The following is a 55,936-nucleotide window of genomic DNA, read 5'->3' on the forward strand; positions in this document are numbered from 1 at the left end:
TCCTCCCCCCGCTCCCTCTACACGGGGATCTCCATGTCCGTTCACCACGACCCCGGCACCGCGACGACGAGGTCCACGGACACGATCGCGGCGACCGGGATGTCCGCGGGCAGCCGCTGGACGCGCGGCACCACGCGGTCCCACACGATGGCCACCGTCGCCCCATGGTCCTCGAACTGGTGCCGCAGTTCGCGGTCGGTGTAGAGCGGGTTGTGTTCGACGACGATCGCGCCGAGACGCAGGACGGCGTAGAACGCGATGATGTGCTGGGGGCAGTTCGGCAGGACGAGCGCCACGCGGTCACCCGCGGCGACACCGAGCGAGCGCAGTCCCTCCGCCGCGCGCGCCACGGCATCACCCAGCCCGCCGTACGTCGTCGCGGCCCCGAAGAACTCCAGGGCCGGCGCCCTGCGGTAGGTGCGCACCGAGGTGTCGAGCAGGTCGGAGAGCGTGCCGTCGGGCACGTCGAAGGAGCGGGGCACGTCGGGCGCGTAGCTCGCGACCCACGGGCGGGCTGCCAGATCCATAAGCCTGCTTCCTGTTATCCGTTCGACTGTATCGCGGGCCGGAGGGTTCCGGCACCCGGCTCCGCTCCCGGCGCACCGCTCCGGGGTGCAGGTGCGGGTCCGGTAGCATGGTGGGTCGAAGGGGAGTAGCTCCGCGTCCGTGGACGTGCGGCCTGTCGACATACTGGCACCGATGGTGCCCGGCAATCCACCGGTCCGACCGGCGAGCGAGACCTTCGGCCGAAACGACGCATTCGCGACCCCCGGCCGGAGCCCCCGCTTCGGCTGGAGAGCGCGTGCACCTGACCAACCGGAGCATCCCGTGACATCCCCTGAACAGACCCCTTCCCGGAACGACATCAAGCGCTGGCGCCAGTATCTCGCCGACGAGCGCGGCGAGGCCGCGACCTACCGCGACCTGGCGCGCCGACGGACCGGCGAGGAGCGTGAGATCCTCCTCGGCCTCGCCGAGGCCGAGGGCCGCCATGAGGCGCACTGGCTCGCCCTGCTCGGCAACGACGTCGGACGGCCCCTCCGCCCGTCCGTGCGCAACCGGATCCTCGGGGTGCTCGCGCGCCGCTTCGGATCCGTCTTCGTCCTCGCGCTCGCGCAGCGTGCCGAAGGCCGCTCCCCCTACGCCTCGGATCCCTCCGCGACGAGCGCCATGGTGGCCGACGAGCAAATCCACGAGGAGGTGGTGCGCGGCCTGGCAACCCGCGGCCGCAACCGGTTGTCCGGGAACTTCCGGGCGGCGGTGTTCGGGGCGAACGACGGCCTGGTCAGCAATCTCGCACTGATCATGGGTATCGGTGCCACCGGCGTCTCCACGTCCTTCATCCTGTTCAGCGGACTGGCCGGGCTGCTGGCCGGCGCCCTGTCGATGGGTGCGGGCGAGTACGTCTCCGTACGGTCGCAGCGGGAGCTGCTGTCCGCGACGCGCCCCACGCAGATCACCCTGACCGCGGCGAAGGAACTGGACATCGCCGCGAACGAGCTGGTGCTGGTCTACCGGGCGAGGGGCATGACGCCGGCGGCCGCGGAACACCGCGCGGGCGAGCGGCTGGGCCTGTACAGCTGCGACTGCGATCCGAGCTTCTCCCTCCAGCCCGACGAGGACGACGCCGTCGACGAGCACGAGACCGTCGGGACCGGGCTGGGCGCCGCCGCCTCAAGCTTCTGCTTCTTCGCCTCCGGCGCGATCATCCCGGTGCTCCCGTACCTGGTAGGCCTCGACGGCGTCACCGCCGTCGTCGTCGCCTGTGTCCTGGTGGGACTCGCCCTGCTGGCGACCGGCGCCGTCGTCGGCCTCCTGTCCGGCGCATCCCCCCTGCGGCTGGCGCTGCGGCAACTGGCGATCGGACTCGGCGCTGCGGCCGCGACCTACCTCCTGGGGCTGCTCTTCGGCACCTCGGTGGCCTAGGCTCCGCGGACCCGCAGCACGTAGTCCTCGAGCTTGGCCAGCGTCGCCTCGATGCTGGCCGGGTGGCGGCGGGTGAACCCGGCGAGCCGGAAGACGATCCGCCACGGCACGGCCCGGCCGTCCCACTGCTCGCGTACGAGCGTGGACTCCCCGCGGGGTTCGAGCGTGTAGCGCCAGACGTGGGCCGAGAAGTGGCGCCAGGCGATCCGGCGGCCCTCCTCGAACTCCACCACGCGGTTGAGGATCTTGTAGGGGGCACCGATCCTCATCTCCATGCCGAACCGCGCTCCCGGTGACAGGCGCGCGGGACCGTGGGGCTGCTCGCCCCGCACGGTCCCGGACCCGTCGATCACGCTGTGGAGGGAGGGCCGTGCGAGGACCTCGAAGATGGTCTCGGCGGGAGCCGCGATGAGCCGCTCGCGGGTGATGAGGTAGGCGGAGTCCGTGCCGGGGGTCGTCATGCCCTCCATTCTGCCCGCCGGCGCCCGCATCGGTGGCACGACGACGCAGGGCCCCTCCGGTGGGAGGGGCCCTGCGTCGTGGTGGAGCGGTCAGGGCTTGAGCAGCACCTTGATGGCGCGGCGCTCGTCCATCGCCTTGTACGCCTCGGCGACGTCCTCCAGCGGCATCTCGACGTCGAACACCCGGCCCGGGTCGATCGTCCCGTCGAGGACGTCCTTCAGGAGTTCGGGGATGTAGGTGTGCGCGGGGGCCATGCCTCCGCCCACCGTGATGTTCTTCGCGAACAGGTAGCTGATCGGCAGCTCGGGTCCGCCCGCGGGGACCCCGACGAATCCGAGGTGTCCGCCCGGCCGGGTGCTGCGCAGCGCCTGGTCCATGGACTCCTTGGTGCCGACGCACTCGAGGACCGAGTCCGCGAGGACTCCCCCGAGCAGCTCCCGCACCTTCTCGACGCCCGCGTCGCCGCGCTCCGCGACGATGTCGGTCGCGCCGAATTCGCGTGCGAGCGCCTGGCGGTCCTCGTGGCGGGACATCGCGATGATGCGCTCCGCACCCAGGCGACGGGCGGCGAGGACACCGCAGAGGCCCACGGCGCCGTCGCCCACGACGACGACGGTGCTGCCCGGGCCGACGTTCGCGGACACGGCCGCGTGGTGGCCTGTCGACATGACGTCGGAGAGCGTCAGGAGGCTCGCCGTCAGGGCGGCATCGGGCTCCGACACGCCCTCGACCTTGCGGAGCGTCCCGTCGGCCTGGGGGACGCGCACGGCCTCGCCCTGCCCGCCCTGCACGAAGTCCCCGTGCTCGTCCGTGCTGCCCCAGCCCGCAAGATGCTCGCAGGCGACCGTGACACCGTCCCGGCATGGCGGGCAGGTCCCGCAGCTGTCCACGAAGGGGGCGATCACGAAGTCGCCGACCGAGAGGTCCCGGACGTCGTCGCCGACGGACTCGACGACGCCCACGAACTCGTGGCCGATCGCCTTGGGCTCCTTGGTCGGGCGGACACCGCGGTACGGCCACAGGTCCGACCCGCAGACGCACGAGGCGGTGACCCGCACGACGGCGTCCGTGGGGCGGACGATGCTCGGATAGTCCCGGTCCTCGACGCGGATATCGCCTGGTCCGTGGATGATGGTGGCGCGCATGGAATCTCCTAGAATCTCGCGGGACGCGATCGATGGTCCCCTTCGCCACCCTACAAGCGCAGGCGCCCGTCGCCCTACCGGACAGGACCGCCGGCCGCCGACTTGAACTCGTGCTCGAGTTCCTCGAGACTCCTCCCCCTCGTCTCCGGGACGTAGCGGCGCGCGAAGAGGATCGCCGCGACGCCGAGGACCACGAACACGAAGAACGTGGTGGAGATCGTGATCGCGGCCATCAGGATCGGGAAGCTGAGGCTCACGGCGAAGTTGACCATCCAGAGGACGAAGACGGCCGCCCCCATCCCGAGTCCGCGCAGGCGCATGGGGAAGATCTCGGAGAGCATCAGCCAGGTCACCGGCGAGATGGCACCCTGCTGGAAGGCCAGGAACGTGACGGTCAGGGCGAGGACGAGGAACCCGCGCGCGGTGCCCTCCGGCACGAGCAGCGAGACGAGCCCGATGGCGAGCAGGGCCGACGTCGTCCCGATCTGGCCCACCAGCAGCATGGGCCGGCGGCCCACTCTGCCCAGCAGCCAGATCCCCACGAACGTGGCCGCGACCGAGATGATGCCGTTCGCGATGTTCGCGGTCAGGGCGGCCTGCGTGCCGAACCCCGCGACGACGAGGATCTGCGTCCCGTAGTACATGATCGAGTTGACGCCGGTGATCTGCTGGATGACGGCCAGCCCGAGGCCCACGAAGAAGACCCTGCGGAGCCAGGGCGTCCGCAGGTCACGGAGGCCCGCGGTCTCGCGCCCGCGGTCCTCGATAGCCGTCGACCTGACCTCCTCGTACTCCTGGCGCGCGACCTCCTCCGGCCGCAGCCGCTGCAGCACGCGCAGCGCGACGCCGAAGGCGCCGTGGGCCGCGAGCCAGCGGGGGCTCTCCGGCACGAAGTGCATCCCGATCCACAGGCCGATGGCCGGGAGGGTCGCCAGGACGAGCATCCACCGCCAGATCCCGGAGCTGTCCCCGAACACGGTGCCCAGGAAGGCGCTGGTGCTGAAGGCGATCAGCTGCCCTGTCACGATCATCAGTTCATTGCGTGTCACCACCTGGCCGCGCCGGGCGGCCGGCGACAGCTCGGCGAGGAAGATCGGCACCATCACGGACGCGCCGCCCACGGCCAGTCCCAGGACGAGTCGCGAGACGACCATCACGGTCACATCGGGGGCCAGGGACGTCCCCAGGGTCCCGGCCAGGAAGACCACCGCGAGCACGAGGATCATCCTCTTCCGGCCGTGGGCGTCGGCGAGCCTGCCCCCGGTGAGGGCGCCGAAGGCCGCCCCGAAGACCAGCGAGCTCGCGACGAGTCCCTCGGTGACGGCGGTGAGACGCAGGTCCTCCACCATGAACGGCAGGGCGCCGTTGATGACGCCGGTGTCGAAGCCGAACAGCAGGCCGCCGAGGGTCGCCACCCACGTCGCCCGGCACAGGTACCTGCGCTGCCGCCGGTCGCCGTCGTCGCCCCTCGGGCCGGTCGTGCTGTTCCCCGTTCCGCTGCTCATGCCCCGTCCGTTCCTGCTCGTCCGTTCCTGCTCGTCCGTTCCTTCCCGTCCGGGCCGTCCCTGCCACGCTACGGTCCCGGGCCCGCGTCCCGCGCGCGATCCCACCCGACCCCGGTGGACCCGGGCCGTCGGTGCACCGGGCCCACCGACGCGAACAGCCTCCCCCGCAGCATGCGGAGGAGGCTGTCCGGTGGAGTGCGTCGCGGCCTAGAGGGTCGCGTAGACCTCGCGGAGGAGCTTGGCGGTCTCGGAGGGCGTCTTGCCGACCTTGACCCCGGCGGCCTCGAGGGCCTCCTTCTTGGCCTGCGCGGTTCCCGCCGAGCCGGAGACGATGGCGCCGGCATGTCCCATGGTCTTGCCCTCGGGCGCCGTGAAGCCTGCCACGTAGCCGACGACCGGCTTGGTGACGTTCGCCTTGATGAACTCCGCAGCGCGCTCTTCCGCGTCGCCGCCGATCTCGCCGATCATCACGATGGCCTTGGTCTCGGGGTCCGCCTCGAAGGCCGCGAGGGCGTCGATGTGCGTGGTGCCGATGACGGGGTCGCCGCCGATGCCGATGGCCGTGGAGAAGCCGAGGTCGCGCAGTTCGAACATCATCTGGTAGGTCAGCGTGCCGGACTTCGAGACGAGGCCCACGCCGCCCTTGCCGGTGATGTTCGCGGGGGTGATGCCCACGAGCGACTCGCCGGGCGTGATGATGCCGGGGCAGTTCGGGCCGATGATCCGGGTGACCTGCTTGCCGTCCGCGTCGACCTTCGACTGGGCGAGGGCCCAGAATTCGGCCGAGTCCTGGACGGGGACACCCTCGGTGATGACGACGACGAGGCCGATCCCGGCCTCGATCGCCTCCACGACGGCGTCCTTGGTGAAGGCCGGCGGGACGAAGACGATCGACACGTCGGCGCCGGTCTCCGTCATGGCTTCCTGGACGGTGCCGTACACGGGGAGCGTGACGTCGCCGTGGGTCACGGTGGTGCCGGCCTTGCGGGCGTTGACGCCGCCGACGACCTGGGTCCCGGCCTTCAGCATGAGGGCGGTGTGCTTGGTGCCCTCGCCGCCCGTGATGCCCTGGACGATGACCTTCGAGTCCTTGTTGAGGTAGATAGACATGTGGGGAACCCTTTACTTTCCGTAGGCCAGCGCGGCGGCCTTGTCGGCGCCTTCGTCCATGGTGTCGGCGATGGTCACCAGCGGGTGGTTGGCCTCGGCGAGGATACGGCGGCCCTCTTCGACGTTGTTGCCGTCCAGGCGCACCACGAGGGGCTTGTTGGCCTCGTCGCCGAGGATCTCGAGGGCGCTCACGATGCCATTGGCCACGGCGTCGCACGCGGTGATGCCACCGAAGACGTTCACGAAGACACTCTTGACCTGGGCGTCGTTGAGGATGACGTCGAGGCCTGCGGCCATGACCTCGGCGGACGCTCCACCGCCGATGTCGAGGAAGTTGGCGGGCTTCACGTTGCCGTGCGCCTCGCCGGCGTAGGCGACGACGTCGAGGGTCGACATGACCAGTCCGGCGCCGTTGCCGATGATCCCGACCTCGCCGTCGAGCTTGACGTAGTTGAGGTCGTTCTCCTTGGCCTTGGCCTCGAGCGGATCGGCCGCGTCCTTGTCCTCGAGGGCGGCGTGGTCCGCGTGGCGGAACCCGGCGTTCTCGTCGATGGTGACCTTGCCGTCGAGGGCGACGATGTCACCGGCGCCGGTCTTCACGAGGGGGTTGACCTCCACGAGCGTGGCGTCCTCCTTCACGAAGACGTCCCACAGCTTGAGGATGGTGGCGACGACACCCTGGCGCAGTTCGGGGGCGAACCCCGCGGCGTCGACGATCTCCTCGGCCTTGGCCTGGTCGATGCCGGTGCCGGCGTCCACCGAGATGCGTGCCAGCGCCTCGGGGCGTTCGACGGCGAGCTGCTCGATCTCCATGCCGCCCTCCACCGAGCACATGGCCAGGTAGTTGCGGTTGGACCGGTCGAGCAGGACGGAGAAGTAGTACTCCTCGGCGATGTCGGCGCCCTGCGCGATCATCACCGTGTGGACCGTGTGCCCCTTGATGTCCATCCCGAGGATGTCCGAAGCGTAGGAGAAGGCCTCGTCGGGGGTCTTGGCGACCTTAACGCCGCCGGCCTTGCCACGACCGCCTACCTTGACCTGGGCCTTGACGACGACGACGCCGCCGATCTTCTCGGCTGCTGCCTTTGCTTCTTCTGGGGTGTGCGCCACGATGCCGGCGAGCACGGGAACTCCGTGTGCCTCAAAGAGATCGCGCGCCTGATATTCAAACAGGTCCACGGGCTAGAGTCCTTCTACGTCGAAGTAGGTTTACACAAGGGACTTTAGCCCCTCGGGCCGGAGGCCTTTCCCAGACTATCGGTTTAGTGAGTAAGGCCACAGTTCTATCCGGTGTAGAAATCCGGCCCGGGATCGTTGACGTTTTTTCCTCCCGGTATGATGCCGCGAACGGCGTCAGGCCACCTTCGTCAGGGGTGCGTAGCGCAGCAGCAGCCGCTTCTCGCCGACGTCGAACCGCACCTTGGCCACGGTCTTGTCGCCGGCGCCCTCGACGGACAGGACGGTGCCGTTGCCGAAGCTCGCGTGGTTGACGTGGTCCCCGACCGCGACGGACACCACTTCCTTCTGCGGCTGCACGCGTCCCACGCTCTTCGAGGGAGCCGCGGCGCTCCCGGTGAAGCCGCCACCGCTCGCACCCCAGTAGGACCCGCTGAACCGCGGCCCGCTGATGCTCCCGCCGGACGTCCACGCCGGCTTCGCCGCACCCTCGCGCTTCCAGGAGATCAGCTCCTCGGGGATCTCGCTGACGAACTGGCTGGCCGGGTTGTACTGGCTCTGGCCCCACATGCTGCGGACCTCGGACCGGGTGATGTACAGGCGCCGGCGGGCACGGGTCAGGCCCACGTAGGCCAGGCGCCGTTCCTCGGCGAGCTCCTTCGGATCGGTGGCCGAACGCTGGTGCGGGAAGATCCCCTGCTCCATGCCGGTCAGGAACACCACGGGGAACTCGAGGCCCTTGGCGGTGTGCAGGGTCATGAGGGTCACGACGCCCTGGCGGCGTGCCTCCTCGACGGCGCGCTGCACGTCCGCCGCCGAACCGTCGGGGGCGTCGGGGATGGAGTCGGCGTCCGCGACGAGGGACACCTGCTCGAGGAAGTCCCCGAGCGTGCCCTCCGGGTTGTCGCGCTCGAATTCGCGGACGACGGCGACGAGCTCGGCCAGGTTCTCCACGCGGGATTCGTCCTGGGGATCGTTGCTGGTCCGCAGCTGCTCGAGGTAGCCGGTCTGCTCCAGCACGGCCTCGAGGGCGGCGGACGCGCCGGACCCGCTGGCGACCTCCGCGAGATCGTCGATCAGCTTCACGAATCCGGCCACGGCGTTGACCGAGCGCGTGGCCATCCCGGGTGCCTGGTCCGCCCGCCGGAGGGCCTGCATGAAGCTGATCCGCTCACGCTCGCTGAGCGCCGCGATCGCGTACTCGGCACGGTCGCCGATGCCGCGCTTGGGTTCGTTGAGGACACGGCGCAGGTTGACGACGTCGTCGGAGTTCACCAGGACGCGCAGGTACGCGAGCGCGTCCTTGATCTCCTTGCGCTCGTAGAACCTGGTGCCGCCGACCACCTTGTAGGGCAGGCCCACGCGCAGCAGGATCTCCTCGATGGACCGTGACTGGGCGTTGGTGCGGTAGAAGACGGCGACATCACCCGGGCGGAGGTTCTCGTCGTCCTGGAGCCGGTCGATCTCCTCGGCGATGAAACGGGCCTCCTCGTGCTCGTTCTCACCCACATAGCCGACGATCTTCTCGCCACTGCCCTCGGCGGTCCACAGCCGCTTCTCCGGCCGGTTCGGGTTGCGGGAGATCACGGCGTTCGCGGCACTGAGGATGTTCTGGGTGGAGCGGTAGTTCTGTTCGAGCAGGATGGTCCGCGCGCTCGGGTAGTCGTTCTCGAACTCGACGATGTTGCGGACGTCGGCGCCGCGGAACGCGTAGATGGACTGGTCGGAGTCGCCGACGACGGTCAGCTCCGCCGGGTCCTCGGAGGACTCACCCGGGACGCCGACGATCTCCCGGACGAGGGCGTACTGCGCGTGGTTGGTGTCCTGGTACTCGTCGACGAGGACGTGGCGGAACCGGCGCCGGTAGTAGTCGGCCACGCCGGGGAAGGCCCGGAACATGAACACGGTCTGCGCGATCAGGTCGTCGAAGTCCATGGCGTTGGCCTGGCGCATGCGCTGGGCGTACCCCGTGTACACCTCGGCGACGGCCTGCTCGAAGGGATCGGAGAGGCCTGCCTCCGAGGCGAAGGTCTCCTCGTCGATCAGTTCGTTCTTGAGCGCGGAGATCTTGTGCTGGATCGCCTTGGGCGCGAACTTCTTCGGATCGAGGTCCAGGCCCTTGGCGACGAGCGTGATGAGGCGCAGCGTGTCGGCGGAGTCGTAGATGGAGAAGTTCGAGTTGAGCCCGACGGAGGCCGCCTCGCGGCGGAGGATCCGCACGCAGGACGAGTGGAAGGTGGAGATCCACATGCGCTTGGCGACGTCGCCGATGAGGCCCTCGATGCGCTCGCGCATCTCGGCGGCGGCCTTGTTGGTGAACGTGATGGCCAGGATCTGCCCGGGGTGGGAACGGCCGGTGGCCAGCAGGTACGCGATGCGGTGACTGAGCACACGGGTCTTGCCGGATCCCGCGCCGGCGACGATCAGCAGGGGCGACCCGCCGTGCTTCACGGCTTCCTCCTGCTGGGGGTTCAGTCCCACCAGCAGTTCCTGCGCCCTGTGCTCGTCCACGCCGACGCGCGAGGGCACGTGTCCGGCGGCGGGATCGGAGTGCTCCGCCGCCATCGCCGCCTCGCGCGCGCGCTTCTTCTCGGCGGGCGTGGGCGGGGAGACGTAGGGATCGAAGAGCATGTCCATGGTGCTCCAATTCTAGGCGGTACCCCCGACACTCACCCGCCGCGCGCCGCCGTCGGGGCGATGCCGGGACCGCCGCCGCGTCGCCCATACTGGAGGGGTGGCGAAGACGAGGGCGCAGATAGCACGCAAGCATTCAGCCGGCGTACCGGCGGTGGCACCCTCCGCACCCTCCACGCCGCCCTCCGCGGGGAGCCGGACGAGCAACGGCAACCTCGTCCTCATTGCGGCCGCCGTCGCCGCCCTGTTCCTCTTCTGGTACTTCCACCTGCTGACACTGGGCCAGATGACGCAGCTGTCCGGAGGACTGACCATGCCGGACCTGATGATCGGCGGATACGACGCCGGGTACGTCCAGCGCCTGCGCGAGACGATGGACGACGACGCCCGCGGCCAGTTGAGCTACGTGCACCGGACCGCCGGCACGCTGTTCCCGCTGATCTTCGCGTTCGCCTGGCTCCTGCTGGTCCAGCTCAACGTCGGACGCCGCTGGCTGCGCCGGCTGCTGTGGTCGCCGGTGATCCTCTTCGTCGTCGCCGACCTGTGGGAGAACATCGCGATCGACACTGCGCTCGCGGGCGCCGATCCCGGCACGGTGGCACTCGCCTCGGCGCTGACGGTCCTGCGCTGGGTGCTGCTCGCCGTCAGCCTCCTCGCAGGAGCGGTGGCCGTGTTCCTGCCGCGGCGCCTGCGCGGACCTGCGCAGGAGCGCGGACCCCGGGACGAACAACGGGTAAGCTAGGACCGCCGGATCGGGAGCACCACGGATCCGAGCCTCTGTAGCTCAGTAGGATAGAGCGTCCCTCTCCTAAAGGGAAGGTCGTCGGTTCGATTCCGGCCAGGGGCACACGGCATCGAAGGAGGATGGGCAGCCGCGCCCATCCTCCTTCGTCGTCCGGCGGTAGGTTGGACGCCATGCCGGAACGGACGAGCCGAATGACCGACCGGGCGACGATCACCGTCACCGCCCTGTGCCTGATCGACGACCGCGGCCGCCTGCTGCTGGTACGCAAGCGCGGGACGACGCTGTTCATGCAGCCCGGCGGCAAGCCGGAGCCGGGCGAGTCGCCGGCGCAGGCCGGCGCCCGAGAGGTGTCCGAGGAGCTGGGCCTCACCGTCGCACCGCAGGACCTGACCCTGCTGGGCACCTGGGAGGGGCCGGCGGCGAACGAAGCGGACACCCACCTGGTCGCCACCGTCTTCCTGTGCCCGCTGACCGCCGAGCCCCGTCCTGCGGCCGAGATCGAGGAGATCGACTGGCTCCCCCTCGACGGGCCGCAGCACCGCGTGGATCTCGCCCCGCTGCTGACCGGCTACGTGATCCCCGCCCTGCTGTCGCTGCGCGGCTGAACGTCAGACGCCGGTGAGCGCCTCGGGCTCCTCGTCCACCGCGACGTTCTTCTGCACCGCGAACTGCGTGCGGTGCAGCTCCTCGTAGCGGCCCCCCACCGCCAGCAGTTCGTCGTGCGTCCCCCGCTCCACGATCGACCCGTCCTCGACGACGAGGATCAGGTCGGCGCTGCGGACGGTGGACAGGCGGTGCGCGATGACCATCGCCGTCCGGCCCTCGAGCGCCTCGCTCAGCGCGGCCTGCACGGCCGCCTCCGACGTCGAGTCGAGCGCCGCCGTCGCCTCGTCCAGGATGACCACCCGCGGATGCGCGAGCAGCAGGCGCGCGATCGTCATGCGCTGGCGTTCGCCACCCGACAGCCGGTAGCCGCGTTCACCGACCATCGTGTCCAGCTGGTCCGGCAGCGACCGCACGAGCGGCTCGAGCCGCGCCCGCCGGACGGCGTCCCACACCTCGTCCTCCGTTGCCTCCGGCCGCGCGAGCCGCAGGTTGGAGAGGATCGTCTCGTGGAACAGGTGGCCGTCCTGCGTCACCATGCCCAGTGTCTGCCGCATCGACGCGAAGGTCACGTCGCGGACGTCCGCACCGGACAGCCGCACCGCACCGCTGTCGACGTCGTACAGGCGCGCGAGGAGCTGTGCGATGGTCGACTTCCCGGCACCCGATGTGCCCACCAGTGCGACCGTCTGCCCGGGCTCGATCCGGAAGGACACCCCGTGCAGCACCTCCTCGCCGCCCCGGGTGTCCAGCGTCGAGACCTCCTCGAGGGAGGCGAGCGAGACCTTGTCCGCGGACGGGTACGCGAAGCGGACGTCGTCGAACTCCACCGCCACCGGGCCCGCCGGCACGCTCCCGGCGTCGGACTTCTCCTGGATGAGCGGCTCGAGGTCGAGCACCTCGAACACGCGCTCGAAGCTGACGATCGCGCTCATGATCTCGACCCTCGCGTTCGCCAGGCTCGTCAGGGGTGCGTAGAGGCGCGTGAGCAGGAGTGCGAGCGTCACCACCTCGCCGGTGTCCAGCTGTCCCGCGAGCGCGAGGAAACCGCCGAGCCCGTACACCAGGGCCAGTGCCAGCGCCGAGACGAGCATCAGCGCCGTGAAGAACACGAACTGCAGCATCGCCGTCCGCACTCCGATGTCCCTCACGCGCGCCGCGCGGACACGGAATTCCTCGGCCTCCTCGTCGGGCCGCCCGAAGAGCTTCACCAGGGTGGCGCCGGGTGCCGAGAACCGCTCGGTCATCTGGGTGCTCATGGCCGAGTTGTGGTCGGCCGCCTCGCGGCGGAGGGCCGCGAGGCGGCTCCCCATGCGGCGCGCCGGGACCAGGAAGACGGGCAGCATGACGACGGCGAGCACCGTGACCAGCCACGAGGTGCTGAGCATGACCGCGAGGGTGAGGACCAGCGCCACGAGGTTGGTGACCACTCCGGAGAGCGTGCCGCTGAAGGCCTGCTGGGCGCCGATCACGTCGTTGTTCAGGCGGCTCACCAGCGCGCCGGTGCGGGTGCGCGTGAAGAAGGCGATGGGCATCTTCTGCACGTGGTTGAACACGGCGGTCCGCAGGTCGAGGATGACGCCCTCACCGATGCGCGCCGAGTACCACCGCGTCACGAGGGACACCGCCGCATCCGCGACGGCCACGAGCGCGATGACGACGGCGAGCCACACGACGGTGCGCACCTCGCCGCGGGCGACGATCACGTCGACGACCTGCCCGGCCAGGACCGGCGTCGCGACCGCGAGGAACGCCCCGGCCACGGACAGCAGGATGAACAGCAGCAGCTTCGACCGGTACGGCACGGCGAACGTGAGGATGCGGCGCACCGACTCCCGGGAGAAGCCGTGCGCACCGTTCTTCGCCGTCGAGATCTTGTACAGCGAGCTCCAGGCCGCGCCTTCCATGCTCATAGCGATTCCTTCCACGGATGCCAGTCCCGGCTCGGGTCCCGGGTTTCTGGACCCCCGCCGCAATACTTCGGAACAATAAGTGGATGCTCCGGTGTTCACCTCAGTAGTGTTCTACTCCGGTCCCGGTCGGGGCGGAGGTACGTAGGGTTCAAGCCAACCATGGCTCCTTCTATTTCCCCGCCCGCCGAGCCCGTCCACTCGAGACCAAAGGAAGTCCCATGACCCACCGCCTGTCCCTCCTCGGTGCCGCCGCAGCCCTCACCCTGGCGCTCGCCGGCTGCGGTTCATCCTCGACGCCCGCAGGGAACGGTGGAGCATCCGAGTCCGCGGCCCCGACGTCGCTCCAGGAAATCCAGGACGCGGGCGTGCTCACCGTCGGGACCGAGGGCACGTACAAGCCCTTCAGCTACCACGAGGGCGGCAGCGGCGACCTGACCGGGTACGACGTCGAGGTCATCACCGCGGTCGCCGAGAAGCTGGGCGTGGAGGCCGAGTTCGAGGAGACGCAGTGGGACGCGATCTTCGCGGGTCTCGAGGCGGGCCGCTTCGACGTCATCGCGAACCAGGTCTCTATCACGGACGAGCGCAAGGAGACCTACGACTTCTCCGATCCGTACACCGTGAGCTCGGGCGTGATCGTCACGACGGCGGACAACACCGACATCACCTCCTTCGAGGACCTCTCCGGCAAGACCACCGCGCAGTCGCTGACCAGCAACTGGTACGAGCTGGCGCAGGAGGCCGGTGCCGACGTCGAGCCCGTCGAGGGCTGGGCACAGTCCGTCACGCTCCTCGAGCAGGGCCGCGTCGACGCGACCATCAACGACGAGCTGACCTACCTCGACTACCAGAAGACCAGCAACAACGCAGGCATCAAGATCGCGGTCACCACCGACGAGACCTCGGAGAGCGCCGTCGCGGTGCGCAAGGGCAGCACCGACCTCGTGGACGCCATCAACACGGCGCTCGGGGAACTGCGCGCGGACGGCACCCTCGCGGAGATCTCGGAGAAGTACTTCGGCTCCGACGTCAGCGAGTGATGCCGGCAGCAGGGGGCGGACCGCGCCCGTGCACGCCCGGCGCCCGGCCCGGAGGAGCTGACTGATGGACTGGGAGCTGGCGCGCACCTCGTTCTGGCCGATGGTCTCCGGCAGCGTGGTGGGAACCATCCCGCTCTCGCTCGCGTCCTTCGCCATCGGCCTCGCACTGGCGCTCGTCGTCGCACTGCTGCGCATCAGCGGACAGCCCGTCCTCGCGGGGATCGCCCGCTTCTACGTCTCCGTCATCCGGGGCACTCCCCTGCTGGTGCAGCTGTTCGTGATCTTCTACGGACTGCCCTCGATCGGGCTCACCATCGACCCGTGGCCGAGCGCGATCATCGCGTTCTCCCTCAACGTCGGTGGGTACGCGGCGGAGATCCTGCGGGCCGCGATCCTGTCCGTCCCGAAGGGCCAGTGGGAGGCGTGCCACACCATCGGCATGTCCCGCGCGGTCGCCCTGCGCCGGGTCATCCTGCCGCAGGCGGCACGCGTGTCCGTGCCACCGCTGTCGAACACCTTCATCAGCCTCGTCAAGGACACGTCCCTCGCGTCGGTCATCCTCGTCACGGAACTGTTCCGGGAGGCCCAGCAGATTGCCGCCTTCTCGCAGGAATTCATGCTGGTCTACGTCGAGGCCGCCGCGATCTACTGGGTGATCTGCCTGGTCCTGTCCAGCGGCCAGTCCGCACTCGAGAAGAGGTTGGACCGCTATGTCGCCCACTGATCCCCTGCTACCGCACACTTCGGAGGGCCCCCTGCTGGAGGTCACGGCCCTGCAGAAGTCCTTCGGCACCAACCGCGTGCTCTCCTCGATCGACCTCCACATCGACAGCGGCCAGGTCGTCGCGCTCGTGGGCCCGTCCGGGTCCGGCAAGACCACGGTGCTGCGCTGCCTCAACGGACTGGAGACGCCCGACGGCGGGACGGTTGCCTTCCGCGGCGGCCCGTCGGTGGACTTCGGCGCGAGGGTGACGAAGAAGGAGGCGCTGGCCCTCCGCGACCGCAGCGCCATGGTCTTCCAGAACTACAACCTGTTCCCGCACAGGACGGTGCTCGAGAACATCATCGAGGGTCCTGTCCAGGTCCAGAAGCGGCCCCGGAAGGAGGCCGTTGCGGATGCCGAACGGCTGCTCGAACGCGTGGGCCTGGCCGCGAAGCGGGACGACTACCCGTTCAACCTCTCGGGCGGGCAGCAGCAGCGGGTCGGTATCGTCCGTGCCCTGGCACTCCAGCCCGACCTCCTCCTGTTCGACGAGCCGACCTCGGCGCTGGATCCGGAGCTGGTGGGCGAGGTCCTCACGGTGATCAAGGAGCTGGCCGAGGAGAAGTGGACCATGGTGATCGTGACGCACGAGCTCGCGTTCGCCCGGGAGGTCGCCGACGAGGTGGTCTTCATGGACGGCGGCGTCGTCGTCGAGCACGGCCATCCGGACCAGGTGCTGCGTAATCCCCGCGAGGAGCGGACCCGCCGCTTCGTCCAGCGCCTGCTCAACCCCTTCTGACCCTGCGGCGTCGTGCACGGCTTTCGGGGCGGCGTCGCCGGAACATCGGCGTGTCGCGCGTCGACACGCCCTCCTGCGCCGAACCGCGTGCATGACGCCGCACCCGGTCCGCCTCAGGGGGCGGGCTCAGGCCGCGATGCGGTCCGGGTGCGAGTAGCAGTTCAGTGAGGTCCCGCGGCTGAAGCCCACCAGCGTGAGCCCGGCGTCGTCCGCCAGGTCGGCGGCCAGCGACGACGGCGCGCTGACGGCGGCGAGCACGGGGATCCCGGCGAGCTGCGCCTTCTGCACCAGTTCGAAGGACGCCCGCCCCGAGACCTGGAGGACGGTCCCCCGCAGGGGCAGCATCCCCCCGCGCAGTGCCCAGCCCACCACCTTGTCCACGGCATTGTGCCGCCCCACGTCCTCCCGGAGGCACAGGAGCTCCCCCTCCGCGGTGAACAGGCCGGCGGCGTGGACGCCTCCGGTGCGGTCGAAGAGCTTCTGGCTCTCCCGCAGCCGGTCGGGCAGGGAGGCCAGGACCCCGAGGTCGATCCGCGCCGCGTCCTCCCGGAGGTCGAACCGTGAGGACTTGCGGACGGCGTCGATCGAGGCCGTGCCGCAGATGCCGCACGAGCTCGAGGTGTACACGTGGCGCTCCATCGCGGTGTCCGGGAGCTCGACGCCGGGCCGCAGCTGCGCCTCGACCACGTTGAAGGTCTGCCGGCCGTCCTCGTCGACGCCCGCGCAGTACCGGAGGCTGGGCAGCTGGCCCGGTTCCCAGACGACACCCTCCGACACGAGGAACCCGGCCACGAGGTCGAAGTCGTCGCCCGGTGTCCGCATGGTGACAGTGAAGGCGCTCCCCCCGAGCCGGATCTCCAGGGGTTCCTCGCCCGCCAGGACGTCCTCACGGCGTCCCGTCTGCGCCCCGATGCGGAATTTGGTGATGCGACGTCGCTGTGTAACCCGGTTCATCCGGCACTCCTTACCTCGGCCCTAGGATGAGGTTAGTTGACTCCGGACATCCCCTGGCTCGTCGACTCCGACACGAGGATGTGGACAGCGTGGCAACGAAGGCACCGAAGGACAATATCGACGAGACCCGGCTGACGGTGGGCGCCCGGAAGACGACGGCCGTGGGACTCCCGGCCGTCATCAACTCGCTCAAGATCTCGATCGACCAGATGGGACCCGTCCGGAGCGCGCAGACACTGCTCGCCGTCAACCAGGTGAAGGGTTTCGACTGCATGGGCTGCGCATGGCCCGAGGGGGACAAGCGCCACACCGCCGAGTTCTGCGAGAACGGGGCGAAGGCGGTCGCCGAGGAGGCCACGCGGAGGACCGTGCCGCCGTCGTTCTTCGCCGAACACGCCGTCCGGGACCTCCTGGACCGTGACGACTACTGGCTCGGCCAGCAGGGCCGGCTGACCCACCCGATGCTGCTCGACGAGGGCGGGACGCATTACCGGCCCGTGTCCTGGGACGAGGCGTACCAGGTCGTCGTCGACGAACTGGCGGCCCTGGACAGCCCGGACGAGGCGATCTTCTACACCTCCGGGCGCACCTCCAACGAGGCGGCCTTCCTGTACCAGCTGATGGTGCGCGGGATCGGCACGAACAACCTGCCCGACTGCTCCAACATGTGCCACGAGTCCTCGGGCTCGGCGCTCAACGAGACCCTCGGCGTGGGTAAGGGGACGGTGTCCCTGCTCGACCTCGACACGGCGCCGCTGATCATCGTCGCGGGCCAGAATCCCGGCACCAACCATCCCCGCATGCTCACGTCCCTGGAGAAGGCCAAGAAGAACGGCGGGGCCATCGTGGCCGTCAATCCGCTGCCCGAGGCCGGCCTGATGCGGTTCGAGAACCCGCAGAACGCCCGCGGCCTGCTCGGCGCCCGCTTCGGCGGCGGCACCGCCCTGGCCGACGATTTCCTGCAGATCCGCATCGGCGGCGACCAGGCCCTGTTCCAGGGCCTGGGCAAGCACCTGCTCGAACGCGAGGAGGCCACCGGCACCGTGTTCGATTCCGCCTTCATCGCCGAGCACACCCTGGGCCTCGAGGACTACCTCGCGGGCCTGCGCGGAACCGGCTGGGACGAGATCACGACGGCGAGTGGGCTCTCGAAGGCGGAGATCACGAGGGTGGGCGACCGCATGATCGCCTCCCCCGGCACGATCGTCTGCTGGGCGATGGGGCTGACACAGCACAAGCACTCGGTCGCCACACTGCGCGACGTCGTCAACGTGCTCCTGCTCCAGGGCAACGTGGGGAAGCCCAATGCCGGGGTCTGTCCCGTCCGGGGGCACTCGAACGTCCAGGGCGACCGCACCATGGGCATCTTCGAACGCATGCCCGAGGCGTTCCACGACGCCCTCGACCAGCGCTTCCGCTTCGCATCGCCGCGGAAGCACGGCGTGGACACCGTCGCGGCCATCCGCGCGATGCGCGACGGGAAGGCGCGCGTCTTCATGGGCATGGGCGGCAACTTCGTCCGCGCCACCCCGGACACCGACGTCACCGAGCAGGCGCTGCGCACCACCCGGCTGACGGTGCAGGTCTCCACCAAGCTGAACCGCTCCCACCTCATCACGGGCGCCCGGGCCCTGATCCTCCCCGCGCTCGGGCGCACCGACCGCGACACCCAGGCCGGCGGGAACCAGCGCGTCACGGTCGAGGACTCGATGAGCGCGGTGCACGCCTCCACGGGACGCCTGCAGCCCGCGAGCGACCAGATGCGTTCCGAGATCGAGATCGTCTGCCAGCTCGCCGACCGCCTGTTCGCGCGCAACGGCAGCCCCTACGGCGTCAACGCACCCCAGCTCGACTGGACCGCCGCGCAGGCGGACTACCGCGTGATCCGCGAGCACATCAGCGCCGTCGTGCCCGGCTTCGGCGACTTCGAGACCCGCCTGGACACGCCCGGCGGCTTCGTCCTGCCCAACGGGCCCAGGGACAGCCGTACCTTCACCACCGCGACCGGCAAGGCGAACTTCACCGCCAATCCCCTCGAGTACCCGCACGTGCCCGAGGGCCGGCTGATCCTGCAGACCCTCCGTTCGCACGACCAGTACAACACCACGATCTACGGCAAGGACGACCGCTACCGCGGGATCTCCGGCGGCCGCCGCGTGGTGTTCGTCAATCCGCAGGACCTGGCGGAGGCGGGTATCGACGACGGCGACATGGTGCACCTGGTCTCGGAGTGGGCGGACGGCGTCGAGCGCCGCGCCGAGGACTTCCGGGCGGTCGCCTACTCGACGCCGAAGGGCTGCGCGGCCGCCTACTACCCCGAGACGAACGTCCTGGTACCCCTGGATTCGACGGCGGACGTCAGCGGGACGCCGACGTCGAAGTCGGTCGTCGTGCGGCTCGAGAAGGCCGCCTGACGAGGCCACTCCTGTGGCGGCGCTCCCCGCCCGGGAATCCTCAGCCGGCTAGCCACGGCAGCGCCAGGGACGGCACGGCATCACCGGCGGCGCAGCCCTCGGCAGGGACCACCATCACGCCGTCGGCCGCTGCGAGTCCGCGCAGCATCCCGGACCGCTGGTGCGTACTCGGCACCGCGCGCCCCGACCCGCTCCGGTAGGGCACCAGCCGGCTCCGCCCCGGCAGCGGCTCGAAGGCGTCCGCGCTCGTCACGGTCCCCGGCTCCTCGAGCGGTGAGCCGCGCAGTCCCGCGAGCAGCGGGCCGGCCACCGTGAGCATCGCCATCATCGCGGCGAGCGGATTGCCGGGCAGTCCCACCAGGAAACGTCCGTCGCGCAGTCGTGCCAGCAGCGTCGGGTGTCCCGGCCGCATCGCGATGCCGTCGATGATCAGTTCGGCGCCGAGTTCGGTGAGCGCCCTGCGGATGTGGTCGGCGGACGAGCTGCCCGTTCCACCGGTCGTGATGAGGACGTCGCCGGAGGCCCGCGCGAGGGACAGCTCATCGGTCGGTTCGGCGCTGATGGCCGCCACGACGTCGTCGAGGTCGTCCTTCGCGCGCCCCGCGACGTCGACGTGGCCGCCCAGCATCGCGACGAATCCGGGAAGCTGGGGGCCGAAGGTGTCACGCACCTGGCCGGGGTGCGGGAGCCCGTGGTCGATCACCTCGTCCCCTGTCATCAGCAGGGACACCCTCGGTGCCCGCAGGACGGCGAGGGTGTCGTGGCCGCACACCGCGGCGAGGGCGATCTGCGCCGGGTTCAGGACGACGCCGGCCGGGATGGCCTCGGAGCCTGCCTCGGCCTCCTCCCCTGCCGGCCGGACGTGCTCGTGCGGGGACGGCTCGTCGGGCCGCGCGGAGTCGTTGCGGTCCAGCACGTCCCCGCGCACCGACCCGTGCTCGGTGCGCAGGATGCCGACGGCGTTCTGCGGCACCACGCCACCGGTGAGGATGAAGGTCGCCTCGCCGGGGGCGAGGGACACCGCACCGGAGTCGGAGTGCGGCGACGGTCTTCCTCGGGGGTGCTCCTCGGGCTCCGTGTGCCTCACGAGCGTCCAGGGCGGCGCCCCGTTCACGGCCCAGCCGTCCATCGCGGACGACGCGTAGTGCGGAATGGCCTGCAGTGCGTGGACGGGTTCGGCGAGCGTCTGCCCGAGGGCGTCCGCGAGGTTGACGGTCTGGAACGGCAGCGGGCGCCCCGCGCCGTGGGCGAGTGCGCGCGCGGCCATCCAGTCGACGTTGTGCGCTGCGGCGGCCTCGCTCATGCGGGGTCTCCGTCCGCCGCGGCCTCGGCGCAGAGCGCATCGGCCACCGCCATGGCCGAGCGCATGGCCAGGTCCTCGTCGGCCTGCCCGCTGCCGACCGCGAGGCCCGCGGCGTACCCGACGACGAAGGTCGTGAGGGGTGCCGCCGGGCGGACGACGCCGTGGGCGGCCTTCCCGGCGAGGCCGAGGACGGCGTCGACGTCGACGCGCGTCCCGTCGATCTCGTAGGCGGCGAGCAGTTTCTCGGTCCAGTCGTGCAGCAGCTTCTGGCGGTCGTCCATGGGCCCTCCGGGCAGTACTAGGGGACGTCGACTCCCAGCGCTCGTGCATCACTCCAGGTGTCGACGTCGTGCGTTGTGCCCGGGGGAACCGGGACCGGTCTGCTCCTCACACTAGCAAGGAGGCTGCGCATCGACAGGTTGTCGGCCGAACCCCGGGCGAGGACCTCGTCGATGGCGCCTCCGAGCGCGTCGCTCCGGTAGAGGGCGGCCAGCGGCTGTTCGCGGCCGCCGTCGACCGCGACCAGCGAGGTCGTCCCGCCGAGCGCCGCCTCGGCGAGAAGCACGCGAATGAGCACGGCCACGCGCGGCATGTCGCAGGCCACCACGGCGCACCACGGCGCCCTCCCACCGGTCCCGGCCCGGAATCCGGCGACGACGGCGGCGGCCGGTCCGGCGAAGGGCGGGTGTTCCCGCACGAACGACGGCGGCCCCTCCCCGGAGGGCCGGGCGCCGCCGTCCGGTTCCGGTCCCACGATCGTCAGCCGCTCCGCATCGGCGAGGGCGGCGCACGTGCGCTGCAGCAGCGTCGCTCCGTCGAGGACGAGTCCCGCCTTCGGCACACCGCCGAGCCTCGTGGAGCGGCCGCCCGCCAGGACGATCGCATCGAATCGGGGGGTGTCGGGGATCACGCGGCGGTCTCCGTGAGGAACTCGCTCCACTGGGGGGCAGGCTTCTCGAGCTCGCGGATCTGCCACTGGGGCCCCCGCGGGGGCAGCGGGACGACGCGCAGCTTCCAGCCGAGGCTGGCGAGCGTCTTGTCCCCCTTGGCGTTGTTGCACTTCAGGCAGCAGGCCACGAGGTTCTCCCACGTGTCGCCCCCACCCCTCGATCTCGGCAGGACGTGGTCGATGGTCGAGGCCGTCTTGCCGCAGTAGGCGCACAGGTGGTTGTCCCGCCGCAGGACCCCGCGTCTCGTGGCCGTGACGTCGTGCCGGTAGGGGACCCTGACGTATCTGTTGAGCAGGATCACGGACGGCCGGCCGAGGATCTCGGTGGGTCCGACGACCGGCTCGTCGTCCTCCGCGATGACGCTGGCCTTGCCGGTGAGGACAAGCACGAGTGCCCGGCGGAACGTGACGACCGCCAGTGGTTCATACCCTGCATTCAGAACAAGAGTGCGCATACGGTGGCCTCATTGCTGACCTGTTCCCCGCAACCGGTTGCCATCCCGGGGTACGGGAGAAGAGCTTCGGATTGACACTGCAAGGGTAAGCCGGAGACCGGCGTGCGGCGAACCGGCGCGGGGACGGGTTGACGCGCCGCACGGCGTCGGGCTACCGCCGCCCAACGACAGAGGAACCGGCACGTCCGTGCCGGTTCCTCGATCGTGAGTCGCTGGGGTGATCAGCCGCCGACGCGGATGTAGACGCCGCCCGAGCCGAGCTCTGCCGGTGCGATCACCGTGGTGTTGCCGTTGAAGCCACCGTGGACGGCCTGGCCGCCACCGATGTAGACAGCGATGTGGGCCATGCCCATGCCGCCGTCGGCGTAGTAGATGAGGTCACCCGGGATGGCCTCGCCTGCGCCCACCGTGCGGCCGAGGGAGAGGTAGCCTGCCGGCCAGCCGTGGAAGTTGATGCCCGCGGCGGCGAGCGAGTTGCTGACCAGGCGCGTGCAGTCCTGCATGACGCCGAGCTGGCCCTGGGCCGCGGCGGCGATGGTCGCCGCGACTCCGGAGGAGGCGGCCGGGGCGGGAGCAGGAGCCGGGGCGGGAGCAGGAGCCGGGGCGACCGGGGCGGCCTGTGCGACGGGGGCCGCGACGGCCGCGGCGACGGGAGCCGGTGCGACCGGCGCCTCGACGACGACGGGTGCCGGAGCCTCGGCGACGGGTGCCTCGACGACGACGGGTGCCGGAGCCTCGGCGACGGGTGCCTCGACGACCGGGGCGGGCTCGGCGACGGGCGCCTCGACGACGACCGGCTTGGCGGTGACCTTGACCGGGGTCATGTTGAAGGCGACGGCGGTCTCGGACGAGGCGACGACGGCCGCGCGGGCCGAGGTGACCGTGACGCTGGACGCTGCGGCGTCACGCTGCGGCTGCAGGTCCGCGGCGTTGGCTGCGACCCCGCTCGTCAGGACGAGGCCGGAGGCCGCGGCGATGACGGCGGCCTGGCGGCCCATGCCGCCGGTGGTGACGGCCTTGGCGAGGGCCGAGAGGCCGGCGGTGTCCTGGGTTTCGCTGCGGTGGCGGGCGATGATGGCGCGTGAAGACATGGTGGTTTCTCCGAAGGGGTTCTAGCGGACGCGGACGAAGCCGGCGCCGGGAAGGTCTGAGAGGTTGTGGAGGCCGGTGTTCATGCCGTTGAGGCCACCGCTGATGACCTGGCCGTTACCGACGTAGATCGCGACGTGGCCCGCCGTGATGACCAGGTCACCCGCAGCGGGGGAGCCGACGACGTCGCCGAACTGGAAGAACTGGCCGGGTGCGAGATCGCCGACGGACTTGCCGACGGAGCGCAGGGCGGTCTCGACCATCGCGGTGCAGTCCTGGGCGACGCCGATCTGGCCGTAGGCAGAGGCGACCAGTCCGGCAGCGACACCGGAGGACTGGACAGGCGCGGGTGCCGGTGCGACGACGGGCTCGGCGACGGCGACCGGTGCGGGCGCCACGGCGGCGGGTGCGACGGGAGCGGCCTCGACAGGAGCGGCCGCGGCGGGAGCGGCCTCGACAGCAGCGACCTCGACGGGAGCAGCGGGCGCCACGACCGCGGCGGGAGCCTCGACGACGACGGCGGGCTCGGCCTCGACGACGGGAGCCGGCGGCTCGACGACCTCGGGAGCAGGAGTGACATCGACGGCCACGCGGTCGAAGGAGACCGTCGCGGTGGCCGGCACGGTGACCTCGGCCGACACGACGCGGCTCACGGTCAACGCTGCGGAGGACTGGACTTCACGCTCGGGGGCGGTTGCACCCTGGGCGGGCAGTCCCGCGGTCAGGACCAGGCCCGACGCCGCGACGATGACGGCTGCCTGGCGGCCGACCGATCCGGCACTGGATGCTGCTGCTGTGGACAGGGCCGTCAGCGGACTGACGTCCCGGGGCGCGCGGTGGCGGCCCGGCGAAGAGCTTTTGGACACGTTGGATTGCCTCTCCCAACGCCTGCGAGGTGAGCTGTCGGATTCGGATGGGAGTCACCCGGCCGCTGCGGAAACAGCGACTTAACCCCAAGGATTTCTGGAACAGAAACCCGAAAATTGGTTCCCCCGCCTCTGCCATGCGATGGTGCGGACGGACCTCCGGCAATGGCAGAGCTAGGCGATTTGCAGGAGGGTGCCGGATCTAGAGCGAATTTGGCACAAGATGGAGGCTACCTCAGATATCGCGGTATGTCACGTTACGGTCACGGAATGGTGTGTTATTGATGACGGAGCCGTGCCGGACTCAGGATGCGACGGAGACGAACACGTGCGAGGCGACCTCCGGAGGCAGCTCGAGCGCACCTTCCACCCCGGGGACGCGGACGGAGACGTACCCGCCCACCGACTCCAGGCTGAGGCGTGCACCCGGCCGCAGGCCGCCCTCGTCGAGCTGGGTCAGGAGTTCCGGGTCGACCTGGATCGGCTCGGCCAGGCGCACCAGCGTGACCGGCTTCTCGGGCGAGTAGGTGCCCATGGCGGAGAGCAGGGTGACCACGCCGTCGGTGAAGAGTTCGGACTGGACGCCGCCGATGGCCTCGAGGCCGGGGATGGGATTCCCGTAGGGCGACTCGGAGGGCTTGCCCAGGAGTTCGTAGAGCCTGCGCTCGACGCGTTCGCTCATCACGTGCTCCCAGCGGCAGGCCTCGTCGTGCACGTAGGCCCAGTCGAGCCCGATGACGTCGCTCAGGAGGCGTTCCGCGAGGCGGTGCTTCCTCATGACCCCGGTGGCCCGGTGCCGTCCCAGCTCGGTGAGCTCGAGGTGCCGGTCACCCGAGACGACCACCAGTCCGTCACGCTCCATGCGGCCGATGGTCTGGGAGACCGTGGGTCCCGAGTGGCGCAGCCGTTCGGCGATGCGCGCCCGCAGGGCGACGATGTTCTCTTCCTCGAGTTCAAGGATGGTCCGCAGGTACATCTCGGTGGTGTCGATGAGGTCCGTCATGCGGGTCAGCTCCTTGGTGCGGTGCGGGTGCGCGGCTGGGATGCCTCACGCCGGTGGGGGTCCACGGCCGCCACGACCTGTTCCGCCCCACGCCTCCCAAGGTTAACCCATGGTGCGATTCCCCCGGCAATCGACGGGGACGGCGACGGCGTCCCCGCCGCATCCTCCGCGTGCGGCGTTAACAAATGGAGCGCCACCGGCTCCTCGGGCAGAATGAGGGCGATACCCGCCGCCGAAACAGCTGGAGCACCCATGACCGAACTGCCCCGCATCCCCGAGCACCTCCTGCCGTCGGACGGCCGGTTCGGCGCCGGTCCGTCCAAGGTCCGGAGCGGACAGATCGACGCCCTCGTGTCCGCGGGACGGGTCCTGCTGGGCACGTCGCACCGCCAGGCTCCCGTGCGCGATCTCGTCGGGCGCGTGCGGGACGGTCTGAGCACCTTCTTCGGCGCACCCGAGGGATACGAGGTGGTCCTCGGGGTAGGCGGCTCGACGGCCTTCTGGGATGTCGCCACCTTCGGGCTCGTGGAGCACAGGGCGCAGCACCTCTCCTTCGGCGAGTTCGGCTCCAAGTTCGCCTCCGCCACCACCAGGGCGCCGTTCCTCGAGGCATCGGACATCATCACGGCCCCGCCGGGTACGCGCCCCGATCCGGCGGCCGCAGCCGGCGTGGACACCTACGCCTGGCCGCAGAACGAGACGTCGACGGGTGTCGCGGCTCCCGTTCGACGGGTCGAGGGCGCGGACGACGGCGCCCTGGTCCTCGTGGACGCGACCTCCGCGGCCGGCGGCCTCGACGTGGACGTCTCCGAGGCCGATGTCTACTACTTCGCCCCGCAGAAGAACTTCGCCTCCGACGGCGGATTGTGGCTGGGCCTCTTCTCCCCCGCAGCGCTGGAGCGGGCGGCCCGGATCGATGCCGGCGACCGCTGGATCCCCGACTTCCTCAACCTCCGGACGGCGATCGACAACTCGCGCCTGAACCAGACGTACAACACCCCGTCGCTGTCCACCCTGGTCACGCTCGACGCGCAGGTGGAGTGGCTCAACGCCCAGGGCGGGCTGCCCTTCGCCGCCGCCCGCACGGCGGACTCAGCGGGACGCCTGTACTCCTGGGCGGAGGCCTCCCCCGTGGCGAGCCCCTACGTGACCCGTCCCGAGGACCGCTCGAACGTCATCGTGACTGTGGACTTCGACGATGCGGTGGATGCCGCGCGGATCGCCGCGATCCTGCGGGCCAACGGGATCGTCGACGTCGAGCCGTACCGCAAGCTCGGGCGCAACCAGCTGCGCGTCGCCACCTTCGTGGCGATCGAGCCCGACGACGTCTCGGCTCTCATCGCCTGCATCGACCACGTGGTCGAGCACCTCCTCTAGCAGGTCAGGTGCTGCCGTCCGCGGCGCCGGCCTCGTGGTCGAGGCGGAGCCGCCGGGGTGCCGAGCGGTCGTACCGCAACCGGACGTCGTGGTACCTCCACGCCCAGAAGATGCCGGCGGCCGCGGCGATGATGCCGGAGGCGGCGGCCACGCCCAGGCTCCACCGCGGACCGAACATGTCGGAGACCCATCCCACCACGGGGGCGCCCAGCGGCGTCCCGCCGAGGAAGATGGCGAAGTAGAGGGCCATGACCCGGCCGCGCATGGCGGGGTCCGTCGTCGTCTGCACGTAGGCGTTGGCGCTGGTCATCAGCGTCAGCGCGAAGAGACCCACCGGCACGAGTGCGAGCCCGAACAGCCAGAGGTTCGGTGCGAGGGCCGCCAGGACGCACGCGATCCCGAAGGCGGCCGACGCGCCGAAGATGAATCGCAGGCGCGGCCGTTCCCTGCGCGCGGACAGGAGCGCGCCCGCGACCGATCCGACCGCCATCACCGAGGACAGCACGCCGAAGACACCGGCATCCTGCCCGAACTCCGTGCGCGCCATCGCGGCGATGAACACGGCGAAGTTCAGCCCGAACGTCCCCACGATGAAGATCGCGAGCATCACCATCATCAGGTCCGGGCGCTGCTGTACGTAGCGGAAGCCCGCCCGGATCCGTCCCTTGCCCGGGGCGGAGCGGGGCTGCCTGTTCAGTTCGGCGCTCCGCATCGCGAGCAGCACGTAGACCATCGCACCGAAGGTCAGGGCGTTGATCAGGAAGACCCAGCCGGGCCCCACACCCGCGGTCAGCAGTCCGGCGATGGCCGGGCCGACCAGCCGGGCGCCGTTGAACGAGGCGCTGTTGAGCGCGACGGCGTTGGGGAGGTAGTCGTCGCGCACGAGTTCGGAGACGAAGGCCTGGCGGGCGGGGGCGTCGAAGGCCGAGACGACCCCGAGTGCGAGCGCGAAGGCGTAGACGTGCCATAGGAGCGCGACGTCGAGGAGGACCATCAGCCCGAGCCCCACGCCGAGGAGCGCCATGCCGATCTGTGTCGTGGCAAGCAGCTTGCGCCGGTCCACGGTGTCGGCGATGAGCCCGGCCCAGGGCGCGATCACGAGCTGCGGTCCGAGCTGGAGGGCCATCACGATGCCCAGCGCGGACGCGTTCTGGGGGGTGAGGATGTCGTAGACCAGCCAGTCCTGGGCGGTCCGCTGCATCCACGTGCCGATGTTGGAGATGAGGGCCCCGATGAACCAGAGCCGGTAGTTGTGGATCCCGAGCGATCGGAAGGTGCTCAGAGCACTCCCCTTCCGTTCCGGCGCCACTGCTGCGTCACTCGGCGTCGGGCTGGTCCAGGGCGTCGGGCTGGTCCACGGCCTCGTCCGACGCGTCGGATGCTTCCGCCGGGGCCTGGGGCTCCCGTTCCTGCGTGTCGTCGGAGGGATCCTGCGGGACATCGGGCACCGGCTCGGCGGGCACGTCGCCGGGGTGGGCGGCGTCGGCTTCGTCCGCCTGCGAGTCCTCGGGACGCACCCGCTCGGACCACGGCAACCACTCGGGCGCCAGCAGCGCGGTCGCGGAGGGCAGCAGACCGACCTCGCACACCGTGACGTCCTTGCTCCGGGCGATGCGGGCGACGCTCGCGTACCACTGCCAGCCGCCGTACCCGGGGACGAACGCTTCGAAGCGATGCGTCACGAGCCGCTCACCCTCGATGGTGGCGGACACGTGGCGACCCACCTGGGCCTCGGGGGCGATCTCGAGCACGCCGCTGCGGGCCCGCTCGACGGCCGCTTCCAGCACGGCATCCGATTTCGGGATCCGGCGCGAGGCCCGCGGCTTCCGGGGCACCTCGACCGGCGCGGGGGCATCGTCGGTCGGCGTCCCGCTGCCGGTCAGGGCTGCGCTGTCGGCAGTGTCCAGGTTGGTCGAGGTCATGATCGAAGCCTACGCGTCGAGGTCGTCCGCAACCGCCCTCAGGACGGCCGCGACCTTCGAGGCGTGCGCCTTCTCGGGGTAGCGCCCTTTGCGGAGTCCGTTGGACACCCCGTCGAGCAGCTTGATGAGGTCTTCCGTGATGACCGCCATGTCATCGGCGCTCTTGCGCGTCGCCTTGGCGACGGACGGTGCCTGCTCGAGGATGCGCGCGGAGAGGGCCTGGAGACCGCGACGGCCGTCCGCGACGCCGAACTCGAGCTTGGTGCCCACCTTGACCTCGCTCACGCCGGCGGGAAGCGCCGAGGCGTGCAGGAACACCTCCTTGCCGTCGTCGGTGGACAGGAACCCGAATCCCTTGTCCGCGTCGAACCACTTCACTTTGCCGATGGGCACGTCGTCTACCTCTTCTTAGCTGTACCGGGCGGGGTGCGCCCGGGGTCTGGTCCCGGGTGCGGGAAGCACCGCCTGGTGCCCAGGCGCACTGCCACCGCCGGGGAAGTCTGTGTCTCCTAGGATATAGCTTTTCCCACGGCTTCCCGGCCGTGGTTCTTGTAGTCTGGGACGGCTATGATCCCTGACCAGACCCCGCCGAGCCGCCCTGCCCCCCATCCCCTGCAGGGCCCCGTCCCGGGCGGCGACGCCGGCCGATCGTCCCGCGGACGGTTCGGTGTCCTGGTCCTCGCGGTCGCGTTCGCCGGTATCGGGCTTCTGTCGCTCGCCGCCATCCTCGTCACCGCGCTCCTCCAGGGCACGGTGTGGCCGGGCTTCGTGCTGGCGACGTACTTCTGCCTCCCGATCGCCTTCCTGCTGATGGTCTCGCTCGTCGCGGGGTCGGTCGTCGCACGCCGGCGCTCCTGATCCGCCCGCACGGAGCTCGCCCGACGACGGCTCCCGCCCGCCCGTCGTCCTCAGGACGAGCGATCCGTGTCGGAGGGGCCGGGTAATCTTGAGGGGATGTCCGCGATCCGAGCACTGGCCGACCAGCTGGCCCTTCGGAGCGATGACGAACTGCGCCGCCTGCTTGCCGTCCGGCCCGACCTCATCCTTCCCCCGGTGCCTGATTTCGCCGCGCTCGCGGCGAGGGCCTCCACCCGCGTGAGCCTGCAGCGCGCCCTGGACAATGTCGCGCGCCCCGGGCTCCAGGTCCTCGAGGCGATCGTGGTGCTCAGCGAGGACGACGGCTCCGCGGTTCCACGCGAGCGCCTCGCGGCCGCCTTCGCGGACGGCGCGGCGGACGATCTCGACATCATCATCGCCGATCTCCTCGAGCAGGCCCTCGTCACGGGTTCCCCGGCGGAGGGCTTCCTGCCGGTCGGCGCGCTGGCCGATGCGCTCGGCCCCTACCCCGCCGGCCTCGGCCGGCCCTTCCGCGTCCTCGCCCGCTCCATCCCGCGCTACGGACCGGCCCTGGTCCACGCGGTGCAGCTCCTGGACGCCGCGGCGGACACCGGGGCGATGACCTCCGCGGCCGCGGCGCAGGCACTGCAGGAGGTGGCGGCGGATCCGGTGCTCTGGCGTCGAGTCCTGGCCGACGCTCCCGACGGTGCCGCCACCCTGCTCGCACGCCTGCGGGACGTCCCGGTCGGCTCGACGGCGACAGGGGGCGACGGCGGTGCCTCGCCGGCGGTGCGCTGGCTGCTCGACCGGTGCCTGCTGGCACCCCTGGACGCCCTCCATGTCGAGCTGCCACGCGGTGTCGGCATGGCCCTCCGCGGTCACGCCGTCTTCCCCTCCCTCGAGCTCGCCCCGCCCACGGGGACCGATCGCAGCACCCGCGCGAGCCTCCGGGACAACGCGGCGTTCGGCGCCGTCGCCGAGACCCTCCGGCTGATCACCGCCCTCCTCTGGTCCGTGGCCTCGACGCCGGTCGCGACCCTTCGCTCGGGCGGGGTGGGCGTGCGGGAGTTGCGGCGCGTCCGGGAGGTGCTGCGCGTCGAGGACCGCGAGGCGGCATGGCTGCTGGAACTGGCGTCCGCCGTCGGGCTCCTGACCCTCGACCCCGACGACTCGCGCTGGAAGACCTCCCGCCTGGAGGCGTGGGAGGCGCTGGACCGCGACGCCCAGTGGCTCCTCCTCGTCGAGGGATGGCTGGCCGTCGACAGGGCACCGGCCCTGATCGGGTCCAGGCTGCCGGACGGGACATCCGTCAACGCCCTGGCCGCCGAGGCGTCCCGACCGGACGCTCCGATGGTGCGGCAGCGGTTGCTGGCCGTGGCGACGGAGCTGTCCGGCGCCGGTCAGGGCGCGGCTCCGGCGGCGGAGGACGGCAGGCCGGGCGCCGTACCGGTCCTCACCGAGCAGTCCGTCATCGGGCTCGCGACCTGGTACCAGCCGCGCCTGCAGCGGCGGTTCGCCCGCCTGCTGCCGGGCATGCTGATCGAGGCGGGAGCGCTGGGACTGACCGGCGGCGGAGCCCTGACGGACGTGGGCGGGCTCGTCGCTGCCGGCCGCTTCGAGGACGCCGGCCGGGTCATCCGCGAGGCCCTGCCCGATCCGGTGTCCCGCGTCGTCCTGCAGGCGGACCTCACCGCCGTCGCTCCCGGCTACCTGCAGCCCGAGGTGGCGCGCGGGCTCCTGCGCATGTCCACCCCCGAGGGACAGGGGCCGGCCACCACCTACCGCTTCTCCGCGGAGTCGATCCGTTCCGCCCTCGACTCCGGCGAGGATGCTTCCTCGATCCTCGCCTTTCTACACGAGCACTCCGCCACCGAGATCCCGCAGGCGCTCTCCTACCTCGTCGAGGACACCGCGTCGCGGTACGGCAGCCTCCGGGTCGGACGGGCCGGCAGCTACGTGAGCACGGACGACGACGCCGTGGTCGCGACGGTGCTGGCCGATCCGCGGGCCGCCGTGCTCGGCGTCGTCCAGGTGGCGCCGACCGTCCTGGTCTCCCCCGCTTCCCCCCACGAACTGGCCGCGCTCCTGCGGGACCTCGGCTTCTCACCGGCGTCGGACGCCGTGGCCGCCGTGGGCAGGACGCCTCCCGCCGGACCGGCGGCGCCCGCGCGCGTCCCGCCGGACCAGCTGAGGTCACGGCTCAATCCGTGGTCGGTCGCGGAGGAGGAGCTCGACGCCCAGCTCGCCGTCCTGCGCTCCGCGCGCCCGGGCCCTGCCGACGTCGCCACCGGTACCGACAGCGAGACCCTCCTGGGACTCGAGACCCTCCGCGCAGCCATCCGGTCCCGGAGCAGGATCCGCCTCGGCACCGCGGACAGCGAGGGGAATCATGTGCGCCAGGTCCTTGTTCCCCTCTCGGTATCGGGAGGCCGCCTGCGGGTGTTCGACCCCGAGCACCAGGTGGAGAAAGTCGTGTCCGTGCATCGCGTGATGGACGTGGAAATCCTCGAAGGGAGTCCCGCAGATGGTTGACGGGCCGCTGATCGTCCAGAGTGACAAGACCATCCTGCTCGAGGTCGACCACGAGCAGGCCACCGAGGCGCGCCATGCCATCGCCGCCTTCGCCGAGCTCGAGCGGGCGCCGGAGCACGTGCACAGCTACCGGCTGACGCCCCTCGGGCTCTGGAACGCGCGCGCGGCCGGGCTCGACGCCGAACGGGTCCTCGACACACTGCTGAAGTACTCCCGCTTCCCGGTGCCGCACGCCCTCCTGATCGACATCGAGGACACGATGTCGCGCTACGGACGGCTCCGCCTCGAGAAGGACCCGCAGCACGGCCTCGTCCTGCGGACCACCGACTACCCGGTGCTCGAGGAGGTCCTGCACGCCAAGAAGATCGAGCCCCTGCTCGGACCGAGGATCGACGGCGAGACCGTCGTCGTCCACTCGTCGCAGCGGGGACAGCTCAAGCAGCTGCTGCTCAAGCTCGGCTGGCCCGCCGAGGACTTCGCGGGCTACGTCGACGGGACACCGCACCCGATCGTGCTCGACGAGGACGGCTGGACCCTGCGGCCCTACCAGCAGCTCGCTGTCGAGAACTTCTGGTCGGGCGGCTCGGGAGTCGTCGTCCTGCCCTGCGGCGCGGGGAAGACCCTCGTGGGCGCTGCGGCCATGGCCACGAGCCAGACCACCACGCTGATCCTCGTGACCAATACGGTCTCCGCCCGGCAGTGGAAGGACGAGCTGCTCAAGCGCACGTCCCTGACGGAGGAGGAGATCGGCGAGTACTCCGGCGCCGTCAAGGAGGTGCGTCCGGTGACGATCGCGACCTATCAGGTCCTCACCACCAAGCGCGGTGGGCTGTACCCGCACCTCGAACTGCTCGACGCGAACGACTGGGGCCTCATCGTGTACGACGAGGTCCATCTGCTCCCCGCGCCGATCTTCAAGATGACGGCCGACCTCCAGGCGCGCCGCCGGCTCGGCCTCACGGCCACCCTCGTCCGTGAGGACGGCCGGGAGGGCGAGGTGTTCTCGCTCATCGGACCGAAGCGGTACGACGCCCCGTGGAAGGACATCGAGGCACAGGGCTACATCGCCCCGGCCGACTGCGTGGAGGTCCGCGTGGACCTGCCGCGGGACGAGCGGGTCGCCTACGCCATGGCCGACGACGCCGACAAGTACCGTCTGTGTGCGACGTCCGACACGAAGTCGGACGTGGTGGAGAAGCTGGTCGCCGGGCACAGGGGCGAGCAGCTTCTGGTGATCGGCCAGTACATCGATCAGCTCGACGACCTCGCGGCCAGGCTCGACGCCCCCGTGATCAAGGGGGAGACCTCCGTGAAGGAACGCCAGCGCCTGTTCGACGCCTTCCGCGCGGGCGAGATCCACGTGCTCGTGGTCTCGAAGGTCGCGAACTTCTCGATCGACCTGCCGGAGGCCTCCGTGGCGATCCAGGTCTCCGGGTCCTTCGGTTCACGGCAGGAGGAGGCCCAGCGCCTGGGCCGGTTGCTCCGGCCGAAGACCGACGGCCGCGCTGCGCGCTTCTACACGGTCGTCGCGCGGGACACCCTGGACCAGGACTTCGCGGCCAAGAGGCAGCGTTTCCTGGCGGAGCAGGGCTACGCGTACCGGATCCTCGACGCCTCCTCGATCGGGGACAAGGAGCCCAGAGACTGACGAGCGTTCTCACCGGAACGGCACAGACAACTCACAGACAACGCGCGGATACTGGTGCCGTGAAGAAAACGGGCCCCGAAGCGAAACTGCTGGTCGTCGACGACGAACCGAACATCCGCGAACTCCTGTCGACATCGTTGCGGTTCGCCGGCTTCGACGTCGTCGCCGCCGGCAACGGACGCGACGCCCTCGCGGCGGCCGAGACGCACAACCCGGATCTCGCCGTCCTGGACGTCATGCTCCCCGACATGGACGGATTCACCGTCACCCGCCGGCTGCGCGCCGCCGGCCGGCACTTCCCCGTCGTCTTCCTGACGGCGCGGGACGACACGGATGACAAGGTCACCGGCCTGACGGTCGGCGGGGACGACTACGTCACCAAACCGTTCAGCCTCGACGAGGTGGTCGCGCGCATCCGCGCCGTCCTGCGACGCACCCACTCGCTCGAGGACGACGACGCCGTGATCCGCGTCGACGACCTCGAGCTCGACGACGACGCGCACGAGGTCCGGCGCGGCGGCGAGGTCATCGACCTCTCCCCCACCGAGTTCAAGCTGCTGCGCTACCTCATGATGAACCCGAACCGCGTCCTGTCGAAGGCACAGATCCTCGACCACGTGTGGGAGTACGACTTCAACGGGGACGCGTCCATCGTCGAGTCCTACATCTCGTACCTGCGCCGCAAGATCGACAGGAACCCGGATGCCGTGGCCCTGATCCAGACCAAGCGCGGCGTGGGCTACCTGCTCCGGACCGCCGACAAGCGGTAGCGCCGCCCCCTTGGTCAAGCGTTGGAGTGCGGCGTCCCTCCGCTCGCAGCTCGTCGCGATCATCATGCTCCTCATGATCGTCACGGTGGGCATCACGGGCCTGGCGACCGTGTCCCTCCTGCGCGAAGGACTCGTGGACCGGGTCGACGCCGACATCCTGGCCAACGCGAAGGTCGTCTCGGAGACCATCTATTCCGAGGTACCCGCCGATGACGGGACCGTCCTGCGGTACTACGCGGCGATCCTCGACCGGGACTCCACCATCCTCGCCGAGAACCAGTCCTCCGACGCGGCGGACGTGCCCGACCTCGGGGACCTCACGCCCGAGCGGATCGCGGACCTCGAAGGATCCGGCCTCGACGTGCCGGGGACGGACCCGGCGAGCCAGGGGTGGCGTGTCCGCGTCTTCCCGTTCACCAACGGCGAGGGCTACCTGGCCATCGCCTCACGGCTCAACACGGTCAACGAATCCCTGCAGGAATCGACCGAGATCATCTTCACGTCGGGACTGGTGACCACCGCCCTCGCGTCCCTCATCGCCTTCGTCACGGTCACCCGGCAGTTCGCACCGCTGGCCAGGGTCGAGCGGACCGCCGCCGCCATCGCAGCCGGCGACCTCTCCCGCCGCGTCGCCGTCGAACGTCCCGCCACCGAGATCGGCCGGCTGTCGCGATCGCTCAACGCCATGCTCGCCCACATCGAGCGCGCCTTCGCGGCGAGGACCGCGTCGGAGACGAAGATGCGCCGTTTCGTGGCGGACGCCTCCCATGAGCTCCGCACGCCGCTCGTGACCATCCGTGGCTACTCGGAGCTCTATCGGCACGGAGCACTCCAGAAGGACGAGGACGTGGCCGCGGCGATGGGCCGGATCGAGAGCGAGGCCATCCGCATGGGCCAGCTCGTCGAGGATCTCCTCACGCTCGCCCGGATCGACGAGCAGCGCCCCCTCGAGGTGAGACCCGTGGACCTCATGGTGCTCGCGCACGATGCCGCCTTCGACGCACGGGCGACCGCCCCCGACCGGTCAGTCACGGTGATCGGGCTCGACGGCGGGGCGCCACGCTCCGCGCCCTCGAGGGGTGACGAGGCACGCCTGCGCCAGGTGGTCGCCAACCTGATGACCAACGCGCTCCGCTACACGCCGGAGGGATCCCCGATCGAGCTCGCCGTCGGCGTCGCGCCGGTCCTGCACGGGCACAGTGACTCCGTCCTGGAGGTGCGCGACCACGGGCCCGGCATCTCCGAGGAGGACGCCGCCAAGGTCTTCGAGCGTTTCTACCGGGCGGACAGCTCCCGGCACCGGGAGACCGGCGGCACGGGGCTCGGCCTCGCCATCGTCGCCGCGCTCGTCGCGCAGCACGACGGCACCGTCCGGCTGGACGAGACGCCCGGCGGTGGTGCCACCCTGTCCATCCGGCTCCCGCACCTCCCGGCGGACGACGGGTCGGAGGATGCAGCGCCCGAGGAGGACTCCCCGGGGTCCGGCCAGGAACACGCCTACTCGAACGGCATCATCCCTCCACGGGCCCCCTCGACCAGGCCGGTTGTCCACAAGGGCGGCGACGCCGGCTGACCACCCCGTGCCGTGCCCTAGCGTCGGATCGTCAACGGAACGCGAGCACACGGGAGCACACCATGCCATTCTTCAACGTGGACACCGACGGCCTGGCGGCGAAGAGCAGCCAGGTGCAGGGCACCATCTCGAGGCTGCAGGCGGAGGTGAACTCGATGCAGGCGGGGCTACGCGATCTCGAGGGGATCTGGACAGGCCAGGCGGCCAGCAATTTCCAGCAGCTCGTCCTGCAGTGGCGTGCGACCCAGCAGCAGGTCGAGGAATCCCTGGCCGGCATCAACGCGGCGCTCTCCCTCGCGACCCGGCAGTACGCCGACGCCGAGCAGGACAACGCCCGCATGTTCCTGGGCTGACGCCTCGCCGCCTGCGCCGGGCCACCACGGCTGTCCGGGGCATCCGTCCGTGCCTCGGACGACGAAAGGGTGGCACCCCCCCTCGGGAGTGCCACCCTTCTCGTTCGGGCGTGCGCGGTGGAGCGCCGGCGGGGGCTAGAAGCCGCCCATGCCGCCCATGCCACCCATGTCGTCGCCGCCGCCGGCAGGAGCTGCCTTCTCCGGCTTGTCGGCCACGACGGCCTCGGTGGTGAGGAACAGGCCGGCGATCGACGCTGCGTTCTGCAGGGCCGAGCGCGTGACCTTCACGGGGTCGTTGACGCCTGCGGCGAGGAGGTCCTCGTACACGCCGGTAGCAGCGTTCAGGCCGTGGCCGGCGGGCAGGCCGCGGACCTTGTCGACGACGACGCCGGGCTCGAGGCCGGCGTTGAAGGCGATCTGCTTGAGCGGTGCGTCGATCGCGACGCGGACGATGTTCGCGCCCGTCGCCTCGTCACCCGAGAGTTCCAGGTTGGCGAACGCCTTGGCTCCGGCCTGGATGAGGGCCACGCCACCACCGGCGACGATGCCTTCCTCGACGGCTGCCTTCGCGTTGCGGACGGCGTCCTCGATGCGGTGCTTGCGCTCCTTGAGCTCGACCTCCGTGGCGGCACCGGCCTTGATGACTGCAACGCCACCGGCCAGCTTGGCCAGGCGCTCCTGCAGCTTCTCGCGGTCGTAGTCGGAATCGGAGTTCTCGATCTCGGCGCGGATCTGGGCCACGCGACCGGCGATGGCGTCGGCGTCGCCGGCTCCCTCGACGATCGTGGTCTCGTCCTTGGTCACGACGACCTTGCGGGCGGTACCCAGCAGGTCGAGGGTGGCGGTCTCGAGCTTGAGACCGACCTCCTCGGCGATGACCTGGCCACCGGTGAGGATGGCGATGTCGGCGAGCTGGGCCTTGCGGCGGTCACCGAAGCCGGGGGCCTTGACGGCCACGGACTTGAAGGTGCCGCGGATCTTGTTGACCACGAGGGTCGCGAGGGCTTCGCCTTCGATGTCCTCGGCGATGATCAGCAGCGGCTTGCCGGACTGCATGACCTTCTCGAGGACGGCGACGAGGTCCTTCACGTTGCTGATCTTCGAGTTGACGATCAGGATGTAGGGATCCTCGAGGACCGTCTCCTGGCGCTCGGCGTCGGTGACGAAGTAGCCCGAGATGTAGCCCTTGTCGAAGCGCATGCCCTCGGTGAGTTCCAGTTCGAGGCCGAAGGTGTTCGACTCCTCGACGGTGATGACGCCTTCCTTGCCCACCTTGTCGAGGGCCTCGGCGATCAGGTCACCGATCTGCTTGTCCCCGGCGGAGATGGAGGCCGTGGCAGCGATCTGCTCCTTGGTCTCGATCTCCTTCGCGGAGGCGAGCAGCTCGTCGGTGACGGCCTTGACGGCCTTCTCGATGCCGCGCTTGAGGCTCAGGGGGTCGGCGCCGGCCGCGACGTTGCGCAGGCCTTCCTTGACGAGGGCCTGGGCGAGCACGGTGGCGGTGGTGGTTCCGTCGCCTGCGACGTCGTCCGTCTTCTTGGCGACCTCCTTGACGAGTTCGGCGCCGATCTTCTCGAACGGGTCGTCGAGCTCGATCTCCTTGGCGATGGACACGCCGTCGTTCGTGATGGTGGGGGCGCCCCACTTCTTCTCGAGCACGACGTTGCGGCCACGGGGGCCGAGCGTCACCTTGACGGCGTCAGCGAGGATGTTCAGACCCCGCTCGAGGCCGCGGCGGGCCTCTTCATCAAAAGAAATGATCTTGGCCATAACGGCTTAGGTCCTTTCGGGACGGTTGCATTTCAGCACATGAATGCTTGCCTGCGTGTGGTGCCCGCGACGGCCGGGCAGCGCCTGAACGATCTCTTTCACGCTCGAAGCCCCACCCCCACCACAGAGGTTTGCCTGCTTCACCCACCACGCGCAGTCTTAGCAGTCTGCGCGCGCGAGTGCTAACTCAATAATTAGCACTCCCACCGTGCGAGTGCAACCTGTCCGAGCCCTCCGCACCCCCTTGCAGGACGGCGGGAGCGCGGTGCCCCCGCACGCCGTAGCGCGGATTCCGCCGAGGGCATAGATTGGGCGCACACCAACCAACGGGAGGCACAGTGTCCACGCCAGCAAGCGGTCCTGACTCCGGGAAGCCCGACGAGCGCGGCATCCCGAACCCCGACGGCGGCGGCCCCCTCGGCCCTGATCCGGCGCCCCACCGGGTGCGCGACGACGCGCAGCCGTTCCCGGAGGGGCAGGCACCCTTCCCGCAGCGGCCGTCCGGCCAGGACCCCTACCAGCCGGGAACGTATGCGCAGGGGCCCTCCGGTCCGAACCAGCACGCGCAGGACCCGTACGCCCAGGCCCCGTACCCCCAGGCCGGCCCTCCTTCCGGCGGCTACGGCGGGCCAGGCCCGGGCCAGGACCCTTACGCTTCCGGCGGCTACGGCCGGCCCGGCCCGTCCCAGGGGCCCTACGCGCAGGGCGGCTACCTGCAGGGCGGCTACGGCCAGGGACCCTACGGACAGCCGTACGGTCCGCAGAAGTCACGGGTGATCGCCGGGGTCCTGGGGATCCTGCTCGGGTCGCTCGGCGTCCACAGGTTCTATCTCGGCTACACGACGATCGGCGTCGTCCTGGTCCTCATGTCGACCGTCGGGGCGGTCTTCACCTTCGGGCTGAGCGCCATCGCGGCGGGCATCTGGGGCCTCGTCGAGGGCATCCTGATCCTCGTCGGATCCGGGCAGTTCCGGCGGGACGCGCAGGGTATCCCCCTCAAGGACTGATGGCTCAGGCCCTGCAGCGGATCACTGGAATTCGGGTCCGAGGACCACGGAGATGTCGGGCGAGACCGACGGGGTGTCGACCAGGTCGGTGATCCCGAGGTCCGCGGCCACCGCCTCGGCGTCGGACCGTTGGGCCTCACCGTTGTAGAAGACCACCGAGGAGTCGACCGGGGCTCCGGCCCAGTTCCCCGGGATCGCCGAGGTCCAGCCCTCGGCGGCGAGCCTCCCGGCCGCCACGGAAGCGAGTCCAGGAGCGCCCGTGGCGTTGAGCACGTTCACGGTCTGTGCCCGGTCGGTCCCGTCGGTCGCTTCCGCATCCGGGGACGCACCCGCGTCCGGTTCGTCCGTCGCCCCGTCCTCGGGATCGTCCGAGGCGCTCCCCGTCGGCGCCGCCGTCGCGTCGGCAGCCTCGCTCGTGGCCGGCGCTGGACCCGACGCCGCGTCCGATCCCCCCGGGAAGCCGAGCCGGGGAAGGATGAAATAGGCGCCGAGACCGATCAGCAGCGCCAGGACCCCCACGGTGATCTTGAGGGCCAGCCCGCTCGAGCCAGCCGGCACCAACCTCTCCCGGTGGACACCCTGCCGCGCGGAAGCCTCGGGGACGGCGTCGAACTCGTCCCGCGGGTGGTCAGTCATGGAAGAGGAGGGTCCTTCGCTCGTCGAGTGTCGCGGGCAGTACTAGATGTCCGCGCCGAGGCGGCGTGCGGACCGTGCCTTCTGACGGGTGGACCGCAGTCGACGCAACCGCTTCACGAGCATGGGGTCGTGCGCGAGCGCGGCCTCCGTGTCGATCAGGGCGTTGAGCGCCTGGTAGTAGTGCGTGGCGGACAGGTTGAACAGGTCGCGGATGGCCTGCTCCTTCGCGCCGGAGTACTTCCACCACTCGCGCTCGAGCGCCAGCATGCGCTGCTCGCGGTCACCCAGGGCCAGCCTGGCCTCCTGCCCGGAGGGGGAGTCGTCCGGCTGCCGCATCGGCTCCGCCATGTCCACTACCACCTTCCGTTCCCTCGCACGACTGTCTTTCCATGGTAGTAGGGAATTACACGTGTGTCATTCGGGGAGTGCGTCCCGGAGAGCCGGGCGAAAATGGGTCCATGACGCACGACGACGACGCGCTCTTCGACCTGCCCGACACTCCTTCCGATGCGGGGCCGTCCCGCGCGGCGGGCTCCGGTAACCCAGGACCGTCGCCGAACGCATCGGTCTTCCCGTTCGCGGCGCCCGCCGGCATCGCGGACCTCGTGCCGGCCGATTGGGCGGCAGCGCTCGCGCCCGTCGAACCGGTCCTCCACCGGCTGGCCGAAGCCCTTGCGGCGGACCTCGACCGCGGGCTGCGCGTGCTGCCCGATGCGCCGTCCATCCTCCGGGCGTTCTCCACGCCGCTGGACAGCGTGCGCGTCGTCATCGTCGGGCAGGACCCGTACCCGACCGTCGGCCACGCCGTGGGCCTGAGCTTCGCCGTCGATCCCGCGACGCGTCCTATCCCCCGCAGCCTCGCGAACATCTACCGTGAACTGGCCTCGGACACCGGCGCCGCTCCGCCTGCGACCGGTGACCTGTCGGGGTGGGCCGAGCAGGGCGTCCTGCTCCTCAACCGGGTGCTGACGGTGCGTGCCGGCGAGACCGCCTCGCACCGGGGGCTCGGCTGGGAGCATGTGACGGACGCGGCGATACGGGCGCTCGTGGCCCGCGGCGGTCCGCTCGTGGCCATCCTCTGGGGCAAGGACGCGCTCCGCCTGAAGCCGCTGCTCGGGCCGACGCCCACGGTGGAGTCCGCGCACCCCAGCCCGCTGTCGGCGTCCCGGGGGTTCTTCGGCTCGCGGCCGTTCAGCCGCGTCAACGAGCTCCTCGCCCAGCAGGGCGCCGCGCCGATCGAGTGGTCCCGGACCGCGGCCAGCGGCGGGTCGGATAGGGATGCGCCCACACCGGGAGTGGACGGCTAGCGCCGCCGGTTCCGCTGGCGCTCGTTCGAGCTGAGCTTGCGGGTGAAGGGCCTGGCCAGGTTGTCGCCGAGGACGACACCCGCGGCGATCGCCAGCACGACGGTCAGCGCGTTGAAGAGTCCGAGGGCGCCGTCGGACACCACCTCGGAGTCGATGGTCAGCATGTACATGGAGCGGAAAATGGTCAGCCCGGGGTACAGGAAGAGGACGGCGGGCACGGCGACGACGAGCTGCGGGGCGCCCAGGCGGAGCGCGACGACGCGGGAGAGGGCCCCGATCAGGATGGCGGCGAGGGCCGGTGCGAGGCGGTAGCCCACGCCGGCGGTCATCGCGCTGATCATCAGGAGATACCCCGCGACGGCGACGAGCGACGTCGGTATCACGAGCTTCACGTCGGTCTGCTCGGCGATGCAGATCATGGCCACCGCGATGAAGGTGAGCACCGCGACCACGGGCCACGGGTACTGGCTGCCCGACGAGTCGAGGACCTCGAGCTCGGGGATGCCGAGCGCGGTGCCCGCCACGAGGGCGACGGCGATGCCCGCCACCAGCGCGGCGAAGACGAGGATCGCCGAGAGGAACCGGCCCGCGGCCGTGACCGGGAAGCCGTTGATCGCGTCCTGCGTCGCGGAGACGAGCCTGCCCGTGGGCAGCAGCAGGAGGATCCCGCCCACCACCACGAGCGCCGGGGCGATCGGCACCTCGAGCCACCAGAACAGCATCGCGATCAGGGTCACCAGCGCGGCGGAGGTGGCCACGGAGAAGAACTCCGGGACGCGCCATTCGCCGAGCTTGCGGCTGACCAGGTCCACGAGGATGCAGCTGATGAAGCCGATCAGCGATCCGAGCAGGGTCCCGCCGACGAAGGCCACGATCGCCGCCGAGAAGATACCGAAGGCCGCCGTCACTATCCAGCGCGGGAACGGCTTGGGCCGGTGCGTGATCTCGTCGAGTCGGTGGGCGGCCTCCGTCCGGGAGACGCCACCGTCGGCGATGTCGGACACCAGACGGTGGATGGCCGTGAGGCCCGCGTAGTTGTTCGTCCAGGAGCGGACCACCCGCAGGACCGTCGTCGGCGTCTGGTCCCGCGCCGAGTAGTTGATGACCACCGACTGGTTGGTGATGTCCACCTCGATGGAGTCGAGGCCGAAAGCCGCGGTGACCGCGATGATGCTCGTCTCGACCTCCAGGGCACCCGCCCCGTAGCGGAACATGGTCTCGGCCAGGTTGAGCGCGAAGTCGAGGGCCTTGCGGGCACTGGCGTCGGGGCCACCCGCCTGGATCATCGGGTTCGCGTAGGGACTGCCGGCCAGGCGCTCGACGATGCTCATCGCCTGCGTGGGCGGGGCCTCGCCCTGCACCAAGCGTCGGAGCATGCTCCGGGCGGCGGCATTGGACCGGACCGACGGCGGCACGCTCTGCGGTGTCGTGGGCAGCGCGTCCGCGGGCCTCGTGACCTGCTGCCGCTGGCGGCCCTGGCGTTGGGGCCTCGGTTCCGCGGGGCGCCTGGACGGCGTGGGGCCGCCCCTCGGCGGCTTCCTGCCACTGCCCCTGCCGGCGGCGAGCTTGTTCTTCTCGTCGTCGCTCGGGTCGAAGGGCCGCCGGATGACGGGGAGAGCCTCGGCGACCGGCGACGGGTTGGTGGCGGGCGATGACCCCTCGCGGGGGTCGTCGCGCGAGCCGTCAGTCATGGGGGGAACCTCACAATCGTCCCTCGGGACGGTCGGTGGCCTGGGAAGGCCTAGTAGAAGGGCTGCCGGTGACGGCGCCAATGGATCTGCCGTGCCACGCGCTCGCCCACCGCATGCCACACACGATACGTGCGGGGGCGGACGACGGCGTCGTAGCATCCTGCGAAGTCCGTCACAGTCTTCGTGAAGCTCGTCTTGAACATCCCGAGGCCGTACTGCGGATGGTCCTTGTCCTTCAGCCGATCGGCCGGCGGAGTGCCGCAGAAATCGTATTCGCGGGCTCCGAGCCGCTTCATGTCGAGGATCGCCTCCCACTGGACGAGGTGCGAATCGCCGTACTGGTTGCGCTTGGGCAGCGAGCCGCCGTCCTTGTACGTGGCCTTCCGGCCGTAGAGGATCACGAAGGCGCCCACCGACGGCTTGCCGTCCTCGTACACGAAGTAGAAGCGGCCCATCCCGGCGTCCACGAACTCCTGCCAGAACCCCCGGTAGTACTCGTAGGGGCGTGGAACGGCGGACAGCCGGCCCTGCTGAGCCTGTCCCATGAGGGCGTACATGGTCCGGTAGGTGTCCTCGCCGGCCTCGACGGGCTGGGCACGGACGCCGTCGCGGATGGCACGGCGGACGGCGTTGCGGCCCCGGGAGGAGAGGTTCCTCAGGAGCTGGTTCTCGTCCGGTGTGAGGTCGAGGATCGCCGTGCTGTCGTTGGCCTGGATGTTGAAGGTCTTCACGAGCCCCGCTCCGGCGAAGAGGGCGCGCAATTCCTCGGTGTCGGGGAAGTCGGGCTCGATCTTCACGGCGAAGACCCGCCCCGGCCGGCGCCTCGCGTGGGCGACGACGGCGTCGACGAACGGGGGGACATCCTCCGGACGGGCCGTGTCGGGGCCCTTGATGAGGTACCACAGCGCGCCGAGCACGGGGATGCTGCGCTGGTAGGCGATCACGTAGCTCGTGTAGTCCTGCGATTCGACGGCGAGGTGGATAGGCTGCCAGCCCTGGCGCACCTTCACACGGCTGAAGGGACCGGACTGGAGCACGTTACCGCCGAGCGGGTTGGCCGGGACGAGCTCGTCCCAGCGCGCCACCTCGTCGGCGGTGGCTGCGCGTGCCGTGAAGGGCGCCATCCTCAGTACCAGCTTTCGTGGTGTCGCATCCGGTGGACCTTCAGGGCGGCCCGCTCCCCGATCCTCAGCCAGGCCCTGTGCTGCAGTGGCTTCACGGGCAGGTCGAACGTCCCCACGAAGTCCGTGATCGCCGGGTTGAACCCCGTCTTGAACATGCCGATGCCGTAGTGCTCGTGGTCCTTGTTCTTCGCCTCGCTGGACGGCGGTGCTCCACAGAGGTCGTACTCCGTGACACCCCGGGCCTTGAGCCATTCGATGGCGGCCACCTCGAGGAGGGCGCTGGCACCGCGGACCGTGCGCTTGCGGGTGCTCGCGGCGTCCTTGCGGCTGGCCTTGGCGCCGAGGACCATGATGAAGTCGGCCGACACCACCTCGCCGTCGACGAACGCGAACAGGAAGGCTCCTGCCTGCGCGCGTGCGTGGCGCTGCCAGAAACCGGTGTAGTACTCCTCGCTGCGGATGGAGAAACTGCCCTCGGCCGTCTCGGCGAGGAGCCGGTAGAAGATCGTGCAGTTCTCGTCGTCGACCTCCACCACGCGGGTCTCGACGCCGGCCTTGCGGGCCGCGCGGATGTTGTAGCGGGTCTTCGAACCGAACGACGCCTCGATGGCCTCCAGGTCCCCCGAGATGTCGAGGACCACCGTCGACACGTTGGGCTGGACATCGGCGACCCGGACCAGCCCCGCGGCCTCGAGCGCCCCTGCCACGGCGGGGTCGGAGGGGAGCTCGGGGTCGACCTTGACACCGAAGACCCCCTTGCCGGCGGCGAAGGTCCTCAGCCCCGGGAGCAGTGCGACGAGCGCGGCAGCATCCCCGGTCCCGGGTCCCTTCGGTACGTACCAGTAGCGGCCGACGGGAAGGACGGTCTTCTGCAGCACGGTGAGCGCGACGCCGTCGGCCACCAGGTACACCGGTGCCCATCCGGTCGCTCGCTTCTGCTCGGCGAATTCCCGCCCCTGCATCACGTTCCCGCCGTCCGGATTCTCGCTGATGATGCTGTTCCACCGGGCGATCTCGTCGGGCGTTGCGAAGCGAATGGTCATGATGATCGAGTCTACGGCAGGGCCGGAATCCCCTCCAAAGCAGCAGCGCCAGCCCCTTGATCGTTGCCTGGGTGACCTATCGCTGGAGCGCCCGGCCCGGCTAGCATCGCGATATGGACTTCAGATACCTCGGAAACAGCGGCTTCAAGATCTCGGAAATCACCTACGGCAACTGGCTCACGCACGGCTCGCAGATCGAGAACGACGTCGCGACGCAGTGCGTGCGGGCAGCACTCGACGTCGGCATCACCACCTTCGACACGGCGGACGTGTACGCGAACACGGCGGCCGAGACCGTCCTCGGCGAAGCCCTGAAGGGTGAGCGGCGCCAGTCGCTCGAGATCTTCACGAAGGTCTGGGGGCCCACGGGCCCCAAGGGGCACAACGACGTCGGACTGTCGCGCAAGCACATCATGGAGTCGATCGACGGCTCGCTCCAGCGCCTGCAGACCGACTACGTGGACCTCTACCAGGCACATCGCTACGACCACGAGACGCCCCTCGAGGAGACGATGCAGGCGTTCGCCGACATCGTCCGGCAGGGCAAGGCCCTCTACATCGGCGTCAGCGAGTGGACGGCCCAGCAGATCCGCGACGGTTCCGCCCTCGCGAAGGAGCTCGGCTTCCAGCTGATCTCCAACCAGCCGCAGTACTCCATGCTCTGGCGGGTCATCGAGGGCGAGGTCGTCCCCACGTCGGAGGAACTGGGGCTCTCGCAGATCGTCTGGTCCCCCGTGGCCCAGGGCGTACTGACGGGCAAGTACAAGCCCGGCCAGCAGCCCGAGCAGGGCACCCGCGCCTCGGACGACAAGGGCGGCGCCGACATGATCAAGCGCTGGATGAGCGACGACGTCCTGACCGGCGTGCAGAAGCTCGCACCCATCGCCGACGGCGTGGGCCTCACGATGGCGCAGCTCGCGATCGCGTGGGTGCTGCAGAATCCGAACGTGGCCTCGGCGATCATCGGGGCGTCCCGCCCGGAGCAGGTGGAATCGAACGCCGTCGCCGCCGGGGTGAAGCTCGAGGACGACGTCCTGAAAGCGATCGACGACGCGATCGGCGGCCTCGCGGAGACCGACGTCGCCAAGACCGTCTCCCCCGAGACCCGGCCGGTCTGATGGCGGAGACGACGACGTCGCTGAACGTCGCGGTCACCGGCTCGAGCGGCAAGCTCGGCCGGAGCGTGGTGCGGGGCCTCCGCGACGCGGGCCACAGCGTCCTGGAACTGGACCAGCACGGCGAGCGCGGCCCCGGGTTCCTGCGGATCGACCTGCGGGACTACGGGCAGGTGGTCGACGCGCTCCTCGGGGTGGAGGACCGGCACTCCGGATTCGACGCCGTCGTGCACCTCGGGGCCATCCCGGCGCCGGGGCTTCAGGCGGACGCCGAGACGTTCCACAACAACATGACCGCCACGTACAACGTCTTCCAGGCGTGCCGACGGGCCGGCATCAAGCGGATCGTCTACGCGTCCAGTGAGACCGTGCTCGGGCTGCCCTTCGACACGCCTCCCCCGTATCTCCCCGTGGACGAGGAGTATCCGGCGCGGCCGGAGAGCACCTATTCGCTGGTCAAGCACCTCGAGGAGCAACTGGCCACGGAGCTGGCCCGCTGGGACCCGCACCTGAGCATCACGGCCCTCCGGTTCTCGAACGTGATGGACCCGGAGGACTATGCCGAATTCCCGTCCTTCGACGCGGACCCCACGGCCCGCAAGTGGAACCTGTGGGGGTACATCGACGGCCGCGACGGCGCCCAGGCGGTGCTGAGGGCGCTGGAGCACGCGGCGCCGGGCTTCGACCGCTTCATCATCGCTGCCGCGGACACCGTCATGGACAGGACGAGCGCCGATCTGGCGGCGGAGGTGTTCCCCGGCGTCGAGGTGCTGCGGGAGGTCGGCGGTCACGGGACGCTGCTGTCGATCGACAAGGCCCGCCGCGTTCTGGGCTTCGAACCCCGGCACAGCTGGCGCGACGGAGTCTAGCGGGACACCGCATCGGGTCCGGGCGGCGGAGCCGACTGTCGCCCGGACCGGATCATCAGTAGGCTGATGATCGAAGGATGCGCAGCACCGACGAAAGGCAGAGAAGATGACCGAGAACCTTCCCGATGAGGAACTGACCATCGTGGGCGAGGAGCCCGAGACGCCGAACGATTCGCTCGCTCCCGAGGCCTTCGACCCGGTCCTCGAGGGACAGCCGGACGACTACGAGGGTGCGGCGGAGAACAACCCCGACCGCTGGCAGGAGGACCCCCTCCTGCAGGACGAGCCCGGCACGACCGAGAGCGGCGACGACGAGAACGACTTCGATGAGAACGGCGTCTCCGCGATCGGTGAGGAGGGCTACCTCAGCGACCAGACGCTCCGCGAGGAGACGGCCGAGGCCCGGTACGAGCACGGTGAGGAGCAGTATCCGCCCGAGGAGCCCATGCTCGGCGAGGCAGCGGCGGACGTCGACTTCGGCATGATGGAGGACGACGACGTCGACGCGAGCGACGACCCCGCGAACCGGGGCGGCTCGCCCCTGAGCGCCATGGACGAGCAGGACGTCAAGTAGCGCCTCCTGATGGGCCCCGGGCTGCCACCCGGGGCTTCGTCATGTCCGGGTCCGGCCGCCCTTCCCGTCGTACGCCTGGTGCAGGGCGCCCGGAGCGGCCGGTGTGCCGTCGACCGCACAGTGTGAGGGGTGGTCGGCCTCCGGCACGGCCGGATTCCTGATGGTGACCGCCGCCAGGACGCCACCGAGCACGAGCACCACGGCACCGATGGCGCATGCTGTGCCGAACCCGGCGGAGAAGGCCTCGGGATCGTTGTAGGCGTCCCCGGTCAGGCCCGCAGCGGACGGCAGGACGGCGATCGCGAGGAGCCCCGCAGCGCGGGCCACCGCATTGTTGACACCGGAGGCCAGCCCCGCCTGGCGTTCCGGGACGGCGGACAGGGCCGTCGACGTCAGGGGCGCGACAAGCAGCGACAGCCCGAGACCGAGCACGATCACCGGTGGCAGCACGTCGGCGACGTAGGACGCCTGCGGGCCGATCCGCAGCATGAGGAGGAGCGATCCGGCGCAGATGAGCGGCCCGAGCGCCATCGGGATCCTCGGACCGATCCGCGCCCCCAAGGCTCCCGCGCGCGGGGACAGCACGAGCATGAGCGCCGTGATGGGGAGCATCGCCGTACCGGATGCGAGGGGACTGAAACCCGCCACGACCTGGAGATGGACGACGAGCAGGAAGAAGACGCCGCCGAACACCGCATAGATCAGGAACGTCACGGCGTTGGCGGCGCTGAACTGCCGGTTCCCGAAGATGGCAGGCGGAAGCATCGGATGGCTGATGCGTGCTTCGACCAGGAGGAAGGCTCCGGCCGCGGCCAGCCCGACGACGCCTGCCCCGAGGACGGCGGGCGCGCCCATGCCCTGCGCGGGCGCCTCGATCAGCGCATAGGTGGTCCCGGCGAGCGCGGTCGCTCCGAGGACCGCGCCCGCGACGTCGAGCCGCCCTTCGACGTCGGTGTCGTGCGACTCCGGGACGTGCTTCAGGGTGATCCAGGCGACGACGACGGCGACCGGGACATTGATGAGGAAGACCCACCGCCACGAGACGGCCTCCACCAGCCAGCCCCCGAGGAAGGGCCCGATGGCGGTGGCGACACCGCCCAGCCCGGACCAGGCACCGATGGCCCTCGCGCGGTCCTCCCCCGAGAACGTCGCCTGGAGGATGGCGAGGCTGCCCGGCGTCAGCAGGGCACCGCCGATCCCCTGGAGCGCCCGCGCCGCGACGAGCAGGCCGGCATCCGGAGCGAGCCCGCACAGCAGCGACGCGGCGGCGAACCAGGCGACACCGACGAGGAGGACGCGCCGCCGCCCGAATCGGTCACCCAGCGAGCCGCCGAGCAGGATGAAGGAGGCGAGCGTCAGGGTGTAGCCCGTGACGATCCACTGCAGGGCCGCGAAATCCGTACCGAGGTCCCGCCCGATGGTCGGCAGTGCCACATTGACGACGGTCGCGTCGATCCCGACGATCCCGGAACCCAGGACGGTGGCGGACAGGACCCAGCGCCCCGACGACGTACCCATCCGGATCCCGCTCATGCACCACCGCCCGTCCACGCCCCGCCGTGCCGCGGGACCACGCACAGTGTGGCACCGTCGCCGGGTCTGCGCCATCGCCCGTCCGCCGGGTGGTGACGCCGACCACAGACGGAATAGCCCCCGGGAGTCCCGGGTTACCGAACAGTAGGATCCTGAACCGGAAAGTAGGAACACATGAAACTGTTCTCCCCCCTCACGCTCGGCACGCTGGAACTCCCCAACCGCGTGGTGATGGCGCCGCTCACGCGCGTCCGTTCGGGGAACGCCGGCATCCCCGGCGACCTCGTCGTGGAGCACTACCGGCAGCGCGCGTCCCTCGGACTCATCGTCAGTGAGGGGACCTACCCCAGCCATGCCGGGCAGGGCTTCCCCGGTCAGCCCGGCCTGGTCGGGGCCGAGCAGCTCGCCGGCTGGAAGCGCGTGACGGACGCGGTGCACGCCGACGGCGGCCGCATCGTGGCACAGGTGATGCACGCGGGGCGCGTGACGCACCCCGACACGAACGGCGGCTACGAGGTCGTGGCTCCGAGCGCCATCGCCATCGAGGGGACGACCCGGACCAGCACGGGGAAGCAGCCCTACCCCGTGCCGCATGCACTCACCACCGAGGAACTCCCGGGCATCATCGGGGAATTCGTCACGGCCTCACGGAAGGCGATCGACGTCGCCGGGTTCGACGGCGTCGAACTGCACGGAGCCAACGGCTACCTGCTGCACGAGTTCCTCTCCCCCGAGTCGAACCGGCGCGAGGACGCCTACGGCGGGTCCGCCGAGAAGCGGGCACAGTTCGTGATCGAACTCGTCACCGCCGTCGCGGCGGAGGTCGGCGCGGAGAAGGTGGGCCTGCGGATCTCGCCCGCCCACAACATCCAGGACGCCCTCGAGACCGAGGCCGCCGATGTCCATGCGACCTACGGGGCACTCGTCGACGCCCTCGCGCCGCTCGGACTCGCCTACCTCAGCGTCCTGCACGCCGAGCCCACGGGTGCTCTCATCCAGGACCTCCGCTCGCGTTTCGGTGGCCCCGTCCTGATCAACAGCGGCTTCGGCGTCATCACCAACCGCGAGGAGGCCATCGCCATCCTCGAGGACGGGGTGGGGGACGCGGTCGTCGTCGGCCGTCCCGCCATCGCGAACCCCGATCTCGCTCGCCGCTGGCAGGAGAACCTGCCGGAGAACGAACCGGATCCGGCGACGTTCTACTCCACCGGCGCCGAGGGCTACACGGACTACCCGTTCTACGACGGTTCCGCCGACGCCAACTGACCACCAGCACCGCCGGAAGGCGCTCCCGTCAGGCGACGGGGGCGCCTTCTTCCGTCGCGGATCCCTGCCGTCGCCGGCGCGCCACGGACTCCGCCCTGCGCGGGTATCGGGCCACGGCCCAGCCCACCAGCAGCGCGGCCGCAAGGTGCGCATGGAGCATCAGCATGACCTCGGGCGAGTGCCCCGGTGCGCCTTCCACCCCTACCGGCGCGTTCCCGTCGTGATGCGGGCCCTGCCCGGGCGCGGGTACCCCCGAGGTGTCCACGGCGCCCGCGAGCCCGCCGAGGAGCCAGTGCAGGAGTTGCTGGGACACGCCGAGCAGCAGCAGCACCGCCCATCCGGGCAGCCGCGCCTGCGCTGCGATGGCGGCGACGAGCACGGCGAGCGCTGCAAGCCCGCAGAGGATCGCCGCGCTCGGCATGGCGCCGCCGGACACCAGGTGGGCGCCGAGGCCCAGACCCAGTGCGAGCAGGCCGGCCAGGGCCGAGCAGGCGATGGCCCTCGGTCGGTCCTGGGGTCGGAGGGCGCTGCCCTTCTCTTCGTGCACCACCCGATCGTAAGCATGCTGACGACGCCGCGTCACGTGCCGGGTACCGGGGTTATGCTCGCGGCGCCCGATCCGTAGACTGACAGTAAGGGGACTTACCTTCCCTGGAACCGAAAGGACGAGTGCATGTCAGAGAATCCCAGCGACGACGACCGCATCCACAACGAGGCCCCCGCCGAGGGCGACTCGGACGCGAACCCGGAGGACATCCGGGTGCACCCCGAGGATCCGGCCGAGGGAGCGGACTCCGAGGACCAGTACAGCTCCGGGAAGTAGCGACCAGGACCCGTTCCGGACCGCGCCAGGGAGGGCGCTACCGACCTCCGGTCAGCGCGTGCCCTCGACGACCTCGCCGAAGGGGATCTCCTTCGACGTCTCGGCTCCCCGGTCGAGAGCCTGGTTGCTGATCAGGATGCCGTGCTTGCCCTCCGCGACGGACTGCTTCATGACCATCAGCACCGTCTCGGCGAAGCCCTCGTCCTGGGCTTCGAGATAGCTGACGTAGGCGGGTGGGAAATTCTCGGGAACTGTGAGCATGCACCCACGCTACCCGCCGCCGCCCACGCGTGCCGAGCGTTTTTCAAGCCCGGGGGCAGACCAATCGGTCCTTCTCAGCAACCAGCCCCGGGTGATAGACCATAAGTGTCCTTAGTATTCCGGCGCTGACACTCGCGCCGGACGAACCACCGACATGACAGGGGATCTTCGTGACGCACGTACTCAAAGACCACGCCCATCTGTTCGAACGGCCCGGCCCATGGACCACCATCTATGTGGAGGGCAGCACCGGTACCGTGGACGGCCTGGCCAACGACGAGATCCTCCCCCGCAGCGTCGCCCAGGAGATGAAGGACGCCGGTGCTCCGGAACAGGACGTGGAGGCGGCGGTCGCCGCGCTCGGCACCACCGCGAAGGGCCTGCCCGACCCGGTGACGCGCTACCTCCTCGTGAACGACGGACAGGCCGTGGTCAACGAGTTCCTCCCCGGGAACCTGGTGGGCCTGACCGTGACCGCGACCGGCCCGATCCCCGACCTGACTCCCCTCGTCCGGCACACGCCCGAGGACTTCGCCTATATCGTGGCCGAAGTCGGGCACCACGGCGGTGAGGTGTACCTGCGGTATGCCGACGGCGATGAGGCCCACCTCATGGCGGGCGGACCGGACACGACGGTCGAGGGGGACACCGACCACACCCGCAAGCTCGGGAGCGGCGGCTGGGCGCACAGGCGCATGCAGCAGCATGCCGAGAAGGTCTGGAAGATGAACTCCCGCGAGGTCGCATCAGAGATCGACCGCATCGCTGCCAAGCACGACGCGCAGCTTATCATCGTGGCGGGTGACATCCGCGCGCGGCAGCTGGTCCATGACGAGGTGTCGCAGGAGTCCCGGGCCAAGCTGAGCATCATCGAGAGCAACACGCGCGCCGACGGCGCGGACGAGGAGACGTTCCTCGAGCAGGTCCAGCAGCTCGTGGCGCTCACGCTGGCCGACCGGCAGCACACCCTCCTGGAGCGTCTGGCCGAGAAGGAAGGCCAGGGCACGAGGACCTCCGCCATCGGTCGCGGAGCCGTCATCACCGCCCTGCAGCAGGCGCAGGTGGAATCCCTGCTCCTCGAGACCACGGCCTGGGACGGCGAGACCCTCCTGGCCCTCGATGCAGCGCCATGGGTCGCGGCGTCGGAGGCCGAGACCGCCGGTGCCGGCGTGCTCGGCCACGTGCCCGCCGTGGCCGCGCTGCTGCGCGCTGCCGCACTCACGGACGCCCAGGTCACCATGTATCCGTCCGGCGCCCTCGAGGAGAAGCCGATCGCCGCCCTCCTCCGCTGGCCCACCGGCCCCGAAGTGCCGGCAGCGGTCTAGCCGGTGGCGGAGGACACGGCGGCCGACTTCCTCGTCCGCCACCTCACCGCATGGCGTGTGGACCGGATCTTCGGCTACAGCGGTGACGGCATCAACCCCCTGCTCGGTGCACTGCGGCGGGCAGGGGGTCCGGCCTTCGTGCAGGCGCGCCATGAGGAGGCTGCCGCCTTCATGGCCGTGGCACACGCCAAGTACACGGGCGGGGTCGGGGTCGTCACCGCCACCCAGGGGCCGGGCGCGGTCCACCTCCTCAACGGACTGTACGACGCGCGGATGGACAGTGTGCCCGTCGTAGCGCTCGTCGGGCAGCAGAGCCAGACGGTGCTCGGGTCTGCGTACCAGCAGGAGATCGACCTCCTCAGCCTGTTCAAGGACGTGGCCTCCGAGTTCCGTCAGCAGGTGGCTGGCCCCGAGCAGCTGCCCATGGTCCTCGACCGCGCCTTCAAGACAGCTCTCGCGACGCGGTCGCCCGCCGTCGTCATCCTCCCGCACGACGTCCAGCAGGCTCCAGCTCCCAGGACACCCCACGAGCACGGCGTGGTGCCGTCGTCGCCCGTGTGGTCCATGGGCTGCGTGTCGCCCCGGGAGACGGACCTGCATGACGCGGCGGCCGTCCTGAACGCCGGCCGGAAGATCGCGGTGCTCGTGGGGCAGGGCGCTGCCCATGCCCAGCAGGAGGTCCTCGCCGTCACCGAGCGGCTGGGGGCGGGCATCACCACGAGCCTGCTCGGCAAGCCCTACGTCGATGAATCGCTGCCCCACGCCACCGGCACCATGGGGCACCTCGGGACCACGGCGAGCGCCCACCTCCTGGGCAGCTGCGACACCCTGCTCATCATCGGATCGAACGACCCCTGGACCGAGTACTACCCCGCGCCGGGCCAGGCCCGTGCCGTCCAGATCGACATCGACCCGAAAGCCATCGGCAACCGCTACCCCGTCGAGGTCGCACTGAACGGTGACGCGGCGGAGACCCTGACCGCCCTGCTGGTGCTGCTGCACGGCCAGCAGGACCACAGCTGGCGCCGGGAGGTCGAGGAGCAGGTGCGCCGATGGCACCGGATCGCCACGGAACGGGCCCTGGTGCCGGCCCGTCCCGTGAACCCGGAGCGCGTGGTGCACGAACTCGACGCCGTGCTGCCGGGCGACGCGCAGGTCGCGGTCGACGTCGGGAGCTGCGTCTACTGGTACGCACGGCAGCTCCGGCTGCCCCGCGGGGTGCCCGCCCACCTGTCCAGCACGCTCGGCTGCATGGGTGCCGGGGTCCCCTACGGGATCGCCGCGAAGCTCGCCCACCCCCGGCGCCCCGTCGTCGTGCTCGCCGGTGACGGCGCCATGCAGATGGCGGGTCTCGCGGAACTCGTGACCGTCGCGAAGCTCTGGCGCAGCTGGCCGGATCCCCGCTTCGTGGTGTGCGTCCTGTCCAACCGCGACCTCGCAGAGGTCAGCTGGGAGCAGCGGGAGATGGAGGGCGAACCCCGCTTCGAGGACAGCCAGGCCCTGCCCGACGTCGATTTCGCGGCGCATGCGCGCCTGCTCGGGCTCGACGGCGTGAGGGTGGCGGATCCGGAGTCCCTCGCCGACGCGTGGCGGCGGGCATTCGCTGCCGACCGGCCCTTCGTGCTCGATGTCGTCACGGACCCGGACGTACCCCTCCTCCCGCCCTTCCCTGCCGGAGAGGCCAAGCTGGACCCGATGCGGACCGCTCTGGCCGGCGAACCGGAGAGCGGGGCAGCCGCCCTGCTGCAGCGGTACGCCGAGATCGAGCAGGGACCTGAAGGGGCCTAACACCGCCCATGGGAAGCGATACGGCCAGGCCGATACGGTGGTTGCCGCCCGTCCCGGCCTTCGGTAGCGTCGAAATCCGGTGCGGGGCGCTGCCGACCCTCGTCGCCGCAGGGAACCAGAGGCCGCTGTGAGGAGAACCCCATGACCGATGTCGCCAGCCAGCCGCCCGCCGAGGGCGATGACCGCGCAGTACTGACCAACCGCCAGGGCCACCAGGTCTACGACAACCAGAATTCCCGCACGGTCGGGGCCCGGGGCCCGGCGACCCTGGAGAACTACCAGTTCCTCGAGAAGATCAGCCACTTCGACCGCGAGCGCATCCCCGAACGCGTGGTCCATGCCCGCGGGTTCGTCGCGTTCGGCGAGTTCGAGGCGACGGGGATGTGGGGCGACGAGCCCATCGCCGCGTACACGCGCGCGAAGCTGTTCTCCGAGCCCGGCAAGAAGACCGACGTCGCCATCCGCTTCTCGACCGTCATCGGCGGCAGGGACTCGTCCGAGGCGGCCCGCGATCCGCGCGGTTTCGCCGTCAAGTTCTACACCGAGGACGGCAACTGGGACCTCGTGGGCAACAACCTCGCCGTGTTCTTCATCCGCGACGCCATCAAGTTCCCCGACGTCATCCACTCGCTGAAACCGGATCCCATCACCTTCCGGCAGGACCCGGCGCGCATCTTCGACTTCATGTCGCAGACGCCCGAGTCCATGCACATGCTCGTGAATCTCTTCAGCCCACGCGGCATCCCGGCCGACTACCGCTCCATGCAGGGCTTCGGGGTGAACACCTACAAGTGGGTCAACGCGGACGGTGACACCAAGCTGGTCAAATACACCTGGCAGCCGCGGCAGGGGGTGAGGAGCCTCACCGAGGAGGACGCCGCGAACATCCAGGCGACGGACCTGGGTCATGCCTCGAGGGACCTCTACGAGGCCATCGAGCGCGGTGACCACCCGCAGTGGGACCTGTACGTGCAGCTGATGGACGACCGCGACCACCCCGAACTCGACTTCGATCCGCTCGACGACACGAAGACCTGGCCGGAACAGGACTTCGAGCCGAAGCTCGTGGGGACCATGACGCTCAACCGGAACGTCACCGACCACCACAACGAGAACGAGCAGATCTCCTTCGGCACGGGCGTGCTCGTGGACGGACTGGACTTCTCCGACGACAAGATGCTCGTGGGACGCACGTTCAGCTACAGCGACACGCAGCGCTACCGGGTGGGCCCGAACTACCTGCAGCTGCCCGTGAACTCCGCCAAGAACGCCCCCGTCCACACCAACCAGCGCGGCGGCCAGATGTCCTACGGCACCGACCTCGCTCCGGGGCAGAACCCGCACGTGAACTACGAGCCGTCGATCACCGGGGGCCTCCGGGAGGGCGAGTACCCCACGCATGACGAGCAGGGCCCGGAGATCTCCGGGCGCCTGACCCGCCAGCGCATCCCGCTCACCCAGGACTACCTGCAGGCGGGCCAGCGGTACCAGCTGCTCGAGCAGTGGGAGAAGGACGATCTCATCGCCAACTTCGTGACGCTGATCGGGCAGGCGGCCCGTGCGGTGCAGGAGCGCATGGTCTGGCACTTCTACCTGGTCGACGACGAACTCGGGGCCCGCGTCGGCGAGGGACTCGGGGTCGGCCTGGCCGACGTGAAGGACCTGCCGCCGCTCGCCAGCCAGACCCTGTCCGAGGAGGAGCTGGAGCGCCTGAAGAACCTGGGCAGCAACGGTCCGCGGGATGTCGAGGGCCTGACGATGACGCACTGCGTGCCGAACGAGCACGTCGTCGTCACCCGCTAGCCGGCCCCCGCGGCGGGGAGGCGTCGGTGCCTAGCGCCGGCGCCTCTCGGCGGCCTGCCGCCCGAGCTCGGCCACGGCTGCTGCCGCCACCACCAGGGACAGCGCGACGACGGCGAGCATCACGTACAGGAGGACGAGCGTGGTCATGGGCGACGACGCGGTGTGCAGGATCCGCAGACCGCCGAGCAGCCCCAC

Annotated in this window: 52 protein-coding genes, 1 tRNA gene, 1 pseudogene and 1 riboswitch (1 of these 55 cut by a window edge); of the genes and pseudogenes, 25 read left to right on the forward strand and 29 right to left on the reverse strand. The window is 70.3% G+C overall.

The features are described from left to right. Positions 1 to 53: 53 nt before the first annotated feature. Positions 54 to 527: pseudogene (locus ACX80L_RS16695) on the reverse strand (AMP-binding protein); the annotation flags it as partial. Positions 528 to 828: 301 nt separating this feature from the next. Between ACX80L_RS16695 and ACX80L_RS16700 the strand changes: the two are divergent. Beyond that, complete coding sequence (locus ACX80L_RS16700; protein ID WP_244186159.1) at positions 829 to 1,926, forward strand: VIT1/CCC1 transporter family protein; 1,098 nt, start codon at positions 829 to 831, stop codon at positions 1,924 to 1,926. On the opposite strand, the gene ACX80L_RS16705 is transcribed toward ACX80L_RS16700, so the two are convergent. The 6 genes from ACX80L_RS16705 to pcrA all read right to left on the reverse strand — a co-directional run bounded on the left by ACX80L_RS16705 (position 1,923) and on the right by pcrA (position 9,961). Beyond that, positions 1,923 to 2,387, reverse strand: coding sequence for an SRPBCC family protein (locus ACX80L_RS16705; protein WP_133083185.1), 465 nt, complete (start codon positions 2,385 to 2,387; stop codon positions 1,923 to 1,925). The two genes, ACX80L_RS16700 and ACX80L_RS16705, sit on opposite strands and share 4 nt — an antisense overlap. Positions 2,388 to 2,477: 90 nt before the next feature. Continuing rightward, entirely contained in the window at positions 2,478 to 3,533 is a 1,056-nt protein-coding gene (locus ACX80L_RS16710) for a zinc-dependent alcohol dehydrogenase family protein (protein WP_459291157.1), read from the reverse strand. A gap of 74 nt (positions 3,534 to 3,607) precedes the next feature. After that, a complete protein-coding gene (locus tag ACX80L_RS16715) occupies positions 3,608 to 5,038 on the reverse strand; it encodes a sugar porter family MFS transporter (protein ID WP_459291159.1) in 1,431 nt (476 codons plus the stop codon). Between the two features lie 207 nt (positions 5,039 to 5,245). Beyond that, complete coding sequence (sucD, locus tag ACX80L_RS16720; RefSeq protein WP_133083182.1) at positions 5,246 to 6,148, reverse strand: succinate--CoA ligase subunit alpha; 903 nt, start codon at positions 6,146 to 6,148, stop codon at positions 5,246 to 5,248. Positions 6,149 to 6,160: 12 nt separating this feature from the next. Further along, complete coding sequence (sucC, locus tag ACX80L_RS16725; protein WP_459267369.1) at positions 6,161 to 7,327, reverse strand: ADP-forming succinate--CoA ligase subunit beta; 1,167 nt, start codon at positions 7,325 to 7,327, stop codon at positions 6,161 to 6,163. A gap of 174 nt (positions 7,328 to 7,501) precedes the next feature. Then, positions 7,502 to 9,961: a DNA helicase PcrA gene (gene pcrA / locus ACX80L_RS16730; RefSeq protein WP_459291160.1), complete on the reverse strand. Its 2,460-nt coding sequence runs from the start codon at positions 9,959 to 9,961 to the stop codon at positions 7,502 to 7,504. Between the two features lie 97 nt (positions 9,962 to 10,058). On the opposite strand from pcrA, the gene ACX80L_RS16735 reads away from it, so the two are divergent. The 3 genes from ACX80L_RS16735 (at position 10,059) to ACX80L_RS16745 (ending at position 11,308) form a co-directional block, all read left to right on the forward strand. Beyond that, positions 10,059 to 10,700: a hypothetical protein gene (locus ACX80L_RS16735; RefSeq protein ID WP_459291162.1), complete on the forward strand. Its 642-nt coding sequence runs from the start codon at positions 10,059 to 10,061 to the stop codon at positions 10,698 to 10,700. Between the two features lie 31 nt (positions 10,701 to 10,731). Beyond that, a tRNA-Arg gene (locus ACX80L_RS16740) sits at positions 10,732 to 10,805 on the forward strand. An 89-nt stretch (positions 10,806 to 10,894) separates the two neighbouring features. Further along, positions 10,895 to 11,308 (forward strand): NUDIX hydrolase, encoded by a 414-nt coding sequence (locus ACX80L_RS16745; protein ID WP_459291164.1) that lies wholly within the window; start codon positions 10,895 to 10,897, stop codon positions 11,306 to 11,308. Positions 11,309 to 11,311: 3 nt separating this feature from the next. On the opposite strand, the gene ACX80L_RS16750 is transcribed toward ACX80L_RS16745, so the two are convergent. Further along, positions 11,312 to 13,219, reverse strand: coding sequence for an ABC transporter ATP-binding protein (locus ACX80L_RS16750; RefSeq protein WP_459291165.1), 1,908 nt, complete (start codon positions 13,217 to 13,219; stop codon positions 11,312 to 11,314). A 218-nt stretch (positions 13,220 to 13,437) separates the two neighbouring features. Here ACX80L_RS16750 and ACX80L_RS16755 point away from each other — a divergent pair, with 218 nt between their 5' ends. The 3 genes from ACX80L_RS16755 to ACX80L_RS16765 all read left to right on the forward strand — a co-directional run bounded on the left by ACX80L_RS16755 (position 13,438) and on the right by ACX80L_RS16765 (position 15,761). Continuing rightward, positions 13,438 to 14,259, forward strand: a complete 822-nt coding sequence (locus ACX80L_RS16755) for an amino acid ABC transporter substrate-binding protein (RefSeq protein ID WP_133083176.1) — start codon at positions 13,438 to 13,440, stop codon at positions 14,257 to 14,259. Between the two features lie 64 nt (positions 14,260 to 14,323). Continuing rightward, positions 14,324 to 14,983 (forward strand): amino acid ABC transporter permease, encoded by a 660-nt coding sequence (locus ACX80L_RS16760; RefSeq protein ID WP_133083175.1) that lies wholly within the window; start codon positions 14,324 to 14,326, stop codon positions 14,981 to 14,983. Further along, positions 14,970 to 15,761 (forward strand): amino acid ABC transporter ATP-binding protein, encoded by a 792-nt coding sequence (locus ACX80L_RS16765; RefSeq protein ID WP_459291167.1) that lies wholly within the window; start codon positions 14,970 to 14,972, stop codon positions 15,759 to 15,761. The genes ACX80L_RS16760 and ACX80L_RS16765 overlap by 14 nt, the downstream gene beginning before the upstream one ends. Positions 15,762 to 15,887: 126 nt before the next feature. Here the strand turns inward: ACX80L_RS16765 and fdhD are convergent, their stop codons facing one another. Continuing rightward, positions 15,888 to 16,715 (reverse strand): formate dehydrogenase accessory sulfurtransferase FdhD, encoded by an 828-nt coding sequence (gene fdhD, locus ACX80L_RS16770; RefSeq protein WP_459291169.1) that lies wholly within the window; start codon positions 16,713 to 16,715, stop codon positions 15,888 to 15,890. A gap of 89 nt (positions 16,716 to 16,804) precedes the next feature. On the opposite strand from fdhD, the gene ACX80L_RS16775 reads away from it, so the two are divergent. Further along, positions 16,805 to 19,129 (forward strand): FdhF/YdeP family oxidoreductase, encoded by a 2,325-nt coding sequence (locus tag ACX80L_RS16775; RefSeq protein ID WP_459291171.1) that lies wholly within the window; start codon positions 16,805 to 16,807, stop codon positions 19,127 to 19,129. Between the two features lie 40 nt (positions 19,130 to 19,169). On the opposite strand, the gene ACX80L_RS16780 is transcribed toward ACX80L_RS16775, so the two are convergent. From ACX80L_RS16780 to ACX80L_RS16810, 7 genes are all read right to left on the reverse strand, one after another. Then, entirely contained in the window at positions 19,170 to 20,432 is a 1,263-nt protein-coding gene (locus tag ACX80L_RS16780) for a molybdopterin molybdotransferase MoeA (protein WP_459291172.1), read from the reverse strand. Continuing rightward, a complete protein-coding gene (locus tag ACX80L_RS16785) occupies positions 20,429 to 20,713 on the reverse strand; it encodes a DUF6457 domain-containing protein (protein ID WP_133083170.1) in 285 nt (94 codons plus the stop codon). The genes ACX80L_RS16780 and ACX80L_RS16785 overlap by 4 nt, the downstream gene beginning before the upstream one ends. A 17-nt stretch (positions 20,714 to 20,730) precedes the next feature. Further along, on the reverse strand, positions 20,731 to 21,342 hold the full coding sequence (gene mobA, locus ACX80L_RS16790) for a molybdenum cofactor guanylyltransferase (protein ID WP_459291174.1): 612 nt from the start codon (positions 21,340 to 21,342) through the stop codon (positions 20,731 to 20,733). Then, positions 21,339 to 21,836 (reverse strand): HNH endonuclease, encoded by a 498-nt coding sequence (locus tag ACX80L_RS16795; protein WP_133083169.1) that lies wholly within the window; start codon positions 21,834 to 21,836, stop codon positions 21,339 to 21,341. Before ACX80L_RS16795 ends, mobA begins: the two co-directional genes overlap by 4 nt. A gap of 221 nt (positions 21,837 to 22,057) precedes the next feature. Then, positions 22,058 to 22,927, reverse strand: coding sequence for an NlpC/P60 family protein (locus tag ACX80L_RS16800; RefSeq protein WP_459291176.1), 870 nt, complete (start codon positions 22,925 to 22,927; stop codon positions 22,058 to 22,060). 21 nt (positions 22,928 to 22,948) lie between these two features. After that, a complete protein-coding gene (locus ACX80L_RS16805) occupies positions 22,949 to 23,791 on the reverse strand; it encodes an NlpC/P60 family protein (protein WP_459291178.1) in 843 nt (280 codons plus the stop codon). A gap of 5 nt (positions 23,792 to 23,796) precedes the next feature. After that, a riboswitch (cyclic di-AMP (ydaO/yuaA leader) is annotated at positions 23,797 to 23,966 on the reverse strand. A 129-nt stretch (positions 23,967 to 24,095) separates the two neighbouring features. Further along, positions 24,096 to 24,794 (reverse strand): metal-dependent transcriptional regulator, encoded by a 699-nt coding sequence (locus ACX80L_RS16810; protein WP_133083166.1) that lies wholly within the window; start codon positions 24,792 to 24,794, stop codon positions 24,096 to 24,098. 252 nt (positions 24,795 to 25,046) lie between these two features. Between ACX80L_RS16810 and serC the strand changes: the two genes are divergently transcribed. Further along, positions 25,047 to 26,171: a phosphoserine transaminase gene (gene serC, locus ACX80L_RS16815; RefSeq protein ID WP_459291180.1), complete on the forward strand. Its 1,125-nt coding sequence runs from the start codon at positions 25,047 to 25,049 to the stop codon at positions 26,169 to 26,171. A 4-nt stretch (positions 26,172 to 26,175) separates the two neighbouring features. Here the strand turns inward: serC and ACX80L_RS16820 are convergent, their stop codons facing one another. The 3 genes from ACX80L_RS16820 to ACX80L_RS16830 are packed head-to-tail and all read right to left on the reverse strand — an operon-like array spanning position 26,176 to position 28,486. Next, a complete protein-coding gene (locus tag ACX80L_RS16820) occupies positions 26,176 to 27,453 on the reverse strand; it encodes an MFS transporter (protein WP_459267625.1) in 1,278 nt (425 codons plus the stop codon). A gap of 34 nt (positions 27,454 to 27,487) precedes the next feature. Next, positions 27,488 to 28,093 (reverse strand): DUF3027 domain-containing protein, encoded by a 606-nt coding sequence (locus tag ACX80L_RS16825; protein WP_459291182.1) that lies wholly within the window; start codon positions 28,091 to 28,093, stop codon positions 27,488 to 27,490. 9 nt (positions 28,094 to 28,102) lie between these two features. After that, positions 28,103 to 28,486: a cold-shock protein gene (locus tag ACX80L_RS16830; RefSeq protein ID WP_133083163.1), complete on the reverse strand. Its 384-nt coding sequence runs from the start codon at positions 28,484 to 28,486 to the stop codon at positions 28,103 to 28,105. 174 nt (positions 28,487 to 28,660) lie between these two features. Here ACX80L_RS16830 and ACX80L_RS16835 point away from each other — a divergent pair, with 174 nt between their 5' ends. From ACX80L_RS16835 to ACX80L_RS16860, 6 genes are all read left to right on the forward strand, one after another. After that, complete coding sequence (locus ACX80L_RS16835; RefSeq protein ID WP_133083162.1) at positions 28,661 to 28,951, forward strand: hypothetical protein; 291 nt, start codon at positions 28,661 to 28,663, stop codon at positions 28,949 to 28,951. 96 nt (positions 28,952 to 29,047) lie between these two features. After that, positions 29,048 to 31,462 carry a helicase-associated domain-containing protein gene (locus ACX80L_RS16840; protein ID WP_459291184.1) on the forward strand — a complete coding sequence of 805 codons (2,415 nt, stop codon included), beginning with the start codon at positions 29,048 to 29,050 and terminating at the stop codon, positions 31,460 to 31,462. Then, positions 31,455 to 33,110: a DNA repair helicase XPB gene (locus ACX80L_RS16845; protein ID WP_459291186.1), complete on the forward strand. Its 1,656-nt coding sequence runs from the start codon at positions 31,455 to 31,457 to the stop codon at positions 33,108 to 33,110. The genes ACX80L_RS16840 and ACX80L_RS16845 overlap by 8 nt, the downstream gene beginning before the upstream one ends. Positions 33,111 to 33,169: 59 nt before the next feature. Continuing rightward, entirely contained in the window at positions 33,170 to 33,880 is a 711-nt protein-coding gene (locus ACX80L_RS16850) for a response regulator transcription factor (RefSeq protein WP_459291188.1), read from the forward strand. 10 nt (positions 33,881 to 33,890) lie between these two features. Beyond that, positions 33,891 to 35,453, forward strand: a complete 1,563-nt coding sequence (locus ACX80L_RS16855; protein ID WP_459291190.1) for a sensor histidine kinase — start codon at positions 33,891 to 33,893, stop codon at positions 35,451 to 35,453. Between the two features lie 62 nt (positions 35,454 to 35,515). Beyond that, complete coding sequence (locus tag ACX80L_RS16860) at positions 35,516 to 35,806, forward strand: WXG100 family type VII secretion target (protein WP_208740558.1); 291 nt, start codon at positions 35,516 to 35,518, stop codon at positions 35,804 to 35,806. A 135-nt stretch (positions 35,807 to 35,941) separates the two neighbouring features. Here ACX80L_RS16860 and groL read toward each other — a convergent pair whose 3' ends face one another. After that, a complete protein-coding gene (groL, locus tag ACX80L_RS16865; RefSeq protein WP_133083157.1) occupies positions 35,942 to 37,576 on the reverse strand; it encodes a chaperonin GroEL in 1,635 nt (544 codons plus the stop codon). 338 nt (positions 37,577 to 37,914) lie between these two features. On the opposite strand from groL, the gene ACX80L_RS16870 reads away from it, so the two are divergent. Beyond that, positions 37,915 to 38,583, forward strand: coding sequence for a TM2 domain-containing protein (locus ACX80L_RS16870; protein WP_459291192.1), 669 nt, complete (start codon positions 37,915 to 37,917; stop codon positions 38,581 to 38,583). Positions 38,584 to 38,604: 21 nt separating this feature from the next. On the opposite strand, the gene ACX80L_RS16875 is transcribed toward ACX80L_RS16870, so the two are convergent. Both ACX80L_RS16875 and ACX80L_RS16880 read right to left on the reverse strand, forming a co-directional pair. Next, positions 38,605 to 39,219 carry a LytR C-terminal domain-containing protein gene (locus ACX80L_RS16875; protein ID WP_459291194.1) on the reverse strand — a complete coding sequence of 205 codons (615 nt, stop codon included), beginning with the start codon at positions 39,217 to 39,219 and terminating at the stop codon, positions 38,605 to 38,607. A 42-nt stretch (positions 39,220 to 39,261) separates the two neighbouring features. After that, positions 39,262 to 39,555: a DUF3263 domain-containing protein gene (locus ACX80L_RS16880; RefSeq protein WP_244186284.1), complete on the reverse strand. Its 294-nt coding sequence runs from the start codon at positions 39,553 to 39,555 to the stop codon at positions 39,262 to 39,264. Between the two features lie 122 nt (positions 39,556 to 39,677). Between ACX80L_RS16880 and ACX80L_RS16885 the strand changes: the two genes are divergently transcribed. Then, positions 39,678 to 40,526, forward strand: coding sequence for a uracil-DNA glycosylase (locus ACX80L_RS16885; protein WP_459291196.1), 849 nt, complete (start codon positions 39,678 to 39,680; stop codon positions 40,524 to 40,526). Here ACX80L_RS16885 and ACX80L_RS16890 read toward each other — a convergent pair. Genes ACX80L_RS16890 through ACX80L_RS16900 form a run of 3 tightly spaced genes read right to left on the reverse strand, consistent with a single transcriptional unit; the run spans position 40,523 to position 44,384 of the window. Beyond that, on the reverse strand, positions 40,523 to 42,217 hold the full coding sequence (locus ACX80L_RS16890; RefSeq protein ID WP_459291198.1) for a threonine/serine exporter family protein: 1,695 nt from the start codon (positions 42,215 to 42,217) through the stop codon (positions 40,523 to 40,525). The genes ACX80L_RS16885 and ACX80L_RS16890 overlap by 4 nt on opposite strands. A gap of 50 nt (positions 42,218 to 42,267) precedes the next feature. Continuing rightward, positions 42,268 to 43,341: a lipid II:glycine glycyltransferase FemX gene (locus tag ACX80L_RS16895; RefSeq protein WP_208739906.1), complete on the reverse strand. Its 1,074-nt coding sequence runs from the start codon at positions 43,339 to 43,341 to the stop codon at positions 42,268 to 42,270. Between the two features lie 2 nt (positions 43,342 to 43,343). Continuing rightward, positions 43,344 to 44,384: a lipid II:glycine glycyltransferase FemX gene (locus ACX80L_RS16900; RefSeq protein WP_459291200.1), complete on the reverse strand. Its 1,041-nt coding sequence runs from the start codon at positions 44,382 to 44,384 to the stop codon at positions 43,344 to 43,346. A gap of 113 nt (positions 44,385 to 44,497) precedes the next feature. Here ACX80L_RS16900 and ACX80L_RS16905 point away from each other — a divergent pair, with 113 nt between their 5' ends. The 3 genes from ACX80L_RS16905 to ACX80L_RS16915 all read left to right on the forward strand — a co-directional run bounded on the left by ACX80L_RS16905 (position 44,498) and on the right by ACX80L_RS16915 (position 46,942). After that, entirely contained in the window at positions 44,498 to 45,502 is a 1,005-nt protein-coding gene (locus tag ACX80L_RS16905; RefSeq protein WP_133083149.1) for an aldo/keto reductase, read from the forward strand. Between the two features lie 20 nt (positions 45,503 to 45,522). Continuing rightward, positions 45,523 to 46,368, forward strand: coding sequence for an NAD-dependent epimerase/dehydratase family protein (locus ACX80L_RS16910; RefSeq protein WP_208741843.1), 846 nt, complete (start codon positions 45,523 to 45,525; stop codon positions 46,366 to 46,368). 106 nt (positions 46,369 to 46,474) lie between these two features. After that, positions 46,475 to 46,942 carry a hypothetical protein gene (locus tag ACX80L_RS16915; protein ID WP_133083148.1) on the forward strand — a complete coding sequence of 156 codons (468 nt, stop codon included), beginning with the start codon at positions 46,475 to 46,477 and terminating at the stop codon, positions 46,940 to 46,942. A gap of 39 nt (positions 46,943 to 46,981) precedes the next feature. Here ACX80L_RS16915 and ACX80L_RS16920 read toward each other — a convergent pair whose 3' ends face one another. Beyond that, the gene (locus ACX80L_RS16920; RefSeq protein WP_459291202.1) at positions 46,982 to 48,475 is read right to left on the reverse strand and encodes an MFS transporter; all 1,494 of its coding nucleotides are present in this window, start codon (positions 48,473 to 48,475) and stop codon (positions 46,982 to 46,984) included. A 174-nt stretch (positions 48,476 to 48,649) separates the two neighbouring features. Between ACX80L_RS16920 and ACX80L_RS16925 the strand changes: the two genes are divergently transcribed. Then, positions 48,650 to 49,741 (forward strand): alkene reductase, encoded by a 1,092-nt coding sequence (locus ACX80L_RS16925; protein ID WP_459267350.1) that lies wholly within the window; start codon positions 48,650 to 48,652, stop codon positions 49,739 to 49,741. A 28-nt stretch (positions 49,742 to 49,769) separates the two neighbouring features. Here the strand turns inward: ACX80L_RS16925 and ACX80L_RS16930 are convergent, their stop codons facing one another. Continuing rightward, on the reverse strand, positions 49,770 to 50,288 hold the full coding sequence (locus tag ACX80L_RS16930) for a hypothetical protein (protein ID WP_459291204.1): 519 nt from the start codon (positions 50,286 to 50,288) through the stop codon (positions 49,770 to 49,772). A gap of 126 nt (positions 50,289 to 50,414) precedes the next feature. Here ACX80L_RS16930 and ACX80L_RS16935 point away from each other — a divergent pair, with 126 nt between their 5' ends. Further along, positions 50,415 to 50,564 carry a hypothetical protein gene (locus ACX80L_RS16935; protein WP_459291206.1) on the forward strand — a complete coding sequence of 50 codons (150 nt, stop codon included), beginning with the start codon at positions 50,415 to 50,417 and terminating at the stop codon, positions 50,562 to 50,564. A 51-nt stretch (positions 50,565 to 50,615) separates the two neighbouring features. On the opposite strand, the gene ACX80L_RS16940 is transcribed toward ACX80L_RS16935, so the two are convergent. Further along, complete coding sequence (locus ACX80L_RS16940; RefSeq protein ID WP_133083144.1) at positions 50,616 to 50,825, reverse strand: hypothetical protein; 210 nt, start codon at positions 50,823 to 50,825, stop codon at positions 50,616 to 50,618. A 170-nt stretch (positions 50,826 to 50,995) separates the two neighbouring features. Here ACX80L_RS16940 and ACX80L_RS16945 point away from each other — a divergent pair, with 170 nt between their 5' ends. The 3 genes from ACX80L_RS16945 to ACX80L_RS16955 all read left to right on the forward strand — a co-directional run bounded on the left by ACX80L_RS16945 (position 50,996) and on the right by ACX80L_RS16955 (position 55,741). Continuing rightward, a complete protein-coding gene (locus ACX80L_RS16945; RefSeq protein ID WP_459291207.1) occupies positions 50,996 to 52,150 on the forward strand; it encodes a baeRF2 domain-containing protein in 1,155 nt (384 codons plus the stop codon). Positions 52,151 to 52,153: 3 nt separating this feature from the next. Next, entirely contained in the window at positions 52,154 to 53,938 is a 1,785-nt protein-coding gene (locus ACX80L_RS16950; protein WP_459291209.1) for a thiamine pyrophosphate-requiring protein, read from the forward strand. Positions 53,939 to 54,079: 141 nt separating this feature from the next. Beyond that, positions 54,080 to 55,741 (forward strand): catalase, encoded by a 1,662-nt coding sequence (locus ACX80L_RS16955; RefSeq protein ID WP_459291211.1) that lies wholly within the window; start codon positions 54,080 to 54,082, stop codon positions 55,739 to 55,741. A gap of 30 nt (positions 55,742 to 55,771) precedes the next feature. Here ACX80L_RS16955 and ACX80L_RS16960 read toward each other — a convergent pair whose 3' ends face one another. Further along, on the reverse strand, positions 55,772 to 55,936 hold the 3' portion of the coding sequence (locus ACX80L_RS16960) for a hypothetical protein (RefSeq protein ID WP_133083140.1). It continues 108 nt past the right edge of the window; only the last 165 of its 273 coding nucleotides appear in the window; the start codon falls outside the window, past its right edge — the gene reads right to left on this strand; it ends in the stop codon at positions 55,772 to 55,774.

Source organism: Arthrobacter sp. MDT1-48-3 (genome assembly GCF_054511015.1).

Coding starts and splice junctions, on each gene's coding strand:
- ACX80L_RS16705 (WP_133083185.1), bottom strand. CDS start 2,387: ATGACGACCCCCGGCACGGACTCCGCCTACCTCATCACCCGCGAGCGG.
- ACX80L_RS16710 (WP_459291157.1), bottom strand. CDS start 3,533: ATGCGCGCCACCATCATCCACGGACCAGGCGATATCCGCGTCGAGGAC.
- ACX80L_RS16715 (WP_459291159.1), bottom strand. CDS start 5,038: ATGAGCAGCGGAACGGGGAACAGCACGACCGGCCCGAGGGGCGACGAC.
- sucD (WP_133083182.1), bottom strand. CDS start 6,148: ATGTCTATCTACCTCAACAAGGACTCGAAGGTCATCGTCCAGGGCATC.
- pcrA (WP_459291160.1), bottom strand. CDS start 9,961: ATGGACATGCTCTTCGATCCCTACGTCTCCCCGCCCACGCCCGCCGAG.
- ACX80L_RS16745 (WP_459291164.1), top strand. CDS start 10,895: ATGACCGACCGGGCGACGATCACCGTCACCGCCCTGTGCCTGATCGAC.
- ACX80L_RS16750 (WP_459291165.1), bottom strand. CDS start 13,219: ATGAGCATGGAAGGCGCGGCCTGGAGCTCGCTGTACAAGATCTCGACG.
- ACX80L_RS16755 (WP_133083176.1), top strand. CDS start 13,438: ATGACCCACCGCCTGTCCCTCCTCGGTGCCGCCGCAGCCCTCACCCTG.
- ACX80L_RS16760 (WP_133083175.1), top strand. CDS start 14,324: ATGGACTGGGAGCTGGCGCGCACCTCGTTCTGGCCGATGGTCTCCGGC.
- ACX80L_RS16765 (WP_459291167.1), top strand. CDS start 14,970: ATGTCGCCCACTGATCCCCTGCTACCGCACACTTCGGAGGGCCCCCTG.
- fdhD (WP_459291169.1), bottom strand. CDS start 16,715: ATGAACCGGGTTACACAGCGACGTCGCATCACCAAATTCCGCATCGGG.
- ACX80L_RS16780 (WP_459291172.1), bottom strand. CDS start 20,432: ATGAGCGAGGCCGCCGCAGCGCACAACGTCGACTGGATGGCCGCGCGC.
- ACX80L_RS16785 (WP_133083170.1), bottom strand. CDS start 20,713: ATGGACGACCGCCAGAAGCTGCTGCACGACTGGACCGAGAAACTGCTC.
- ACX80L_RS16795 (WP_133083169.1), bottom strand. CDS start 21,836: ATGCGCACTCTTGTTCTGAATGCAGGGTATGAACCACTGGCGGTCGTC.
- ACX80L_RS16800 (WP_459291176.1), bottom strand. CDS start 22,927: ATGTCTTCACGCGCCATCATCGCCCGCCACCGCAGCGAAACCCAGGAC.
- ACX80L_RS16810 (WP_133083166.1), bottom strand. CDS start 24,794: ATGACGGACCTCATCGACACCACCGAGATGTACCTGCGGACCATCCTT.
- serC (WP_459291180.1), top strand. CDS start 25,047: ATGACCGAACTGCCCCGCATCCCCGAGCACCTCCTGCCGTCGGACGGC.
- ACX80L_RS16825 (WP_459291182.1), bottom strand. CDS start 28,093: ATGACCTCGACCAACCTGGACACTGCCGACAGCGCAGCCCTGACCGGC.
- ACX80L_RS16835 (WP_133083162.1), top strand. CDS start 28,661: ATGATCCCTGACCAGACCCCGCCGAGCCGCCCTGCCCCCCATCCCCTG.
- ACX80L_RS16840 (WP_459291184.1), top strand. CDS start 29,048: ATGTCCGCGATCCGAGCACTGGCCGACCAGCTGGCCCTTCGGAGCGAT.
- ACX80L_RS16845 (WP_459291186.1), top strand. CDS start 31,455: ATGGTTGACGGGCCGCTGATCGTCCAGAGTGACAAGACCATCCTGCTC.
- ACX80L_RS16860 (WP_208740558.1), top strand. CDS start 35,516: ATGCCATTCTTCAACGTGGACACCGACGGCCTGGCGGCGAAGAGCAGC.
- groL (WP_133083157.1), bottom strand. CDS start 37,576: ATGGCCAAGATCATTTCTTTTGATGAAGAGGCCCGCCGCGGCCTCGAG.
- ACX80L_RS16875 (WP_459291194.1), bottom strand. CDS start 39,219: ATGACTGACCACCCGCGGGACGAGTTCGACGCCGTCCCCGAGGCTTCC.
- ACX80L_RS16880 (WP_244186284.1), bottom strand. CDS start 39,555: ATGCGGCAGCCGGACGACTCCCCCTCCGGGCAGGAGGCCAGGCTGGCC.
- ACX80L_RS16885 (WP_459291196.1), top strand. CDS start 39,678: ATGACGCACGACGACGACGCGCTCTTCGACCTGCCCGACACTCCTTCC.
- ACX80L_RS16890 (WP_459291198.1), bottom strand. CDS start 42,217: ATGACTGACGGCTCGCGCGACGACCCCCGCGAGGGGTCATCGCCCGCC.
- ACX80L_RS16895 (WP_208739906.1), bottom strand. CDS start 43,341: ATGGCGCCCTTCACGGCACGCGCAGCCACCGCCGACGAGGTGGCGCGC.
- ACX80L_RS16900 (WP_459291200.1), bottom strand. CDS start 44,384: ATGACCATTCGCTTCGCAACGCCCGACGAGATCGCCCGGTGGAACAGC.
- ACX80L_RS16905 (WP_133083149.1), top strand. CDS start 44,498: ATGGACTTCAGATACCTCGGAAACAGCGGCTTCAAGATCTCGGAAATC.
- ACX80L_RS16915 (WP_133083148.1), top strand. CDS start 46,475: ATGACCGAGAACCTTCCCGATGAGGAACTGACCATCGTGGGCGAGGAG.
- ACX80L_RS16920 (WP_459291202.1), bottom strand. CDS start 48,475: ATGAGCGGGATCCGGATGGGTACGTCGTCGGGGCGCTGGGTCCTGTCC.
- ACX80L_RS16925 (WP_459267350.1), top strand. CDS start 48,650: ATGAAACTGTTCTCCCCCCTCACGCTCGGCACGCTGGAACTCCCCAAC.
- ACX80L_RS16935 (WP_459291206.1), top strand. CDS start 50,415: ATGTCAGAGAATCCCAGCGACGACGACCGCATCCACAACGAGGCCCCC.
- ACX80L_RS16940 (WP_133083144.1), bottom strand. CDS start 50,825: ATGCTCACAGTTCCCGAGAATTTCCCACCCGCCTACGTCAGCTATCTC.
- ACX80L_RS16955 (WP_459291211.1), top strand. CDS start 54,080: ATGACCGATGTCGCCAGCCAGCCGCCCGCCGAGGGCGATGACCGCGCA.